Annotated in this window: 51 protein-coding genes and 1 pseudogene (1 of these 52 running past the window's edge); 32 read left to right on the top strand and 20 right to left on the bottom strand. The window is 63.9% G+C overall.

Features of this window, described 5'->3' with window-relative positions:
- Positions 1–210: 210 nt before the first annotated feature.
- Positions 211–1,605 carry an argininosuccinate lyase gene (gene argH / locus ACY8GK_RS16865; protein ID WP_196175081.1) on the top strand — a complete coding sequence of 465 codons (1,395 nt, stop codon included), beginning with the start codon at positions 211–213 and terminating at the stop codon, positions 1,603–1,605.
- 75 nt (positions 1,606–1,680) lie between these two features.
- On the opposite strand, the gene ACY8GK_RS16860 is transcribed toward argH, so the two are convergent.
- Positions 1,681–2,343, bottom strand: a complete 663-nt coding sequence (locus ACY8GK_RS16860; protein ID WP_196175083.1) for a glutathione S-transferase family protein — start codon at positions 2,341–2,343, stop codon at positions 1,681–1,683.
- Positions 2,344–2,488: 145 nt separating this feature from the next.
- Here ACY8GK_RS16860 and ACY8GK_RS16855 point away from each other — a divergent pair, with 145 nt between their 5' ends.
- The 3 genes from ACY8GK_RS16855 (at position 2,489) to ACY8GK_RS16845 (ending at position 4,534) form a co-directional block, all read left to right on the top strand.
- A complete protein-coding gene (locus ACY8GK_RS16855) occupies positions 2,489–2,791 on the top strand; it encodes a hypothetical protein (RefSeq protein WP_196175085.1) in 303 nt (100 codons plus the stop codon).
- A gap of 71 nt (positions 2,792–2,862) precedes the next feature.
- Complete coding sequence (locus ACY8GK_RS16850) at positions 2,863–3,108, top strand: TIGR02647 family protein (RefSeq protein ID WP_196175087.1); 246 nt, start codon at positions 2,863–2,865, stop codon at positions 3,106–3,108.
- A 154-nt stretch (positions 3,109–3,262) separates the two neighbouring features.
- Positions 3,263–4,534 (top strand): class I adenylate cyclase, encoded by a 1,272-nt coding sequence (locus ACY8GK_RS16845; RefSeq protein ID WP_462401671.1) that lies wholly within the window; start codon positions 3,263–3,265, stop codon positions 4,532–4,534.
- A gap of 18 nt (positions 4,535–4,552) precedes the next feature.
- Here ACY8GK_RS16845 and rnk read toward each other — a convergent pair whose 3' ends face one another.
- The 3 genes from rnk to cyaY all read right to left on the bottom strand — a co-directional run bounded on the left by rnk (position 4,553) and on the right by cyaY (position 5,725).
- A complete protein-coding gene (gene rnk, locus ACY8GK_RS16840) occupies positions 4,553–4,963 on the bottom strand; it encodes a nucleoside diphosphate kinase regulator (protein ID WP_196175091.1) in 411 nt (136 codons plus the stop codon).
- A 206-nt stretch (positions 4,964–5,169) separates the two neighbouring features.
- The gene (locus ACY8GK_RS16835) at positions 5,170–5,391 is read right to left on the bottom strand and encodes a DUF1289 domain-containing protein (protein ID WP_462401670.1); all 222 of its coding nucleotides are present in this window, start codon (positions 5,389–5,391) and stop codon (positions 5,170–5,172) included.
- 1 nt (position 5,392) lies between these two features.
- A complete protein-coding gene (gene cyaY / locus ACY8GK_RS16830) occupies positions 5,393–5,725 on the bottom strand; it encodes an iron donor protein CyaY (protein ID WP_196175095.1) in 333 nt (110 codons plus the stop codon).
- A 195-nt stretch (positions 5,726–5,920) separates the two neighbouring features.
- Between cyaY and lptM the strand changes: the two genes are divergently transcribed.
- The 6 genes from lptM to ACY8GK_RS16800 are packed head-to-tail and all read left to right on the top strand — an operon-like array spanning position 5,921 to position 10,480.
- Positions 5,921–6,073: an LPS translocon maturation chaperone LptM gene (gene lptM / locus ACY8GK_RS16825; RefSeq protein WP_196175097.1), complete on the top strand. Its 153-nt coding sequence runs from the start codon at positions 5,921–5,923 to the stop codon at positions 6,071–6,073.
- Between the two features lie 9 nt (positions 6,074–6,082).
- Entirely contained in the window at positions 6,083–7,330 is a 1,248-nt protein-coding gene (lysA, locus tag ACY8GK_RS16820) for a diaminopimelate decarboxylase (RefSeq protein ID WP_462401669.1), read from the top strand.
- 4 nt (positions 7,331–7,334) lie between these two features.
- Positions 7,335–8,165, top strand: a complete 831-nt coding sequence (dapF, locus tag ACY8GK_RS16815) for a diaminopimelate epimerase (RefSeq protein ID WP_196175102.1) — start codon at positions 7,335–7,337, stop codon at positions 8,163–8,165.
- A 13-nt stretch (positions 8,166–8,178) separates the two neighbouring features.
- A complete protein-coding gene (locus tag ACY8GK_RS16810) occupies positions 8,179–8,886 on the top strand; it encodes a DUF484 family protein (RefSeq protein ID WP_196175104.1) in 708 nt (235 codons plus the stop codon).
- On the top strand, positions 8,886–9,785 hold the full coding sequence (gene xerC, locus ACY8GK_RS16805; RefSeq protein WP_462401668.1) for a tyrosine recombinase XerC: 900 nt from the start codon (positions 8,886–8,888) through the stop codon (positions 9,783–9,785). The genes ACY8GK_RS16810 and xerC overlap by 1 nt, the downstream gene beginning before the upstream one ends.
- Positions 9,782–10,480, top strand: a complete 699-nt coding sequence (locus tag ACY8GK_RS16800) for an HAD family hydrolase (protein WP_196175108.1) — start codon at positions 9,782–9,784, stop codon at positions 10,478–10,480. The genes xerC and ACY8GK_RS16800 overlap by 4 nt, the downstream gene beginning before the upstream one ends.
- 73 nt (positions 10,481–10,553) lie before the next feature.
- Here ACY8GK_RS16800 and sutA read toward each other — a convergent pair whose 3' ends face one another.
- The 3 genes from sutA to glnK all read right to left on the bottom strand — a co-directional run bounded on the left by sutA (position 10,554) and on the right by glnK (position 13,073).
- Positions 10,554–10,880: a transcriptional regulator SutA gene (sutA, locus tag ACY8GK_RS16795; protein ID WP_196175110.1), complete on the bottom strand. Its 327-nt coding sequence runs from the start codon at positions 10,878–10,880 to the stop codon at positions 10,554–10,556.
- Positions 10,881–11,368: 488 nt separating this feature from the next.
- On the bottom strand, positions 11,369–12,691 hold the full coding sequence (locus ACY8GK_RS16790) for an ammonium transporter (protein WP_196175112.1): 1,323 nt from the start codon (positions 12,689–12,691) through the stop codon (positions 11,369–11,371).
- Between the two features lie 43 nt (positions 12,692–12,734).
- Positions 12,735–13,073 carry a P-II family nitrogen regulator gene (gene glnK, locus ACY8GK_RS16785; protein ID WP_196175114.1) on the bottom strand — a complete coding sequence of 113 codons (339 nt, stop codon included), beginning with the start codon at positions 13,071–13,073 and terminating at the stop codon, positions 12,735–12,737.
- Between the two features lie 410 nt (positions 13,074–13,483).
- Between glnK and ACY8GK_RS16780 the strand changes: the two are divergent.
- From ACY8GK_RS16780 to ACY8GK_RS16760, 5 genes and pseudogenes are all read left to right on the top strand, one after another.
- A pseudogene (locus tag ACY8GK_RS16780) lies at positions 13,484–13,726 on the top strand (accessory factor UbiK family protein); the annotation flags it as partial.
- 30 nt (positions 13,727–13,756) lie between these two features.
- The gene (locus ACY8GK_RS16775) at positions 13,757–14,110 is read left to right on the top strand and encodes a gamma-glutamylcyclotransferase family protein (protein WP_462403035.1); all 354 of its coding nucleotides are present in this window, start codon (positions 13,757–13,759) and stop codon (positions 14,108–14,110) included.
- Positions 14,111–14,841: 731 nt separating this feature from the next.
- The gene (gene mqo / locus ACY8GK_RS16770) at positions 14,842–16,479 is read left to right on the top strand and encodes a malate dehydrogenase (quinone) (protein ID WP_196175118.1); all 1,638 of its coding nucleotides are present in this window, start codon (positions 14,842–14,844) and stop codon (positions 16,477–16,479) included.
- Between the two features lie 329 nt (positions 16,480–16,808).
- A complete protein-coding gene (locus tag ACY8GK_RS16765) occupies positions 16,809–17,567 on the top strand; it encodes an EAL domain-containing protein (protein ID WP_196175120.1) in 759 nt (252 codons plus the stop codon).
- A gap of 129 nt (positions 17,568–17,696) precedes the next feature.
- Positions 17,697–19,298 carry a hybrid sensor histidine kinase/response regulator gene (locus ACY8GK_RS16760; RefSeq protein WP_196175122.1) on the top strand — a complete coding sequence of 534 codons (1,602 nt, stop codon included), beginning with the start codon at positions 17,697–17,699 and terminating at the stop codon, positions 19,296–19,298.
- Between the two features lie 52 nt (positions 19,299–19,350).
- Here ACY8GK_RS16760 and proP read toward each other — a convergent pair whose 3' ends face one another.
- Positions 19,351–20,856: a glycine betaine/L-proline transporter ProP gene (proP, locus tag ACY8GK_RS16755; protein WP_196175124.1), complete on the bottom strand. Its 1,506-nt coding sequence runs from the start codon at positions 20,854–20,856 to the stop codon at positions 19,351–19,353.
- 337 nt (positions 20,857–21,193) lie between these two features.
- Between proP and ACY8GK_RS16750 the strand changes: the two genes are divergently transcribed.
- Complete coding sequence (locus tag ACY8GK_RS16750) at positions 21,194–22,681, top strand: YifB family Mg chelatase-like AAA ATPase (protein WP_196175126.1); 1,488 nt, start codon at positions 21,194–21,196, stop codon at positions 22,679–22,681.
- Between the two features lie 166 nt (positions 22,682–22,847).
- Here the strand turns inward: ACY8GK_RS16750 and ACY8GK_RS16745 are convergent, their stop codons facing one another.
- A complete protein-coding gene (locus tag ACY8GK_RS16745; RefSeq protein ID WP_462401667.1) occupies positions 22,848–24,638 on the bottom strand; it encodes a monovalent cation:proton antiporter-2 (CPA2) family protein in 1,791 nt (596 codons plus the stop codon).
- Positions 24,639–24,821: 183 nt separating this feature from the next.
- Between ACY8GK_RS16745 and ACY8GK_RS16740 the strand changes: the two genes are divergently transcribed.
- Positions 24,822–25,733 (top strand): LysR substrate-binding domain-containing protein, encoded by a 912-nt coding sequence (locus ACY8GK_RS16740; protein WP_196175131.1) that lies wholly within the window; start codon positions 24,822–24,824, stop codon positions 25,731–25,733.
- 45 nt (positions 25,734–25,778) lie between these two features.
- Here the strand turns inward: ACY8GK_RS16740 and ACY8GK_RS16735 are convergent, their stop codons facing one another.
- The 4 genes from ACY8GK_RS16735 to amaB form a co-directional block, all read right to left on the bottom strand.
- Positions 25,779–26,609 carry an alpha/beta fold hydrolase gene (locus ACY8GK_RS16735; RefSeq protein ID WP_196175133.1) on the bottom strand — a complete coding sequence of 277 codons (831 nt, stop codon included), beginning with the start codon at positions 26,607–26,609 and terminating at the stop codon, positions 25,779–25,781.
- Between the two features lie 85 nt (positions 26,610–26,694).
- Positions 26,695–27,330, bottom strand: coding sequence for an isochorismate family cysteine hydrolase YcaC (gene ycaC / locus ACY8GK_RS16730; RefSeq protein ID WP_462401666.1), 636 nt, complete (start codon positions 27,328–27,330; stop codon positions 26,695–26,697).
- Between the two features lie 287 nt (positions 27,331–27,617).
- Positions 27,618–28,904: an L-pipecolate oxidase gene (amaA, locus tag ACY8GK_RS16725; protein ID WP_462401665.1), complete on the bottom strand. Its 1,287-nt coding sequence runs from the start codon at positions 28,902–28,904 to the stop codon at positions 27,618–27,620.
- 72 nt (positions 28,905–28,976) lie between these two features.
- Positions 28,977–30,467, bottom strand: a complete 1,491-nt coding sequence (amaB, locus tag ACY8GK_RS16720) for an L-piperidine-6-carboxylate dehydrogenase (RefSeq protein WP_196175139.1) — start codon at positions 30,465–30,467, stop codon at positions 28,977–28,979.
- Positions 30,468–30,595: 128 nt separating this feature from the next.
- Here amaB and ACY8GK_RS16715 point away from each other — a divergent pair, with 128 nt between their 5' ends.
- The 3 genes from ACY8GK_RS16715 (at position 30,596) to ACY8GK_RS16705 (ending at position 34,664) form a co-directional block, all read left to right on the top strand.
- Positions 30,596–31,486, top strand: a complete 891-nt coding sequence (locus ACY8GK_RS16715; RefSeq protein ID WP_196175141.1) for a LysR family transcriptional regulator — start codon at positions 30,596–30,598, stop codon at positions 31,484–31,486.
- A 250-nt stretch (positions 31,487–31,736) separates the two neighbouring features.
- Positions 31,737–33,140 carry a 2-oxoadipate dioxygenase/decarboxylase HglS gene (hglS, locus tag ACY8GK_RS16710; RefSeq protein ID WP_462401664.1) on the top strand — a complete coding sequence of 468 codons (1,404 nt, stop codon included), beginning with the start codon at positions 31,737–31,739 and terminating at the stop codon, positions 33,138–33,140.
- Between the two features lie 135 nt (positions 33,141–33,275).
- Entirely contained in the window at positions 33,276–34,664 is a 1,389-nt protein-coding gene (locus ACY8GK_RS16705) for a NorM family multidrug efflux MATE transporter (protein WP_196175145.1), read from the top strand.
- A 36-nt stretch (positions 34,665–34,700) separates the two neighbouring features.
- Here the strand turns inward: ACY8GK_RS16705 and ACY8GK_RS16700 are convergent, their stop codons facing one another.
- Complete coding sequence (locus ACY8GK_RS16700; protein ID WP_196175147.1) at positions 34,701–36,365, bottom strand: putative bifunctional diguanylate cyclase/phosphodiesterase; 1,665 nt, start codon at positions 36,363–36,365, stop codon at positions 34,701–34,703.
- A 267-nt stretch (positions 36,366–36,632) separates the two neighbouring features.
- Here ACY8GK_RS16700 and rep point away from each other — a divergent pair, with 267 nt between their 5' ends.
- Positions 36,633–38,642 (top strand): DNA helicase Rep, encoded by a 2,010-nt coding sequence (gene rep / locus ACY8GK_RS16695; protein WP_462401663.1) that lies wholly within the window; start codon positions 36,633–36,635, stop codon positions 38,640–38,642.
- 63 nt (positions 38,643–38,705) lie between these two features.
- Complete coding sequence (locus ACY8GK_RS16690; RefSeq protein WP_196175151.1) at positions 38,706–39,278, top strand: xanthine phosphoribosyltransferase; 573 nt, start codon at positions 38,706–38,708, stop codon at positions 39,276–39,278.
- Positions 39,279–39,478: 200 nt separating this feature from the next.
- On the opposite strand, the gene ACY8GK_RS16685 is transcribed toward ACY8GK_RS16690, so the two are convergent.
- The gene (locus ACY8GK_RS16685; protein WP_196175153.1) at positions 39,479–40,366 is read right to left on the bottom strand and encodes a LysR family transcriptional regulator; all 888 of its coding nucleotides are present in this window, start codon (positions 40,364–40,366) and stop codon (positions 39,479–39,481) included.
- A 126-nt stretch (positions 40,367–40,492) separates the two neighbouring features.
- On the opposite strand from ACY8GK_RS16685, the gene ACY8GK_RS16680 reads away from it, so the two are divergent.
- The 8 genes from ACY8GK_RS16680 to dctM all read left to right on the top strand — a co-directional run bounded on the left by ACY8GK_RS16680 (position 40,493) and on the right by dctM (position 49,020).
- Positions 40,493–41,332 (top strand): HTD2 family dehydratase, encoded by an 840-nt coding sequence (locus ACY8GK_RS16680; protein ID WP_196175155.1) that lies wholly within the window; start codon positions 40,493–40,495, stop codon positions 41,330–41,332.
- Positions 41,333–41,353: 21 nt separating this feature from the next.
- Complete coding sequence (locus tag ACY8GK_RS16675; RefSeq protein WP_196175158.1) at positions 41,354–42,517, top strand: acyl-CoA dehydrogenase family protein; 1,164 nt, start codon at positions 41,354–41,356, stop codon at positions 42,515–42,517.
- Between the two features lie 10 nt (positions 42,518–42,527).
- Complete coding sequence (locus ACY8GK_RS16670) at positions 42,528–43,877, top strand: MmgE/PrpD family protein (protein ID WP_196175160.1); 1,350 nt, start codon at positions 42,528–42,530, stop codon at positions 43,875–43,877.
- 17 nt (positions 43,878–43,894) lie between these two features.
- Entirely contained in the window at positions 43,895–45,094 is a 1,200-nt protein-coding gene (locus ACY8GK_RS16665; RefSeq protein WP_196175162.1) for a CaiB/BaiF CoA transferase family protein, read from the top strand.
- On the top strand, positions 45,091–45,915 hold the full coding sequence (locus ACY8GK_RS16660) for an HpcH/HpaI aldolase/citrate lyase family protein (protein WP_196175164.1): 825 nt from the start codon (positions 45,091–45,093) through the stop codon (positions 45,913–45,915). The genes ACY8GK_RS16665 and ACY8GK_RS16660 overlap by 4 nt, the downstream gene beginning before the upstream one ends.
- Before the next feature lie 120 nt (positions 45,916–46,035).
- A complete protein-coding gene (locus ACY8GK_RS16655; protein ID WP_196175166.1) occupies positions 46,036–47,034 on the top strand; it encodes a DctP family TRAP transporter solute-binding subunit in 999 nt (332 codons plus the stop codon).
- A gap of 70 nt (positions 47,035–47,104) precedes the next feature.
- Positions 47,105–47,737, top strand: coding sequence for a TRAP transporter small permease (locus tag ACY8GK_RS16650; RefSeq protein WP_196175168.1), 633 nt, complete (start codon positions 47,105–47,107; stop codon positions 47,735–47,737).
- Positions 47,737–49,020 (top strand): C4-dicarboxylate TRAP transporter large permease protein DctM, encoded by a 1,284-nt coding sequence (dctM, locus tag ACY8GK_RS16645; RefSeq protein ID WP_196175170.1) that lies wholly within the window; start codon positions 47,737–47,739, stop codon positions 49,018–49,020. Before ACY8GK_RS16650 ends, dctM begins: the two co-directional genes overlap by 1 nt.
- A gap of 191 nt (positions 49,021–49,211) precedes the next feature.
- On the opposite strand, the gene ACY8GK_RS16640 is transcribed toward dctM, so the two are convergent.
- The 5 genes from ACY8GK_RS16640 to dadA all read right to left on the bottom strand — a co-directional run bounded on the left by ACY8GK_RS16640 (position 49,212) and on the right by dadA (position 54,848).
- Complete coding sequence (locus ACY8GK_RS16640) at positions 49,212–51,080, bottom strand: acetyl-CoA hydrolase/transferase C-terminal domain-containing protein (RefSeq protein ID WP_462401662.1); 1,869 nt, start codon at positions 51,078–51,080, stop codon at positions 49,212–49,214.
- Between the two features lie 75 nt (positions 51,081–51,155).
- Entirely contained in the window at positions 51,156–51,578 is a 423-nt protein-coding gene (locus tag ACY8GK_RS16635) for a c-type cytochrome (RefSeq protein ID WP_462401661.1), read from the bottom strand.
- A gap of 135 nt (positions 51,579–51,713) precedes the next feature.
- On the bottom strand, positions 51,714–52,262 hold the full coding sequence (locus ACY8GK_RS16630; RefSeq protein ID WP_196175174.1) for a cupin domain-containing protein: 549 nt from the start codon (positions 52,260–52,262) through the stop codon (positions 51,714–51,716).
- Positions 52,263–52,364: 102 nt separating this feature from the next.
- A complete protein-coding gene (alr, locus tag ACY8GK_RS16625; protein ID WP_196175176.1) occupies positions 52,365–53,438 on the bottom strand; it encodes an alanine racemase in 1,074 nt (357 codons plus the stop codon).
- 108 nt (positions 53,439–53,546) lie between these two features.
- Complete coding sequence (dadA, locus tag ACY8GK_RS16620; protein ID WP_462401660.1) at positions 53,547–54,848, bottom strand: D-amino acid dehydrogenase; 1,302 nt, start codon at positions 54,846–54,848, stop codon at positions 53,547–53,549.
- A gap of 153 nt (positions 54,849–55,001) precedes the next feature.
- On the opposite strand from dadA, the gene dadR reads away from it, so the two are divergent.
- Both dadR and ACY8GK_RS16610 read left to right on the top strand, forming a co-directional pair.
- Positions 55,002–55,490, top strand: a complete 489-nt coding sequence (gene dadR / locus ACY8GK_RS16615) for a transcriptional regulator DadR (protein WP_196175180.1) — start codon at positions 55,002–55,004, stop codon at positions 55,488–55,490.
- A gap of 88 nt (positions 55,491–55,578) precedes the next feature.
- On the top strand, positions 55,579–56,584 hold the 5' portion of the coding sequence (locus tag ACY8GK_RS16610; protein WP_196175182.1) for an NAD(P)/FAD-dependent oxidoreductase. The gene runs 287 nt beyond the window's last position; only the first 1,006 of its 1,293 coding nucleotides appear in the window; its start codon is at positions 55,579–55,581; its stop codon lies off the right edge, out of view.

Raw genomic sequence — 56,584 nt, 5'->3', positions numbered from 1 at the left:
GGCCAAAGATTCATTGGGCCGGCAGCCTGCCGACCCCTCTGTCCAACTGTAGACGGTCCGTGGAACACTGCCGTTCAATCGTAGATGGCCGCTGTTCCGACAGCCTGCGTCGCTGGCGGGCATTCTCTTGCCCGTTGCCCTGCGGCCAGCAGTGCAACCCTGCTATGATCGGCGCCAAGTTTTCCAGATCACGCCAGCTACGAGTGAATCATGAGCACCGACAAGACCAACCAGTCCTGGGGCGGCCGTTTCAGTGAGCCCGTCGACGCCTTCGTCGCCCGCTTCACCGCTTCGGTCGACTTCGACAAGCGCCTGTATCGCCACGACATCATGGGTTCGATTGCCCACGCCACCATGCTGGCGCAGGTCGGCGTACTCGACGAGGCCGAACGCGACAGCATCGTCGACGGCCTGCGAACCATCCAGGAAGAGATCGAGGCGGGCAAGTTCGACTGGCGCGTCGACCTGGAAGACGTGCACATGAACATCGAGGCACGCCTGACCGAGCGCCTCGGCATCACCGGCAAGAAGCTGCATACCGGCCGCAGCCGCAACGACCAGGTGGCGACCGACATCCGCCTGTGGCTGCGCGACGAGATCGACCTGATCCTCGCCGAGATCACCCGGCTGCAGAAGGGGCTGCTGGAACTGGCCGAGCGCGAGGCCGAAACCATCATGCCTGGCTTCACCCACCTGCAGACTGCCCAGCCGGTCACCTTCGGTCATCACCTGCTGGCGTGGTTCGAAATGCTCTCGCGTGACCACGAGCGCCTGGTCGACTGCCGTCGTCGTACCAACCGCATGCCACTGGGCAGCGCCGCCCTGGCCGGAACCACCTACCCGATCGACCGCCAGCTGACCTGCAAGCTGCTCGGCTTCGAGGCCGTGGCGGGCAATTCCCTGGACGGTGTCTCGGACCGGGATTTCGCCATCGAATTCTGCGCCGCGGCCAGCCTGGCGATGATGCATCTGTCGCGCTTTTCCGAGGAGCTGGTGCTATGGACCAGCGCCCAGTTCCAGTTCATCGACCTGCCCGATCGTTTCTGCACCGGCAGCTCGATCATGCCGCAGAAGAAGAACCCGGACGTGCCTGAACTGGTGCGTGGCAAGAGTGGACGGGTGTTCGGCGCCCTGACCGGGTTGCTGACCCTGATGAAGGGCCAGCCGCTGGCCTACAACAAGGACAACCAGGAAGACAAGGAACCGCTGTTCGACGCGGCCGACACCTTGCGTGACTCCCTGCGTGCCTTCGCCGACATGGTGCCTGCGATCAAGCCGCGCCATGCAGTCATGCGCGAGGCGGCCCTGCGTGGTTTCTCCACCGCCACCGACCTGGCCGACTACCTGGTACGCCGCGGCCTGCCCTTCCGCGATTGCCACGAGATCGTCGGCCACGCGGTGCGCCATGGCGTCGAAACCGGCAAGGACCTGGCCGAGATGAGCCTGGAAGAACTGCGCCAGTTCAGCGACCAGATCGAGCAGGACGTCTTCGCCGTGCTGACCCTCGAAGGTTCGGTCAACGCCCGCAACCACATCGGCGGAACGGCACCGGATCAGGTCCGCGCCGCCGTCGCTCGCGGCAAGGCGCTGCTGGCCTCGCGCTGAAGCGCATTCCATGCCGTTCGCGCGCCTGGCCATTGGTAGTCCAGGCGCGCGAACGGCTCGGCAGCGAACGACGCTTCAGCGCCTGGCGCGCATCTTTTCCAGGAAGGCTGGCATCAGCGCCTCCTTGTCGGCGGTGATCCTGGCCATGTTCGGACCCTTGCGCAGTTGCTCGAGCAATGCGCTGGCCTGCGGGAAGTCGGCCAGCAGGTCCAGGTTCAACACCTGCTTGCCGACCGCCGCGGCAAGGTCCACCGAGAAGCAGAACATCACGTCCGCCAAGGTCATCTGCTCGCCGCCGACGAAGGGTGCGAAACGCCCGTTGCGCTTGAGCGTGGCGAATCCGGCCAGCAGGTCGGCGCGGGCCTTTTCCTTGACCAGCGGCTCGACCGCCTGGCCAAAGAAGGCTTCTGCGTAGCAGGTACGCGCGGGCAGTTCGATGTACAGTTCGATCTGCTTCATCAGCTCGTGCACCTTGGCCTGGGCGAACGGGTCCTGGGGCAGCAATGCCTTGCCACCGCCCTCGCTGCGCTCGATGTAGTCGAGGATCACGCTGGTCTCGCTGAGATAGCCATGTTCGGTTTCCAGCACCGGCACCTTGCCTCGAGGGCTGACCGCCAGCGCCTGGGGCGTCTGTTCGGGGAAGAACAGGACTTCCTCGAAAGGCACGCCTTTTTCCAGCAGTGCCAGCTTGACCATGTTGTAATAGTTGCTGACGGGAAATCCGTGAAGCTTGAGCATGGGACAGCCTCCAGGCCGTAAGGGAAATGGCTGGGCAGTTATAGACCGCGCGGGGCTTTTCTGGCCAGCGCCGTGATGCTGTCGATGCTTGGGCAGTGCCCGCACAGCCGTGGCAAACCGAAACCATCATCCACAGGAGCAAGCCATGAGCGAGTCCAACGATGTCGACTACGACAACGAAGAAGAAGCCTTTGTCGAGGCGACCCTGACCGAGGCCATCGAGAACCAGATCGAAAGCGGCCAACCACCCGCCGCCAGGGCCACCTACAACAAGCTGAGCCTGGTCGGCTACGCCCGCGAAGATATCCTCAACCTGATGGCCCATGTGCTGGCGATCGAGATCGAGACCATGCTGGGCCAGGAACGTCCGTTCGATGAGCAGTGGTATGAGAGTGCTCTACGCGCGCTTCCGGAGCTGCCCCCCGAAGCGGACCAGGGCAACGCCTGAAAAGGCTGACTACACTTCTGACTTCGGCATCGGCAACGGTGCCCCGTCGTTCCCTGAAGTCAGGAGTCGCCATGTCATTCACACCTGAGCTGATCGCCGAACTGGAAGTCCTCGCCCTGTTCAACCTGGACAGTAGCCAGGAAGGCATCAAGGTCCACAGCAATGCCTCGCCCGCGCTGATCGCCGCCGCCACCCGCCTGCACGACAAGCAGCTGACCACCCAGCCGGACGGCGGCTACCTGACCAGCCTGGGTCACGATGCCGCCGAACACGCGCAACAACTGCTCACCATCCTGGCCAAGGTAGAGACAGCCTGACCCGGTCGTCTCGAACAGGCCGCTACCCGAGGTCGCTTCACGCGGCCTCGTCAGCGGGCCGCCAGTCGGTAAAATGGCGCCAATAATCCATTAGCCACTTATCCAAGCCTTGTACTCAGGTAAACTGCGCTGTCCCGCTCCACCTGAATACGCGATGACCCACCCCACCGAAATCTGTCTCGATCCGGACCAAGGCATCGATCGCGAGGTCCTGGCCGAATTACGTGCTCGCTTCCTGCAGCTCAACGAACGTCGCCTGGCACGTGCGCTGAAGGGCCTGTCGGCGCGCCGGCGACAGGTCCTGACCTTGCTGCCGTTGCTGCTCCACGTCAATCACCCCGCGCTGCCCGGCTACGTATCAGCCACCACCGCGGCCGGCGTGGCGGGATTCGAACCCGGCGCGCCGCTGCTCGACGCCGCGGCCCGCCTGGGCGGATCGCCTGATTGCGAAAGCTGGACGAGCGACCCGGCCCGACCCATCCATGGCCTCTACCTGATGGGCAGCCTTGGCACCCTGGCCCAGGCCGAACAGAGCGACATGGACCTGTGGATCTGCCATGCCCCGGACCTGGCGAAGCACGACCTGGCCGACCTGACCAGCAAGTGCCGGCTGCTCGAAGCCTGGGCAGCGAGCCAGGGAGCCGAGGCTCACCTGTTCCTGATCGAGTCACGCCGCTTCGCCCAGGCGGCAGGCACGGACGGACCGGCCATCGACAACAGCGACAGCGCCCGGCAGTGCCTGCTGCTCGACGAGTTCTACCGCACGGCCATATGGCTGGCAGGCCGCACGCCGTTGTGGTGGCTGGTGCCGGCCGAGCGCGAACGCGACTACCACGCTTACACGCAGGCCTTGCTGTCCAGGCAACTGATCCAGGCCGACGATCATCTCGACCTGGGTCACCTCGCCGAGCCAGCGCCGGGAAAGCTCGTCGAGGCCGCGCGCTGCCAGTTGCGCAAGGGCCTCGACTCTCCCTACAAGTCCCTGCTCAAGCTGCTGCTCGTCGAGGTCTACGCCACCGAGCATCCGCACGTGCGCTACCTGAGCCTGGACTTCAAGCGGGCAGTCTTCGCCGGCCCGCCCGACATCGACCGGCTAGATCCGTACCTGATGATCTACCGACGCATCGAGCGGTACCTGTTGGAAAGCGGCGATGACCGTCGTCTGGAGCAGGCCAGGCGTAGTCTCTACCTCAAGACAGGCCGGCGCCTGAGTGGTCGAGCCGGCCTGGCGCAAGACAACTGGCAATCCTTGCTGCTGGGCAGGCTGATCGAAGAATGGGGTTGGCCGGGCGAGCATCTGGTCGAGCTCGATGGACCAGGCCAACCTGACGCTGCACGGACCAACGCGCGACACAGACTGCTGCTCGATGAACTGGAGCACAACTATGAACGGCTGGTGCGGCTGGCCACGCCCCGGCCCGAATGACCGGTCTACACGTGCACCTCAAAGGTCGTAGTTGCCATCGGCCTCGGGTTGGTACTCCACCGCCAGCAGCGTGAGCTTGAGGGTCTTTCCGCCTGGCGCCGGCCAGTCGATCTGGTCACCCACCGACAGGCCGAGCAAGGCACAGCCGATCGGCGCCAGGATCGATACATTGCCTTCACGGCCGGCATCCTTCGGATAGACCAGAGTCAGGTGGTAATCCTTGCCGCTGGACTCCTCGCGGCAATGCACGCGCGAGTTCATGGTCACCACGCCGGCGGGCACCTGGTCATGGGCCACGATCTGCTCGGCACGGTCCAGCTCGTCCTGCAGGGCAAGCGCGCCGGGGCTGTCTTGCGCAAGATCATCGAGCAGGCGCTCGAGACGTTGCACATCCAGACGGTTGAGGATCAGCGAGGGACGGGTGCTCATGATGCGGCCGGACTCCTTGTTCACATGCAGATAAAGCAAGACCCCGCACCAGAGTGCAGCGCTGCCTGGATGAGCCGCCGCGACTGCGTGGGTCGACGACGATTCGAAGAAACAGCGCCACGCCCCGGAGCGGGGTCAGCGACTTGTTCGGCAGAGCCGAGTGAGCCCGACCCTACCACAGCCGGGCGAATACTCAAGCCCCAGCGTCAGCGCAGTTCGGCCTGCGCGCGCCGGGCCACCGCCTCGCGGCAGATCTGGCGCCTGCGCTCGTCATCGGCCGAGCGCCATTCACGAATATGCTCCACCGGGCGATGGCAACCGCTGCAGACGCGTTTGCTGTCCAGGCGGCAGACGCCCACGCAAGGCGACGGCACGGCCGGGCTGACATTGCTGTAGAGCGGCTTGGGCGCTTGGGCTTGGCTGTTCATTTCAGATCTCGTCGAAGTCCAGCTTTTCGCCGGCCCGCTCCCAGACGATTCGCTCGAGCATCTCGCCGAGCAGTTCCTCGCTCTTCTCGCAGACCCATTTGCCGCTTTCTTCGTCGTAGTCGAAGTGGAAGCCACCGGAGCGATCGGCCAGCCACAACTGGCGCAACGGCTCCTGACGGCTGAAGATCAACTGGCTGCCGTTGTCGAACTTGACGGTCAGCACCCCGGCGGAATTCTCCATGTCCAGGTCCAGGCCGCTTTCGTCGAACAAGTCCTCAAGGGCCTGTTGGGTGGCATCGACCAGATCGTGGAAGCGCGCTTCAGTCAAACTCATTGCAAGGACCTCGAAGATGGTTGCACAGATGCAAGCCGGGCAAGATACGAGCGCCGGGGCACGAATGCAAAGGATAACGTCCGCCAGGCGCCACCACAGCCCTTGCCCGCCAGGCGGGCCGGTCGCTGAATAGGCAAGCAGGCGACCGCTCGGTATACTCGGGCCCAATACTGCATATTTCGAAGGATTTCGCCAATGAAGCGCCTGATTTCCTCCCTCGCGGCGCTGGTCGCTGTTGCCTGCCTCGTATCGGCCTGTGGGCAGAAAGGCCCGCTGTACCTGCCTGACGAAGGCAAGGAAGGCCAAGATCACTCCGCCTCGCACCAGCACTCGCATCAGCACCAGTAAGGGACCCCAATGGACGCTTTCAACTACCGCGACGGCGAGCTGTTCGCGGAAGACGTGGCGCTGTCGACCATCGCCGCACGCTTCGGCACGCCCACCTACGTCTACTCGCGCGCCCATATCGAGGCTCGCTACCGCAGCTACACCCAAGCCCTGCAAGGGACCTCGCACCTGGTGTGCTTCGCGGTCAAGGCCAACTCCAACCTGGGCGTGCTGAACCTGCTGGCGCGCCTTGGCGCAGGCTTCGACATCGTTTCCGGCGGCGAGCTGGAGCGTGTCCTGGCCGCTGGCGGGCGTGCCGACCGAGTGGTCTTCTCCGGAGTCGGCAAGACCCGCGAGGACATGCGCCGCGCGCTGGAAGTGGGGGTCCATTGCTTCAACGTGGAGTCCGCCGACGAGCTGGAGCGCTTGCAACAGGTCGCCGCCGAGCTGGGTCTGCGCGCGCCGGTCTCGCTGCGCGTCAATCCGGACGTCGACGCTGGGACTCATCCGTACATCTCCACGGGCCTCAAGGAAAACAAGTTCGGCATCGCCATCGACGATGCCGAGGCGCTCTACGTGCGCGCCGCCCAGCTGCCAAACCTGGAGGTGATCGGTGTCGACTGCCACATCGGTTCGCAGCTGACCACCCTCGAACCCTTCCTCGATGCGCTGGACCGCCTGCTGTTGCTGGTCGACCGCCTGGCCGAGTGCGGCATCCACCTGCGTCACCTGGACCTGGGCGGCGGCATTGGCGTACGTTATCGCGACGAAGAGCCTCCGCAGGTAGCCGACTATGTCAAGGCCATCCGCGAGCGCGTGGGCGACCGCGACCTGGCGCTGGTCTTCGAGCCGGGCCGCTACATCGTGGCCAATGCCGGCGTGCTGCTGACTCGCGTCGAGTACCTCAAGCATACCGAGCACAAGGACTTCGCCATCGTCGACGCGGCCATGAACGACCTGATCCGCCCGGCCCTGTACCAGGCCTGGATGGGTGTCAGCGCGGTCAGGCCGCGCGGTGGCGAGGGACGGCCCTACGATCTGGTCGGGCCGATCTGCGAGACCGGCGACTTCCTCGCCAAGGCGCGCGTGCTCGACCTGGCCGAGGGTGACCTGCTGGCCATCGAGTCGGCGGGCGCCTATGGTTTCGTCATGAGCTCCAACTACAACACCCGCGGTCGCTGCGCCGAGGTGCTGGTCGATGGTGACCAGGCCCACGAAGTGCGTCGCCGGGAAACCGTGGCCGAGTTGTACGCTGGCGAAAGCCTCTTGCCGGAGTGACCCCATGCTGCTGCGTTTCACCAAGATGCATGGCCTGGGCAACGACTTCATGGTGCTCGACCTGGTCAGCCAGCACGCGCACATCCAGCCCAAGCACGCCAGGCAATGGGGCGACCGCCATACTGGCGTGGGCTTCGACCAGCTGCTGATCGTCGAGGCGCCGAGCAATCCCGATGTCGACTTCCGCTATCGGATCTTCAACGCCGATGGCTCGGAAGTCGAACAGTGCGGCAATGGCGCACGCTGCTTCGCCCGCTTCGTGCTGGACAAGCGACTGACCGCCAAGAAGCGCATCCGGGTCGAGACCAAGGGCGGCATCATCGTCCTGGAGGTGCGCAATGATGGCCAGGTCTGCGTCGACATGGGCCCCCCGCGCCTGGTCCCGGCCGAGATTCCCTTCCAGGCGCCGGCCCAGGCCGCGAGCTATCCACTCGAGGTGCAGGGCCAGCTGTTCGATATCGCCGCCGTCTCGATGGGCAATCCCCATGCCGTGCTGCGCGTGGACGACGTACGCAGCGCACCGGTGCAGGAGATCGGTCCGAAGATCGAGCATCACCCGCGCTTTCCACAACGTGTCAACGCAGGCTTTCTGCAGGTCGTCGATCGTCACCATGGCAACCTGCGGGTGTGGGAGCGCGGCGCCGGGGAAACCCAAGCCTGCGGCACCGGTGCGTGTGCCGCGGCCGTTGCCGCGATCAGCCAGGGCTGGATGGACTCCCCGGTCGCGCTCGACCTGCCAGGCGGGCGCCTGAGCATCGAGTGGGCCGGGCCCGGAAAGCCAGTATTGATGACCGGGCCTGCCGTACGTGTCTACGAAGGACAGGTTCGTCTTTGAGCGAGTAACCGCCATGACCGATCAGCCAAAGGCTTCCAGTGCAAGCGCCATCCTCGACACCGAGGCCGTGGTGGCTTATCTGCGGGCCAACCCGACGTTCTTCGCCGAGCATGACGAATTGCTCGGCGAGCTGCATGTGCCCCACCAGCGCGGCGATAGCGTATCGCTGGTGGAACGCCAGCTGAAATTGCTGCGCGAACGCAACATCGAGATGCGTCATCGGCTGTCACAGCTGATGGACGTGGCACGGGACAATGATCGACTGTTCGACAAGACCCGCCGCCTGATCCTCGATCTGCTCGATGCCGCCAGCCTCGAAGAGCTCGTCATGGCTGTCGAGGACAGTCTGCGCCAGGAATTCCAGGTGCCCTTCGTCAGCCTCATCCTGTTCAGCGAAAACGCCGCCTCGGTGGGCCGCTGGGTCAGCTCCAGCGAAGCGCAGCAAGCCATTGGCGGGCTACTTGGCGGCGATCGCCCGGTCAGTGGCAACCTGCGCGATCATGAGCTGGCATTCCTGTTCGGCGAGCAGCAGCGCACGCAGGTCGGCTCCAGCGCCGTGGCGACGCTGCAACACCAGGGCTTGCATGGCGTGCTGGCCATCGGCAGTCACGACCCACAGCACTACAAGAGCACGGTCGGCACCCTGTTCCTCAGTCACATTGCCGAAGTGCTGGGACGCGTGCTGCCCCGCTTTACCCAGACCTTGCGTCCGGTGCGCTGATGAACAGCCAGCTGGAAGCTTATTGCGCGTACCTGCGCAACGAGCGCCAGGTTTCCGAGCACACGCGCTCGGCCTATCGGCGTGACCTGGAAACGGTCATGGCCTATTGCGAACAGCAAGGCATCGGCAGCTGGAGCCAGCTGGAAATCCGGCAGCTGCGCCAGCTGGTGGCGCGCCAGCACCATCACGGCCAGTCCGCGCGCAGCCTGGCGCGACTGCTTTCGGCAGTGCGCGGCCTGTACCGCTACCTGATCCGCGAAGGCCTGTGTCAGCATGACCCGGCCAGTGGCCTTTCGGCCCCCAAGGGCGAGCGACGCCTACCCAAGACCCTCGATACCGACCGCGCCCAGCAACTGCTCGACGGTGGCGTGGACGACGATTTCATCGCCTGTCGCGACCATGCCATCCTGGAACTGTTCTACTCCTCCGGCCTGCGTCTGTCGGAGCTGACCGGACTCGACCTGGAGCATCTGGACCTGGCCGCCGGGCTCGTGCGGGTCTTGGGCAAGGGTGACAAGACCCGCATCCTGCCTGTGGGCCGCCAGGCTCGCGAGGCGCTGCAACGCTGGCTCAAGATGCGCGGCATCGCCGCTCCCCGGGACAATGCCCTGTTCCTGGGGCGCCATGGTCGACGGCTAGGCCCACGGGCCGTCCAGATGCGCCTCAAGGCGGCAGGCGAACGCGAGCTCGGCCAACACCTGCACCCACACATGCTCCGCCATTCCTTCGCCAGCCACCTGCTCGAGTCATCCCAGGACTTGCGTGCGGTCCAGGAAATGCTCGGTCATGCCGACATCGCCACGACCCAGATCTATACGCACCTCGACTTCCAGCACCTGGCCGCGGTGTACGACAGCGCCCACCCACGGGCCAAACGCAGCAAAGGCACAGACTCATGAGCATCAAGCTGATCACCTTCGACCTTGACGACACCTTGTGGGATACCGCGCCGGTGATCGCCAGCGCCGAGGTCGTCCTGCGCGACTGGCTGCAGGCCAACGCCCCAAACCTCGGCGGCGTGCCGGTCGAGCACCTGTATGCCATCCGCGAGCGCCTGGTGCAGGCCGAACCGGGCCTGAAGCATCGCATCAGCGCCTTGCGTCGACGCGTGCTGTTCCAGGCCCTGGCAGAAGCGGGCTACAGCGAGAAACACGCCCAGGCGCTGGCCAACGAAGGTTTCGAAGTGTTCCTGCATGCGCGGCATCAGGTCGAAGTCTTCCCGGAAGTCCAGCCAGTGCTGGAAATCCTGCGCCACCGCTACATGCTCGGGGTCATCACCAATGGCAATGCCGATGTCCATCGCCTGGGCCTGTCCGACTACTTCAGGTTCGCCTTGTGCGCCGAGGACCTGGGCATCGGCAAGCCAGACCCGGCGCCGTTTCGCGAAGCGCTGCAACGGGGCCAGGTACCAGCCAGCGCGGCGGTGCACGTGGGCGATCATCCAGGCGACGACATTGCCGGAGCTCAGCGTGCCGGCCTGCGCGCGGTGTGGTTCAACCCGCAGGGCAAGGCCTGGCAGGGCGAGCAAGCGCCAGATGCCGAGATTCAGCGGCTTTCACAATTGCCGGAGGTAATCGCGCGCTGGAAGCCGTGAACGCGTCTGGCCAGCCCTGGCATCCGACAAAAAAGCCCGCGACGACGGCGGGCTCTTTCGTTGGCGAAGCCGCTCAAATAGGGCGACTACCGTATTTGTTGTCAGGCTTCTTGGGCGGATCGGCGACGACGTTGGCTTCGACCTCCTGGATCTTGCCACCGCGAGCCAGGAACTCTTCCATGGCGCGAGCCAGGGCGTCACGTTCCTTTTGCTTGGCCTCCAGGCTGGGCATCTCGTCTACCGAGACGGCCGCCTTGGCCTTGCCCTTGGCAGCCGGAGCAGGGCTGTCATCTTCACCGGCGTCTTCGACACTGTCGTCAGCCGCGGCCTCGAGAGCCTCGTCGCCCTCGTCCTCGTCCCCTACTTCGAGGTCATCGTTTTCCAGATCATCGTCGCTCATGTTCTACCCCATGACGTGCGCAAAGCAGATTTTAGTTGGAGCCAGTGACGCCGTAGACCGGCGACCACCTGCAAAAATTCAATGGACTTCGGGGATCGCCAACGCCTGTCGCCACCCATGACACAAGATGGCCAGGCTGCATGACCTGCTCATTGCAGGCACCGACGCAATCCGGAGCCGCCCGGCATTCACCCACCCGGCTGCCATGCCGATACCGACGCAACCGGTGGTCACGGGACATGGCTTGGCCCCCTTCGGCGCGCATTCTAGCGCGCCCGAAGAAAAAGCAAAGCATCAGAAATACGCTGCGCGCTGTAAGTTTTGCGCACCTGTCGCGAATAGGGCAGGTAAACCGTTTCCGTTACCCGCAGCGACAATCCGCAGACAAGAAAATGCCCGGAAAACCGGGCAAAGAATCAAGCTCGAGCCACAAGTGCAATGACTATCCCCACGATCATCCTGCAGCTTGTTAACTCGCAGCTAGCCCCTCAAAGGTTGTAGCCGCGCTCGTTGTGCTGGGCGAGGTCGAGACCGACCGACTCTTCTTCTTCGTTGACGCGCAGTCCCATGACCACGTCGATGACCTTGAGGATCACGAAGGTCACGATGGCGGTATAGACCACGGTGAAAATCACACCCTTGGCCTGCACCCAGACCTGCATGCCGATGTCCTGTACCTCGCCGAAGCCACCCAGGGCCGGAGCGGCGAACACGCCGGTGAGGATCGCGCCGACGATGCCACCGACGCCATGCACACCGAAGGCGTCCAGCGAGTCGTCATAGCCCAGCTTGCGTTTGAGGCTGGTGGCGCAGAAGTAACAGACCACACCCGAGACCAGGCCGATCACCAGGGCGCCCATCGGGCCGACCGTACCGGCGGCGGGGGTGATGGCCACCAGGCCGGCGACCACGCCGGAGGCGATGCCCAGCGCGCTCGGCTTGCCGTGGCCGATCCACTCGGCGAACATCCAGCCCAGCGCGGCGGCGGCGGTAGCGATCTGGGTCACCAGCATGGCCATGCCGGCGGTGCCATTGGCGGCGGCGGCGGAGCCTGCGTTGAACCCGAACCAGCCGATCCACAGCATGGCGGCACCGATCAAGGTGTAGCCCAGGTTGTGCGGCGCCATCGGCGTGGTCGGATAGCCCTTGCGCTTGCCCAATACCAGGCAGGCCACCAGCCCGGCGATACCGGCATTGATATGCACCACGGTGCCACCGGCGAAATCGAGCACGCCCCAGTCCCACATCAGTGCGCCGTCACCGCTCCAGACCATGTGCGCGATCGGTGCATAGACCAGGGTGAACCAGACCGCCATGAAGATCAGCATCGCCGAGAATTTCATGCGTTCGGCGAAGGCTCCGACGATCAGTGCCGGGGTAATGATGGCAAAGGTCATCTGGAAGGTGACGAAGACCGCTTCCGGGAATGCCGCGGTCAGGCTCTCGGGCGTCACGCCGGCCAGGAACGCCTTGGACAGGCCGCCGATGAAGGAATTGAGGTTGAGTACGCCCTTTTCCATGCCGGTGGTATCGAATGCTAGGCTATAGCCATAGACCATCCACAGGATGCTCATCAGGCCAGTGATGGCGAAGCACTGCATCATCACCGAGAGCACGTTCTTCGAACGCACCATGCCGCCGTAGAACAGCGCCAGGCCGGGGATGGTCATGAACAGCACCAGCGCGGTGGCGGTCAGCATCCAGGCGGTGTCGCCGGCATTCAGGGTGGGGACGGTTTCCTCGGCCAGGGCCAGCCCGGGCATTGCGAGGGACAATAGGGCTCCTGGCCCCGCGATCTTGCGCAGAGTCATGTTGTTCTTCTCCTGGGGCTTTGGGGTTTGGTGAAGCGTTGGGTCAGATCGCGTCGGTGCCGGTCTCGCCGGTCCGGATACGGATCGCCTGCTCCAGATTGACCACGAAGATCTTGCCGTCGCCGATCTTGCCGGTGTTCGCCGCCTTGGTGATGGCGTCGATCACTCGATCCAGGTCGTTGTCGTCGATGGCGACCTCGATCTTGACCTTGGGCAGGAAGTCGACCACATACTCGGCACCGCGATACAGTTCGGTGTGGCCCTTCTGTCGACCGAAGCCCTTGACCTCGGACACGGTGATGCCCTGCACGCCGATTTCCGACAGCGATTCGCGCACGTCGTCCAGCTTGAACGGCTTGATGATGGCAGTGACTAGTTTCATGAAACTTTCTCCCGATTAGGTGGACTTGCCCCAGGAAAACAAACCCGTCTCAAGTCTAAGCGCAGCGCCTGGCTTTGTAACGCATCGTTGCCGGTATCCGGTTGATCGACGTGCACAGCCTGCCGTGCAGAAGGATCCTTGGAGCCTTGCCTGCACAGCTGCTGGTCCGTAGGAGCTGCATCGGTGCATGGCTTGAGCATGGCTTTGCAGGTTCCTTGCCAGCTCCATAAAAGTCTTTGGATACAAGCATTTGCTGCTTGGCGGGAGTCTTGGTCCAGCGTTGTCAGGGTTCAACCGCACACTTTCGGTGCGACCCGTCTGCTAAGAATGCGCAAAAAGCGTGCAACGGCAGCGGAAAAAATCGCCGTGCTACAATGATTTTCCATTACCGACCTGCGGAAGAGTCGATCATGCTTGCGCCAAAAGCCTTTCTCGATGCCATCAGCGACCAGGCGTCACGTCTGTTCAGTGGTGATACTGCGCAGCCGCGCGCCGAACTCGAAGGTCAGTTCAAGGCGCTCATGCAAAGCGCCTTCAGCAAGCTGGAGTTGGTGAGTCGGGAAGAGTTCGACAGCCAGATGGCGGTCCTGGCGCGCACTCGGGCTCGCCTGGAAACCCTGGAGAAGCAGTTCGCTGCCCTGGAGGAACGTCTTGGCAGTGTTTCTGGCACGCAGGCGCAGAACCTGCAACCCTCTGCCCTTTACCCGGTATGGCTGTTTTCCTATGGCACCTTGCAGGACAAGGCCGTGCAACTGGCCAAGTTCGGCCGCGAGCTGACTGGTCAGGCTGACAGCATGCCAGGGTATCGCCAGGATTGGGTCGAGATCACCGATGCCGAAGTCGTCGCCACCAGCGGCAAGAGCCGCCACCCGATCGTGTTTCCCAGCGGCAATGCAGAGGACAGCGTGAGCGGCATGGTCTTCCAGATCAGTGAAAAGGAACTTGCCGCCGCTGATGATTATGAAGTGGCGGACTACAAGCGTGTCGAAGTGACACTGGCTTCGGGGCTGACTGCCTGGGTTTATATTCGTGCCTGAATGGCCTAGGTGGCGACTGTACCAGGCCGCACCGACAGGTTCGCCGTGCTTCAGCACTATCGGTGGCTTTGGTCCCGCAAACAGCCATTGATAACACCAAGCACGACGCCTGCACCACACCATGTTTCACGTGGAACAATGCAATTAGCGCGCGCTGTCCTATGGAAGCTGTATGCGACGCATCTTGTATACCCTAGATTTCATCGCCCGGTCTGTACGACTGGAGCAGGTCCTCGCCCCCAGACCTGCCACTGAAAGCGACGTAGCACATGACTGATTCTGGTCACAGGAACGCGGCCTATGCCGCCAAAGTGCTCAGCGATCTGGCAAAAAACGATGATCGACGACCTGCAGATGGCGTAGCCTCGTCATGGGTGGCTGTCCGTTCCCCTGGCTCGACCAGCCGCGCCCTGAGGCAACCTGTCGTCTTGACCGCACCCCCTGGAATTTGATGGGGAGAATAATTCGGTTACAATAGCTGAAACGTTTCACAGTCCTTGCCTTCCTGGAAGGCAGGCGCGCGGGCGTTCATGTTGCTCAAGCCGCTGAATCCATCCAACAACAAGCCAGCGCTGAAGACATTACCCATCGAGGTCGATGCCATCGGCCTTACAAGACCACCAATCGTCCCGCTCGAACCGTCCGACCAGCCATGCTGCCCCCAGCATGGGTCGCCGGGTGTCGATACGAGCGAACGGCGGGTGGATAACGTACTGGTATTGGATTATTCAATGTTCAAGAAGGCAAGCAAGACCCTGCTGGGTCTGGCAGTCGTTGCCAGCTTCATGCAGGCACACGCTGAAGAGACCAGGAAGGTCGATGTACTGCTGGTAGGCGGCGGTATCATGAGCTCCACCTTGGGTATCTGGCTCAATGAGCTCGAGCCAGGCTGGTCGATGGAAATGATCGAGCGCCTCGACGGCGTGGCCGAGGAAAGCTCCAACGGCTGGAACAACGCCGGCACCGGCCACTCGGCCCTGGCCGAGCTGAACTACACCCCCGAAGACAAAGATGGCAAGATCAATATCTCCAAGGCCATCGAGATCAACGAGGCGTTCCAGATCTCGCGTCAGTTCTGGTCCTGGCAGGTACGCAACGATGTGCTGAAGAACCCGCACTCGTTCATCAACTCGACGCCGCACATGAGCTTCGTCTGGGGCGATGACAACATTCGCTTCCTGAAGAAGCGCTACGAGGCGCTGCAGGCCAGCCCGCTGTTCCGTCCGATGCAGTACTCCGAAGACCACGCGCAGATCGCCAAATGGGTGCCGCTGATGATGGAAGGGCGTGACCCGAACCAGAAGCTGGCCGTGACCTGGACGCCGATCGGTACCGACGTCAACTTCGGCGAGATCACTCGTCAGTTCGTCCGTCACCTGCAGACCAAGGACAACTTCGCGCTGCACCTGTCCAGCGAAGTGCAGGACATCTCGCGCAACAAGGACGGTTCGTGGCACGTCGAGTACAAGAACCTGAAGGATGGCAGCAGCAAGGCCACCGACGCCAAGTTCCTCTTCATCGGCGCCGGCGGCGGCGCGCTGAAGCTGCTGCAGAAGTCAGGCATTCCCGAGGCCAAGGAGTACGCGGGCTTCCCGGTCGGCGGTTCGTTCCTGGTCACCGAGAACCCGACGGTCGCCATGCAGCACATGGCCAAGGCCTACGGCATCGCCTCGACCGGCGCGCCACCCATGTCCGTCCCGCACCTGGACACTCGCGTCCTGGATGGCAAGCGCGTCATCCTGTTCGGCCCGTTCGCAACCTTCTCCACCAAGTTCCTCAAGCAAGGTTCCTACTTCGACCTGCTCAGCAGCATGACCCTGCACAACACCTGGCCGATGGCTCGCGTGGGTATCGACCAGTACCCGCTGGTCGAGTACCTCGCCGGCCAGCTGATGCAGTCCGATGACGATCGCTTCGCCGCCCTGCAGCAGTACTTCCCGCAGGCCAAGAAGGAAGACTGGCGCCTGTGGCAAGCCGGTCAGCGCGTGCAGATCATCAAGCGCGACGAGCAGCTCGGTGGCGTGCTGAAGCTGGGCACCGAGGTGGTCGCTTCCCAGGATGGCTCGATCGCCGGCCTGCTGGGCGCCTCGCCAGGCGCATCCACTGCAGCGCCGATCATGCTGAACGTGCTGGAAAAGGTGTTCAAGGACAAGGTAGCCACTCCCGAGTGGCAAGCGAAGATTCGCCAGATCGTGCCAAGCTACGGCACCAAGCTGAACGACTCGCCAGCCAAGGTCCAGGAAGAATGGAACTACACGTCCGAGGTCCTGCAGCTGACTCCGCCGCCAGTGATCGATGCTTCGGTCGGCACCTACACCGAACCGGCCAAGCCGGTGGAAAGCAATCCGGCCAACGACATGGCACTGTGATTGCCTGAGATGGTCCGCCACGCGTGGGGCCATTGAAGAAGTTGCATGAAAGCCATGCACCTGCTCGTCAGGTGCGTGGCTTTTTCATGTCAGCCGCCTGCCATTGGCGCGATGGCAAGCGCCACTCGAACAACCTGGCGCACGAAATTTCCAGACCCTCGGGGATATCCGCCAACCGGCACGCGTCATACTCAAGACTCATGACGCCTGGAGACGGCCCGACGACCCTGCGCTCTGAAGCAAGCGGTCCGAATGGAAGCTTCCTGGTTTTCCAACCAAACCAGGCACGCCGAACTAGACTCCCATCCAAGACCTACGCGGAACCCGACATGGGCGAACATTCAAACAAGCGAGCTTGCTCTTCCTGCAAGGATGGCACGGCACTGGACTTCGACTTCAGCATGGCTTTCCAGCCGATCGTGGATCTGCGCGACCGTAGCGTCTACGCCTACGAGGCGCTGGTGCGCGGCCTCGATGGCAGCGGCGCGATGGCAGTGCTTGGCCGGGTCAACCAGCACAATCGTTATGCCTTCGACCAGGCCTGCCGGATCAAGGCCGTGGAACTGGCCGCACGCCTGCAGATCCCTTGCCTGCTGAGCATCAACTTCCTGCCCAATGCGGTCTACCAGGCGGCCAACTGCATCCGCGCCACCCTGGCCGCAGCGCGGCGCTTCGGCTTCCCCACCGAGCGCATCATCTTCGAGATCACCGAAAGCGAAGAACTGGTAGACAAGGAACACCTCAAGAGCATCATCCACGAATATCAGCTGCGGCGCTTCAAGACCGCCATCGACGACTTCGGCGCGGGCTATTCGGGCCTGAACCTGCTGGCCGAGTTCCAGCCGGACATCATCAAGCTGGACATGGCGCTGGTTCGCTCGATCGACTCGGACAAGGTCCGCCAGGCGATCACCGAAGGCATTCTCGGTGTCTGCCGGGTGTTGAAGATCGAGGTGATCGCCGAAGGTGTCGAGACCGTGGCCGAGATGCACGAGCTGCGGCGCCTGGGCGTGAACCTGTTCCAAGGCTTCCTGTTCGCTCGCCCCGCATTCGAGACGCTGCCGCAGGTGGATTGGCCGGCCGCTTGACGCCTGTCGATTCCCAGCCTCAGGCCGAGAAAAGCAGCGCTGCTGGCTGTCCGATATCATGCATCCCTGGCAGCGCACCCGGGCGCCTCGAAAACCGCCAGGCAAACGCATCAGTTTGGAGACAAGTCGTTGACAGAATCGAAGACGCGGGTGAGCAACCAGGCCACCGGCAACCTTTCCCATCCTCAGAAAGACATCTTCTTCGCAGCCGTGGAAACGACCCGGATGCCGATGATCGTCACCGACCCCAATCGACCGGACAATCCGATCATTTTCGCCAACCATGCGTTTCTCGACATGACCGGTTACGATCTTGAGGAAATCATCGGACGCAACTGCCGCTTCCTGCAAGGGCCGGAAACCGATCCCGCGGTAATCGCCACGGTCAGGGAGGCCGTCGCGCAGCGAGTCGATCTCTCGACCGAGATTCTCAATTACAAGAAGGATGGCTCGACCTTCTGGAACGCCCTGTTCATCTCGCCCATTCTCAACGAGAAGGGCGACCTGATCTATTTCTTCGCCTCGCAGCTGGATGTCAGTCGGCGACGCGACGCCGAGGATGCCTTGCGCCAGGCACAGAAGATGGAAGCCCTGGGCCAGCTCACCGGTGGTATCGCCCATGATTTCAACAACCTGCTGCAGGTCATGGGCGGGTACATCGACCTGATCGGTACCGAAGCCGAGAAGACCAACCTCAACATCGACCGCATCAAGCGCAGCGTCGGCCATGCCAAGGCCGCGGTCGATCGTGCCAGTACGCTGACCAAGCAGCTGCTGGCCTTCGCCCGCAAGCAGAAGCTGCAGGGGCGCGTGCTCAACCTCAACCAATTGCTGAACACCGTCGAACCGCTGATCGAGCGCACCTTCGGTTCGGAGGTCAGCATCGAGTACGACCTCGAAAGCGGACTGCGCAACTGTCGCATCGACCCGACCCAGGCCGAAGTGGCGCTGCTCAATATCTTCATCAATGCCAGGGATGCCCTGATAGGACGCCCCAGCCCCCACGTATTCATCGAGACACGCAATGTCATCGTCCGCGACCTGGCGAGCATTTCCTACGATGGCTTGTTGCCCGGCAGCTACGTGAGCATCGCCATCACCGACAACGGCATAGGCATGCCGGCGAGCATCCGCGACCGGGTGATGGACCCCTTCTTCACCACCAAGGAAGACGGCAAGGGTTCGGGCCTGGGGCTTTCGATGGTCTACGGCTTCGCCAAGCAATCAGGCGGCGCGGCACGCATCTACACCGAAGAAGGCATCGGCACCACATTGCGTCTGTATTTCCCGGTGGACGATGCCAGCATCACCCATCAGGACCAGTTGAAACATCCCGAGCGCAAGGCGGGCACCGAGCGCATCCTGATCGTCGAGGATCGCCCGGACGTGGCGGAACTGGCGAAGATGGTGCTCGAGGACTATGGCTACGTGGCGGACATGGTGCTCAACGCCCGCGAGGCGCTCAAGCGCTTCGAAGCCGGCGAGCATTACGACCTGCTGTTCACCGACCTGATCATGCCCGGCGGCATGAACGGCGTGATGCTGGCCCGCGAGGTCAAGCGCCGGGTACCGCAGATCAAGGTGTTGCTCACCACCGGCTATGCGGAGAACTCCATCGAGCGCACCGACGCCGGAGGCTCGGAATTCGAGGTGGTGTCCAAGCCATGCATGCCGCATGACCTGGCTCGCAAGGTGCGGCAGATCCTGGACGGGCCGAACGGCATCGCCTGACGCTGCCCGTGGCCCTGGCCTGGTCGTTCAGGCCAGGGCCACAGGAACGACCTCACTCGTTGATGCGCGGATGCTGGTCCACCAGCAGCTTGCGCTTGGCCTCGAGCTCGGCGATCTGGGCGTCGATGTCCTCGATCTTCTGTTCGATGTTGTCGTGGTGCTCCTTGAGCAGCTCGCGGGCTTCATCGATGTCCGAGGCAGCCGGCGCCGCGCCACGCAGAGGCTTGTTGGCCGTCTCGCGCATGGTCAGGCCGGTGACCAGGCCGATGACTGCCACCACCATCAGGTAGTAGGCCGGCATCAGCAGGTTCTGGGTCGATTCCACCAGCCATGCTGCCAGGGTCGGGGTAAGGCCGGCGATCAGGATCGAAATGTTGAAGGCGCTGGCCAGGGCGCTGTAGCGGATGTGGGTCGGGAACATCGCCGGCAGGGTCGAGGCCATCACGCCGGTGAAGGAATTGAGCAGGATGGCGAGGATCATCAGCCCGGCGAAGATCAGCCCGAGCACATCGCTGTTGATCAGCAGGAACGCCGGAATCGCTAGCAGGAACAGGCCCACGCTGCCACCGATGATGAACGGGCGGCGGCCGACCTTGTCGCTCATGAAGCCCATCAGCGGCTGGATGAACAGCATGCCGATCATCACCGCGATGATGATCAGCACCCCGTGGTTTTCGCTGTAGCCCAGGTTGTGCGACAGGTAGCTCGGCATGTAGGTGAGCAGCATGTAGTAAGTGACATTGGTGGCGATCACCACCCCGATGCAGGTCACCAGGCTACGCCAGTGCTTGGTCGCGACTTCCTTGAACGAGACCTTCGGGCCTGCCGCGAGACCTTCGCGATCACCCTGCTCGAGCTTGTCCACATGCTGTTGGAAAGCCGGCGTCTCTTCCAGCGCGTGGCGCAGATAAAGCCCGATGATGCCCAGCGGCAAGGCCAGGAAGAACGGCAGGCGCCAGCCCCAGTCGAGAAACTTCTCCTCACCCATGATGCTGGAGATCAGCACCACTACCCCAGCGCCCAGGACGAAGCCGGCGATCGAGCCGAACTCCAGCCAGCTGCCGAGAAAGCCGCGCTTGCGGTCCGGAGCGTATTCGGCGACGAAGATCGATGCCCCGGTGTATTCACCGCCCACCGAGAAGCCCTGAGCCATCTTGGCCAGCAGCAGCAGAACCGGCGCCCAGATGCCGATCGAGGCATAGGACGGGATGAGCCCGATGGCGAAGGTACTCAGCGACATGATCACGATGGTCGCCGCCAGCACTTTCTGTCGACCGTACTTGTCCCCCAGCGCGCCGAAGAACAGGCCGCCCAGCGGTCGGATCAGGAACGGCACGGAGAAGGTCGCCAGGGCAGCGATCATCTGGACGCTGGGGTCGGCGCCGGGGAAGAATACCTGGCCCAGTACATAGGCGACGAAGCCGTACACACCGAAGTCGAACCATTCCATGGCGTTGCCAAGAGCGGCGGCAGTGATGGCCTTGCGCATCTTGGCGTCGTCGACAATGGTGATGTCTTTCAAACCTATGGGGCTGACGCGCTTTTTACGTATTTTCATGCAGGGTTACCTTGCGACTGTGAAGGCCCGCGCGAGGCGAGGCTTGATGCCAGGGCGCGAAAGCTGGCGCCGGAGTCGTCGTGCCAGCCATTTGCAACCTTTTGCATCTGAGCCGGAAAGTTTCCAAATAATTCAGCGAGGCGCGGTTTTTCCTCGTCCTGGAATCCGGGGGCGCTGCGTAGCCATGGTGCTGGCACGGACAGTCTGTCCATCGGCGCCCTAGCTCGCCAGACGCCCTTGAAAAGCCCTGATTCAGTTGTCGACCTCGCAAGCGATCCCGCTGGCCTATGCTTGCCCAGCCGCAGGAGCGGCCTAGTCAACGGATCACGGAGTGTCCATGTCTCTCGCCCTCGTCCATAGCCGCGCCCAGGTCGGCGTGCTGGCGCCCCATGTCAGCGTCGAAACCCACCTGGCCAACGGCCTGCCCAACCTCACCCTGGTCGGCCTACCCGAGGCCACGGTCAAGGAAAGCAAGGACCGCGTACGCAGCGCCATCGTCAACTCCGGGCTGGACTACCCTGCCCGGCGCATCACCCAGAACCTCGCTCCCGCCGACCTGCCCAAGGATGGCGGGCGCTATGACCTGGCCATCGCCCTGGGCATCCTCGCCGCCAACGGCCAGGTACCGGTGGCGAGGCTGGCCGAAATCGAATGCCTTGGCGAGCTGGCCCTGTCCGGCGCCTTGCGGCCGGTCCAGGGGGTACTGCCGGCGGCCCTGGCGGCGCGCGAGGCCGGGCGCGCCCTGGTGGTGCCGAGCGAGAACGCCGAAGAAGCCAGCCTGGCCAGCGGCCTGGTGGTATATGCAATCGACAACCTCCAGGCCCTGGTAGCGCACCTCAATGGCCAGGTGCCCCTGGCGCCGTATACGGCCAATGGTCTGCTCTGCCAGAGCCGGCCATATCCCGACCTCAGCGAGGTACAGGGCCAGGTCGCGGCCAAGCGGGCCTTGCTGGTGGCTGCGGCGGGCGCGCACAACCTGCTGTTCACCGGGCCACCAGGAACCGGCAAGACCCTGCTCGCCAGCCGTCTGCCCGGCCTGTTGCCGCCGCTGGACGAACACGAGGCGCTGGAAGTCGCGGCGATCCAGTCGGTCAGCGGCCAGGCGCCACTGAGCAGCTGGCCGCAGCGACCCTTCCGTCACCCCCATCACTCCGCCTCGGGACCGGCGCTGGTTGGCGGTGGCAGCCGCCCGCAGCCTGGCGAGATCACTCTCGCCCACCATGGCGTGCTGTTCCTTGACGAACTGCCAGAGTTCGAGCGGCGGGTCCTCGAGGTGCTGCGAGAGCCTCTGGAGTCGGGCGAGATCGTGGTCGCACGCGCCAAGGACAGGATTCGCTTCCCAGCACGCTTCCAACTGGTCGCGGCGATGAATCCATGTCCCTGCGGCTATCTGGGCGACCCGACCGGCCGCTGTCGCTGCAGCCCTGAACAGGTCCAGCGCTACCGCAACAAGCTGTCCGGCCCATTGCTCGACCGGATCGACCTGCACCTGACGGTAGCGCGCGAAGCCACGGTGCTCGACGATCGGCCCAGCGGCGAATGCAGCGCCGACGTCGCGCGCCAGGTAGCTGCCGCGCGGGCGTTGCAACAACAGCGCCAGGGCTGCGCCAACGCATTCCTCGAGCTGCACAAGCTACGCCGCCACTGTGCCTTGCGCGCCGAGGACCAGGCATGGCTGGAGAGCGCCTGCGAGCGGTTGACCCTGTCATTGCGTGCCGCTCATCGATTGCTCAAGGTGGCGCGCACCCTTGCCGACCTGGAGCAGGCCGAGAGGATCGCCCGGCCACACTTGGCAGAGGCGCTGCAGTACAGGCCGGGGGGATGACTCAACTGGCGGCGCGGCATGCGCACGGTGAGCGTGCAGGCCGCGTCGCCTTGGCGCGATACCCTACTGCGTGAGAAACAGCCTTGGATGTCGATTGACAGCTGCAAACGGCGCCGGCTCGCTTGTTCCACCTGCCTGATCGGCGCTCACGACTTTCACACGCACCTTAGCCGCGATCCATGTCCGATTCGAACAATCGCTGCAGCTCCAGCCTCGCCTCCTCGGTGGTCTGCGCCACCTTGGCCTTGTCATCGAGGATCAGATGCTGGGCTCGCAGCACTTCCTCGTCGTGCTCGGTGAAGCGCTGGATGCGGTCCTTGGCCTGTGCGTCGCTCAACCCCAGGCCGACCAAGGTGCGGCGGGTGATTTCCAGGCTGGAGTGATAGGTCTCGCGGATCGGTTCGGCGCCGACATCGACCAGCTTGTGGACATGCTGGCGGTTACGCGCCCGGGCCAGGATCTTTAGGTGCGGGTAGCGACGCTTGGCCTGTTCGGCGATGCGGGTAGTGGCATCCGGATCGTCCGTGGTGATGACCAAAAACTGCGCTTCGCCGACCTTGGCCGCATGGAGGATTTCCGGGCGCATCGGGTCGCCATAGAAGACCGGCACCTTTTCGAAGGTGCGGGTCATCTCGATCGCGTCGACCGAGGTGTCCAGCGCGATGAAGGGAATGTTCTGCGCACGCAGGATGCGCGCGACGACCTGGCCCATGCGGCCCATGCCGACGATCACGGCACGTGGCCGGTCACCATCGATGGCCTTGTAGTGCTCTGGCACTTCGCCAGTGGCCTGGGCGCGGCTCGACAACCGTGCGCTGGCCAGCAGCAATAGCGGCGTCACGGCCATCGACAGAGTGATGATCATCAACAGCAGGTCATGGGTCTGGCTGTCGAACAGCCCCTGGTCCTTGCCCAGCTTGAAGACCACGAAAGCGAACTCGCCGCCAGCGGCCAGGACCACGCCCAGGCGTAGCGCGCTGGCGCCACCAAGGCCGCCGATTCGACCGACCAGCATCAGCAAGGGCAACTTCACCAGGATCAGCAGCGCTGTCAGGCCGATCAACAGGCCTGGCATCTGCCATAGCAACCGCAGGTTGGCGCCCATGCCGACACTGATGAAGAACAACCCCAGCAGCAGGCCCTTGAAGGGTTCGATCTGCGATTCCAGTTCGTGCCGATACTCGGAATCGGCCAGCAGCAAGCCTGCCAGGAACGCACCCAGGGCCATCGAGATGCCTGCTTCTTCCATCAGCCAGGCAGTACCGATCACCACCAGCAGCGCGGTCGCGGTGGACACTTCCGGCAGGCCCGTGCGTGCCACGATGCGAAACAGGGGACGCAACAGGTAGCGGCCGCCAACGATGACGATGGCGATGCTGGCGAAGACTTTCAGACCATGCTCGAAACTGTCCTCGGTGGTGCCGGCAGCACTGCTGGCCGCCAGCAGGGGGACCAGGGCGATCAACGGAATGGCGGCGATGTCCTGGAACAACAGGATGGCGAAAGCCTGGCGGCCGTGGGGTGCGTTGAGCTGCTTGCTCTCGGCCAGGCTTTGCAGGCCCAAGGCCGTGGAGGACAGCGCCAGCCCCAGGCCCAGGACCAGCGCCGTGGACACAGGCTGGGCGAAGCCGAACAGGGCAACCGCGCCAATGACCGCACCAGTCAGCAGGACCTGCGCCAGGCCCGCGCCGAATACCGACTTGCGCATCAGCCACAGCCGCCTGGGCGACAGTTCCAGGCCGATGATGAACAAAAGCAGGACCACGCCCAGTTCGGAAATGTGCGCGACGCTTTCGGTATCGCGGACCAGGCCGAGGGCCTGGGGGCCGATCACGACACCGGCCAGCAGGTAGCCGAGCACGGCGCCTAGCTGCAGGCGCTTGGCCAGCGGAACGGTGATGACGGCGGCGACCAGGAAGATCACCACGGTCTGTAGAAGACTGCCTTCGTGTGGCATTGCTCGTGCTCCATGAGCTGCGCAGTGGCAGCGTTGCTGCGAGTAGGGATCCACGCCACCGCCTGGAATTCTGCTATCCAGCGCCTGGCGGACGAATCGCGTGGTTGCCATACAATAAAAAACGTGACGTTGCTGCGCTAGACTGCGTAAAACGCCCCGAGCGTTCCACCAGGAGAACGATGTTTGGAAGATCTCAATTCTCTCTACTACTTCACCCAAGTGGTCGAGCATGGCGGCTTCGCCCCTGCCGGCCGAGCCCTGGACATGCCCAAGTCGAAACTGAGCCGACGCATCGCCGACCTCGAGGAGCGGCTGGGGGTACGCCTGTTGCACCGTACCAGCCGGCACTGCTCGCTCACCGAGATCGGCCAGGCCTATTACCAGCGCTGCCTGGCCATGCGCGTGGAAGCCGAGGGCGCGGCAGAGATCATCGAGCGCAACCGCAGCGAACCCCGGGGCCTGGTGCGGATAAGTTGCCCGACGACCTTGCTCAACGCCTGGGTCGGGCCGATGCTGACGCGCTACATGGTGAAGTATCCATTGGTAGAACTGTTCATCGAAAGCACCAACCGCCGCGTCGACCTGCTTCACGAAGGGTTCGATGTCGCCCTGCGGGTGCGCTTCCCGCCCCTGGAAGACACCGACATGGTGATGAAGATACTCGGCAACAGCACCCAGTGCCTGGTCGGGCTGCCGTCCTTTCGCGAACAGTTGCCCGAGGGCTTCGCGCCGCAAGCCCTGGGCCAGCTGCCCAGCGTGCACTGGGGCGGCTTGCAGCGCGACTATCAGTGGGAGCTGTTCGATGAACAGGACCTGACGCGTAGCATGGTGATCGCACATACGCCGCGGATGGTGACGGATGACCTGTTCGCCTTGCGTCACTTCGTCCTCGGTGGGGTAGGTATCGCCCATCTGCCGCGGGTGGCGGTACGCGATGACCTGGCCACGGGGCGTCTGGTGGAAATGCTGCCGGGCTGGCATCCACGCTGTGGAATCGTGCATGCCATCTTCCCGTCGCGCCGAGGGCTGCTGCCCTCGGTGCGCTCACTGATCGATTTTCTGGCCGAGGCGTTCGCCGCCAGCGACATGGCCTGAGTCGCTGGCGTCTGCCGATGCGCGCCAAGCCGAGGCAAGCGCGCGTCAACGCTGGCCTTGGCTGGCAAGGAAGGCCAGCAGGTCCTCGCTCAGGCGAACGGCATGGGTCACCACGAAACCGTGCGGTGCGCCACCGTAGACCTTCAGTTCCGCGCCGGCGATCAGCCCGGCGGCTTTCTTGCCCGTGGTCTCGAACGGCACCACCTGATCGTCATCCCCATGGATCACCAAGGTCGGCACGTCGATCCTGGCCATGTCCGGACGAAAGTCCGTTTCGGAAAACGCGGTCACGCACTCGAGGGTGCCCTTGAGCGAAGCCAGCAAGGCGATGTTCAGGGTCTGGGCCTGGATACCTTGCGAAACCTGCTGGCCATGGTTCAGGCCGTAGAAAGTGCTGGCGAAATCGGCAATGAACTGCGCCCGATCGGCGCGCAGCCCTTCGCGAATACCGTCGAACACCGACTTGTCGACACCGTCCGGGTTATCCTCGGCCTTGATGAAGTACGGCGTCACCGCTCCCAGCAGGACCAGACCGGACACGCGCTCGCTGCCGTGGCGGGCGATGTAGCGCGTCACATCGCCGCCGCCCATGGAGAACCCGACCAAGGTGACCTCGCGCAGGTCCAGATGCTCGATCAGCTGGGCGATATCATCGGCGAACGTGTCGTAGTCGTAGCCATCCCATGGCTGGCTGGAGCGACCGAAGCCGCGACGATCGAAGGCAATGGCACGGTAGCCACGGCTGGCCAGGAACTCCATCTGCACGTCCCACATGTCCGCATCCAGCGGCCAGCCGTGGCTGAACAGCACCGGCCTGCCGCTGCCCCAGTCCTTGTAATAGATGGCCGTGCCATCGCGAGTGACTAGCGTACTCATGAGGTCCTCCTCAAAGGTGTGTCTGGGTCTTGAGTATGGCGTGGAAACAAGGTTCAGCCGCCTGGGCAGGCGGCTGGCCGGTTGATCAGCCTTGCCGCGCGGCGGTCAGCGCATCGTAGCTGGTCATCAGGTTGCGGTAGTCCGGGATATGGTTCGAGCACAGCGCGGCCAGACCCTCGACGTCGTTGCGCCAGTCGCGGTGCAGCTCGCAGGCCACGCCGAACCAGGTCATCATCTGTGCGCCGGCAGCACTCATGCGGGCATGCGCGGCGTCGCGGGTCATCTCGTTGAAGGTGCCCGAGGCATCGGCCACCACGAACACTTCGAAGCCCTCTTCCAGGGCCGACAGCGCCGGGAACGCCACGCAGACCTCGGTCACCACGCCAGCGATGATCAGTTGCCTGCGACCGGTGGCCTTGACCGCCTTGACGAAGTCGTCGTTGTCCCAGGCATTGATCTGGCCAGGACGGGCGATATACGGGGCCTCGGGGAACAGCGCCTTGAGCTCCGGCACCAGGGGGCCGTTCGGACCCTGTTCGAAGCTGGTGGTGAGAATGGTCGGCAAGTCGAAGAACTTCGCCAGGTCGGCCAACGCCAGCACGTTGTTCTTGAAACGGTCCGGCTCGATGTCGCGTACCAGCGACAGCAGGCCGGCCTGGTGATCGACCAGCAGGACTACGGCATCATCCTTGTTCAGACGGTTGTAAGTGAACTGGCTCATGGTCTGTGCTCCGCAAGGTTGTTTGGAAGGATCGACGCGTTGCGTTGATGAGCACAGATTAGAATCAACACCTTTGCGGGGGTAGAGGGTGAAAAATGGCTTTAGCGTTCCACAAATGGAACGGCAAACACGTTCTTGCAGTCCGCGTGTTTCTTCGTGAACGTTTCGCGAGCGTCCGAAAAGGGTCCAGGATTGGCCAGGCGAACACCGTTCTCGCCTTGTAGCGGCCGCCGCCGGTCCGGCACCCCGGCGTCGGCCGCTTCCACAAGCCCAGACCTTGCGAAAACTCAGAGCACGACCCGCAGGCACTGCCCCGCGTGATACAGCGAGAATCCGGTTTCGTAGAAGGTCGTTCGCAGTCGCGACACGCTGACGGCTTTCATCGGGGTGAACGGGATCGGCAGGCCCTCGGCTTCTTCCTTGAGCAGAAATTCGGCCAGCGCGCGTCCGACCACGGTACCGGTGGTGTTGCCACGGCCGTTGTAGCCGGTCACCGCCACCAGGCCCGGCGCGGGCTCGAACAGGCGCATGAGATGGTCCGGAGTGAAGTCGATGCAGCCGGTCCAGTGCATTTCCCAATCGACCTTGCCCAGGCGCGGGTAATAATGGTTCTGGATGCGGTCGGCCCAGCGACGGACGAACCAGGCCGGCTTGTTGTCGACCCGGCCAAGGCTGCCAAGTAGCAGGCGGCCCTGGTCGTCGCGGCGGATGCTGCTGAGCACGGTACGGGTATCCCACGAGCCCTGGCCATGGGGCAGCACCTTGTCGGCTTCGCTACCGTGCAGCGCAACCGATGCCACTTGGTAGTAGTAGCCTCGGAAGAACTGGCTTTGCAGTTTGCTCCAATCATGCTCGGTATAGGCGCCCGTGGAAATCACCACCTTGTCGGCACGCACCGACCCCCGGGCAGTCCTGACTCGCCAGGCCTGGCCCTCGCTTTCCAGCGACTCGACCGAGGATTGCTGGAACAGCTTACCGCCCAGACGCACCACGGCTTCGGCCAGACCTTGCGTGTAGGCCATGGGGTTGATGGTCCCGGCACGATGATCGAGCAGCGCGGCAGCGATCTTGTCGGTACCGCAATATGCTTGACAACGCGCCCCGCTCAGCAGCTCGACATTGGCGCCGCGACGACTCCACTGCTGGTGCCGGGCCTGCAGATCGGCCAGGCCCGTGGCGTTGTGGGCCATGTGCAAGGTGCCTTGGTGACGGGCCTGGCAATCGATGCCAAGCCGCTCGATCAGGGCGAACACCTCCCCGGGCGCATCGCCCAGGACCTGGTTCAGTCGTGCGCCCAGCTTGGGCCCCAGGGCCGCCTCGACGTCGTCGGGGCGAATCCAGGTCCCGGCATTGACCAGGCCGACATTACGCCCGGAACCGCCGTGGCCGACTTTCCAGGCTTCGAGCACGATGACCGACTTGCCCTGTTCGAGCAGGTGCAGGGCGGCGCACAGCCCGGTGATACCGCCGCCAATGACACATACGTCGGCCCGGTGCTCGCCGGCCAGGGCCTGGGCGGCCATGGCCGGCTTGGTGACGAACTCCCACAGACATTCTTGACGCAGTTCGGGCATGACCGACTCCAGCACTTTTGTTCTTGTTGCAGGTGCAGCGCGTTGAACATCGCCAGCTCCGCTGGCGAGACCTCAATCGAACACGATCCCTTGTGCCAACGGCAGCTCCCGGGAGTAGTTGATGGTATTGGTCTGGCGCCGCATGTAGCCTTTCCAGGCATCCGAACCAGACTCGCGACCGCCGCCGGTTTCCTTCTCGCCACCGAAGGCACCGCCGATCTCGGCACCACTGGTGCCGATGTTGACGTTGGCGATGCCGCAGTCGCTGCCGGCGGCGCTCTGGAAGCGCTCGGCCTCGCGCAGGTCGGTGGTGAAGATGCAGGAAGACAGCCCTTGCGGTACTTCGTTGTTCAGGCGCAGCGCTTCTTCGAAATCATCGTAGGCCAGCACATAGAGGATCGGCGCGAAGGTCTCGTGACGCACCACCTCACTCTGCGCGGGCATCTCGGCGATCGCCGGCGACACGTAGTAGGCATCGGGGAACTCAGCGGCCAGTTGACGCTCACCGCCGAATACCTGGCCGCCCTCGTCGCGGGCCTGGGCCAAGGCCCCTTGCATGGCGTCGAACGACTGTTTGTCGATCAGCGGGCCAACCAGGTTGTCCTTGCGTGGGTCACCGATACGCACCTTGCCGTATGCGGCCTTGACCCGGGCCACCACCTCGTCCTTGATCGAGCGATGCACGATCAGCCGGCGCAGAGTGGTACAGCGCTGGCCGGCGGTGCCGACCGCAGAGAACAGGATACCGCGCACGGCCAAGTCCAGGTCGGCGCTGGGCGCCAGGATCATGGCATTGTTGCCACCCAGCTCGAGGATGCTGCGACCGAAGCGAGCAGCGACGCGCGGGCCGACCTCACGGCCCATGCGCGTGCTGCCAGTGGCACTGACCAGGGGCACGCGTGGGTCATCGACCAGGGCTTCGCCGGCTTCACGGCCACCGATCACCAGTTGGCTCAGGCCTTGCGGCGCATCGCCGAAGGCTTGCAAGGCTTTTTCGAACAAAGCCTGGCAGGCCAGCGCGGTCAGAGGGGTCTTTTCCGACGGCTTCCAGACCACGGCGTTGCCGCAGACCAAGGCCAGGGCGGTGTTCCACGACCACACCGCGACCGGGAAATTGAAGGCACTGATCACACCTACCACGCCCAGCGGGTGCCAGGTCTCACGCATGTGGTGGCCAGGCCGCTCGGATGCGATGGTCAGGCCATAGAGCTGGCGCGACAAGCCGACGGCGAAGTCGCAGATATCGATCATCTCCTGAACTTCGCCCAGCCCTTCCTGGGTGATCTTGCCGGCCTCGATGGACACCAGCTCACCAAGGTCGGTCTTGTGTGCGCGCAGCACTTCGCCGAACAGCCGCACCAGCTCGCCACGGCGTGGCGCCGGCACGTCGCGCCAGGCTTCGAAGGCCTGCTGGGCCTGGTCGATGCAGGCGATGGTCTCGGCCTTGCCCAACAGTTTCACCGAGGCGATCTGGCTGCCATCGATCGGCGTATGGACAGGGTGATCTCCCTGGGTATGGGCCTGGGCGTTGACGCCCAGACGCTCGAGCAATGCAGCAACCATGTGCCTCTCCTACATAGGTCAAGGGTGGAAAAATGATGTGGATCAGTATTGATCCGATCATACCGACGCAACAAACGACCTTTATTCCGCATATCATTCCGCCAGGTAATGATTTTGCTGAGATCGCCATGTCCAAACGCCTGGTTCCTTCCATGACCGCCTTGCAATGCTTCGAAGCCGCGGCGCGTCACCTGAGCTTCACCCGTGCCGCCGAGGAACTGCACCTGACCCAGAGCGCGGTCAGCAAGCAGGTCGCGCAGCTCGAGGAAATGCTCCACCATCATCTGTTCCTGCGCATCCGCCGACGCCTGCAACTGACCCCGGCCGGCAGCCTGTACCTGGACGAAGTGAACAAGATCCTCACCCAGGTGGACATGTCCAGCCGATACATCCTGACCTATGGCGAGCAGACCGAAGTGCTCAAGGTGGCCACCCAGCCAAGCTTCGGCGTGCGCTGGCTGATCCCCCGCCTCAAGGGCTTCGGCAAGCGCCACCCGAAGATCCACCTGGATATTCGCAACGAGATGGAGCCGTTCGCCCTGCTCCAGGCCACGGCCGATGTAGTGTTCTTCTTTGGCCAGGGCACCTGGCCCGGTGCGACCTGCCTGGAACTGTTCCGCGAGCAGGTCGTACCGGTCTGTTCGCCAGAACTGCTCGAAGGCCGCCAGCTGGCAGAGGCCGGTGAACTGGCCGAGCTGGTGCTGCTGCAAAGCACTTCACGCCCGCAAGCCTGGCATGAATGGTTCCTGTCCCAGGGGTTGCACAGCACCCACAGCTACCACGGCCCGCGCTTCGACACGTTCTACATGGCCTTGGGTGCCGCCCAATCCGGCTGTGGCGTGGCGTTGGTACCGCGCTACCTGGCGGCCAAGGAGCTTGCCGAAGGCAGCCTGGTGGTGCCCTGGGACCATGCCATGCCCAGCAGCGGTGCCCATTACCTGGCGTATGCCGAGCATGCCGCCGAGGTGCCCAAGGTAAGAGCGCTGGTGCAGTGGATCGAGGATCAGCTTCAAGGATAAGGCAGGGTTGTCGCAAGCAGAGCGCGCGCGCGACGCTCATGCTCGTTGGAAACAGGCTCGCAAGGCGCATCCACATTCGTGCACCGGCTTTTCCGCCTGTTTTCGCCTGGCCTGGGGGCCATCCGACGATGTTTCATGCACAGCCCTAGTTCCATCCGGGAAGGAATGACACACGAACTTTTTTTCGTTTGTGAATCAGGTGCATTCCCCGCTTTCATGTAAGGGTCCATACCCACCCAGGAATCCAGCGATGCCAGCCCATGATTTCGTCAGCCCAGACAGCATCCGCGCGCAGTTCTCTGCCGCCATGTCGCTCATGTACAAACAGGAAGTGCCGCTATATGGCACGCTGCTGGAGCTGGTGAGCGAGATCAACCGGCAGGTGCTGGAAGACCAACCCCAGGTTGCCGAAGCTCTGCGCTGGACCGGAGAAATCGAGCGTCTCGACCAGGAGCGTCATGGCGCGATCCGGGTCGGCACGGCCGCGGAGCTTGCCACCATCGCCCGGCTGTTCGCGGTCATGGGCATGCAACCGGTCGGTTACTACGACTTGAGCTCAGCTGGAGTGCCGGTGCATTCCACGGCCTTTCGGGCCGTGCACGAGCGGTCCCTGCACGTCAGCCCGTTTCGGGTCTTCACCTCGCTGCTGCGCCTGGAGCTGATCGAGGATCCGCAGTTGCGCCAGATGGCCGAGGCCATCCTGGCCAAGCGCAGCATCTTCACCAAGCGCGTGCTCGAGCTGATCGACCAGTGCGAGCGTGACGGTGGCCTGAATGCCAGCGATGCCGAAGATTTCGTCCAGCAAGCCCTGCATACCTTCCGCTGGCACCAGGACGCCACGGTCACCGCCGAGCAGTATCGCCAGTTGCATGACCAGCATCGGCTGATCGCCGACGTAGTGGCGTTCAAGGGCCCGCATATCAACCACCTGACGCCGCGCACCCTGGACATCGATGCGATCCAGTCTGGCATGCCGGCCAAGGGCATTCCCCCCAAGGCAGTGGTCGAAGGACCACCCGCCCGACGTCATCCGATCCTGCTGCGCCAGACCAGTTTCAAGGCCTTGCAGGAGAAGGTCGCCTTCCGCGAGCAGTGCGATGACGTCGGCAGCCACACCGCCCGCTTCGGCGAGATCGAGCAGCGTGGCGCCGCGCTGACGCCCAAGGGCCGGCTGCTGTACGACCGCCTGCTCGACGCCACGCGCACGACCTTGGGCGGCGCGCCTGGCCAAACCAATGCCGAACGCTACATGGCACTGCTCGAGGAGCATTTCGCCGAATTTCCCGATGACCTGGCCCAGATGCGCGAACAGGGCCTGGCCTTCTTCCGCTACTTCGCCACCGAGAAGGGGCTCGCGGCGCGCGATCAGGCGGACCGACCTGACAGTCTGCAAGCGTTGATCGATGCCGGCCATGTGCATTATGAAGCCTTGGTCTACGAGGATTTCCTGCCGGTGAGCGCCGCCGGGATCTTCCAGTCCAACCTCGGCGGCGACGCCCAGGTCGAATATGGCAGCAATGCCAACCGCGAGGCTTTCGAGGCAGCGCTAGGCATGCCTGTACAAGATGAGCTGGCGCTGTACGCCGAGACTGAACGGCGGTCGCTGCAAGCCTGCGCCAAGGCGCTGGGCCTGGAGGAACTGCAAGCGGGATAGGTGCACACGCAGCGTGCGGTCTGACGCAGCCGCTGCGGCGTCCCGGCAGCGGCTGTTTCCTGGAATCCTTTGTGCAATCCTGACCGAAGCCTCAGAATCGTCGGCCTGCCCGCATTGCCCTGAAGGATCCGCACCATGCACGTTGCACCTGCCACCGAACTCAAGGCCCTGTTGCGCCTGGCCGGCCCCCTGGTCGCGTCGCAACTGGCGCACATGCTGATGGTGCTGACCGACACCCTGATGATGGCCCGTATCAGCCCACAGGCACTGGCCGGCGGTGGTCTGGGCGCGGCGAGCTATTCCTTCGTGTCGATCTTCTGTCTGGGGGTGATCGCCGCCGTGGGGACCCTGGTCGCCATCCGCCAGGGCGCCGGGGACGTCGCTGGCGCGACCAAGCTGGCCCAGAACGGGCTCTGGCTGGCCTGGGGCCTGGCGCTGCTGGCGGGCCTGGCGCTGTGGAACCTCGAGCCGCTGCTGTTGCTGTTCGGCCAGCAGCCCGAGAACGTGGCCGCTGCCGCGCAGTTTCTCACGTTCCTGCCGCTGGCCCTGCCCGGCTACCTGAGCTTCATGGCGCTGCGCGGCTTCACCAGCGCCCTGGGGCGCTCCACACCGGTGATGGTGATCAGCCTGGTCGGCACGGTCTTCAACTACCTGTTCAACCACGCCTTGATCGAGGGCATGTTCGGCTTGCCGAAACTTGGCCTGGTGGGCATCGGCCTGGTCACCGCGATCGTCTCCATCGGCATGGCCGCGGCATTGGCGCTGTATATCCGCTGGCATCCCGCCTACGCCGCCTATCCGATCCGCAAGGGTCTGTCGCGTCCTTCCTGGAGCGCGCTGCGCGAGCTGTGGCGACTCGGCCTGCCGATCGGCGGGACCTACATGGTGGAAGTCGGCCTGTTCGCCTTCGCAGCCCTGTGCATGGGCGTGCTCGGCGGTACCGAGCTGGCCGCGCACCAGATCGCCTTGCAGATCGTCTCCACGGCCTTCATGGTGCCGACCGGCCTGTCCTATGCGGTGACCATGCGTGTGGGCTTCTACTACGGGGCAGGTCGGCTGCTCGCGGCGCGCAGTGCCGGGCGGGTCGGCATCGTCTTCGGCGCCACGCTCATGTTCGCCTTCGCCGCGCTGTTCTGGCTGCAGCCGGGCACGCTCGTGGGCTTGTTCATAGACCAGCAAGACCCGGCCTTCGCGGCGATCTTCCAGCTGGCGGTCAGCCTGCTCATGGTCGCGGCCTGGTTCGAGCTGTTCGACGGCGTGCAGACCATCGCCATGGGCTCCATACGCGGCCTGAAGGATGCCAAGATCACCTTCCTGATCGGCCTGGGCTGCTATTGGATCATCGGTGCCCCATGTGCCTGGCTGTTCACCTTCGGGCTCGGCGGCGGAGCGCTGGGGGTATGGTGGGGTCTGGCACTGGGGCTGGCCTGCGCGGCGGTCTGTCTGGTCGTGGCCTTCGAGTGGCGCATGAAGCGCCTGCTGCAGCGCGCCGAAGCCAGCGACAGGCGCTCGGCCATGAGCTGAGGCCGCGCCGGCCTTGCGTCAACTCACGCCCTTCGCTCAGGCATGTCCGCTGTCCGTGCGCTGGGTCTCGAGCAACCAGCTCACCAGATCATCCATGGGCAAGGGCCTGCTGACCAGGAAACCCTGCACCTGGTCGCAGCCGAACTCGCGCAACAGCGCGAGCTGACTGCTGCTTTCGACACCTTCGGCCACCACCTCCAGATTGAGGTTGTGCGCCAGGTTGATCATGGCCTTGACCAGCTTGCGGTTTTCCTCGCGCTGCTGCATGCCGGCGACGAAACTGCGGTCGACCTTCAACAAGGCGATCGGCAGGCTGTTGAGATGGATGAAGGAAGAAAAGCCGGTGCCAAAGTCATCCAGCGAAAAACGCACCCCCAACCGGCCCAAGGCGTCCATGGCCTGCTGCACGGTATCGTTGCGGCGCATCACCGCCGTTTCGGTCAGCTCGAACTCCAGCCAGTGGGCATCGACACCATGCTCGGCGATGAGCCGACCCAGAGTGGCCAGTAGCTGGCTGTCGTGGAACTGCCTGAAGCTCAGGTTGATCGCCATGTGCAAAGGCGCCAGCCCGTATTCGCGCAAGCGCTGCATGTCGCGTAGCGCACGCGCGATCACCCAGTAGCCCATCGGCACGATCAGGCCACTCTGCTCGGCCAGCGGCACGAACTCGCTCGGTGCCAGCAGGCCACGCTCCCCGTGTCGCCAGCGCACCAGCGCCTCGAGACCGACCACACAGCCGCTTTGCAGGCTCAACCTGGGCTGGTAGTGCAGTTCCAGTTCGTCACGCCGCAAGGCCCGGCGCAATTCGCCTTCCAGGTCGGCCAGGCTGCGCGCGTTGCGGTTGATGCGCTCGTTGAAGACGTGGAAGGTACAGCCTTCGACCCTCTTGGCCTGGCGCATGGCGATATGCGCATGCCACATCAGCGGGTCGGCGCCTTCCTCGGCACGAGCATGGGCAATGCCAAGGCTGCAACCGAGCAACAGGCTTTCGCCATCGACGCAAAATGGCTCGGTCAGCGCCTCCACCACACGCTCGGCGACGCGCTCGGCGCGAGTACCATCGCGGCACGTATCGATCAACAGGGCGAACTCGTCGCTGCCCAGGCGCGCGACCTGATCGCCCGCCTCCAGCTGATCCTTCAGGCGCCTGGCCACTTGCAGGATCAGACGGTCCCCCCCCTGGTGGCCAAGGGCGTCATTGACCCGACGAAAGTTGTCCAGGTCGAGGTGGCCAAGCGCTACGCCGCGCCCGTGATGCTCGGCAAGCCGTGCCGCCAGCAGCGCCTGGAAGCCTTGGCGGTTGGCCACGCCGGTCAGCGGATCCTGCTCGGCGAGTTGCTGCAAGGTCGCCTCGAGCCTGCCGCGTTCACGCACATGCCGCAGCGAGCGACGCAGGCTGTCGACACTCAATTGATCGAAGACCAGCCAGTCGCTGACACCTGGAGGCGATACCTGCGGCTCCTGCTCCAGCAGCAGCACCATGGGCAAGCCGCAAGCGCCGGCAGGTGGCTGGCAGGCCGGCGTCGCCAGCACGATGACCAGCCGATCCCCTGCGAACAGGCGGTCGACCGCCTCCCAGGCTGGCGCGGTCAGCAGGACTGCCTGCCCGCCCAACGCCGGCAGCGTTTCACGCAAGGCGACAGCCCAATGCGGCTCGTCGGCCAGCAAGACCAGACGCAGCGGTTCGACAGGCTTAGACAAGCAGGCTCCTTACGACGTAACTACAGTCACAATGACATTACGCAGCGAATGAGCGATATCCTACCGCAGGGCTGGTAACGATTTTCACTTTTAAACAGTGCATATCACCACGCGGGCGCGACGCGTTCTGTCGCGCATCCTGCGCGAAACCGGCGCGCTGGGCAAATCCGCGAGCAGGCCTGGCGTTCGCTGTCAGACGGTCGTCCAACAACGGTCTGATGCCTGCTAGAATACGCGGCCATTTTTTCGCTCCCCCTGGTTCGTGCAATGTCCCGACTCAATCCCCGGCAACAGGAAGCCGTGAGTTACGTCGGCGGCCCTCTATTGGTGCTCGCTGGCGCAGGCTCCGGCAAGACCAGCGTGATCACCCGCAAGATCGCCCACCTGATCCAGAACTGCGGGATCCGCGCCCAGTACATCGTCGCCATGACCTTCACCAACAAGGCTGCGCGGGAAATGAAAGAGCGCGTCGGGACCTTGCTGCGGCCCGGCGAAGGTCGTGGCCTGACCGTATGCACCTTCCACAACCTGGGGCTGAACATCATCCGCAGGGAGCATGCGCGGCTGGGCTACAAGCCGGGCTTCTCGATCTTCGACGAGACCGATATCAAGGCACTGCTCAGCGATATCATGCAGAAGGAGTACTCGGGCGACGACGGCATCGACGAGATCAAGAACATGATCGGTGCCTGGAAGAACGACCTGGTCCTGCCGGCCGAAGCGCTGGAAAAGGCTCGCAATCCCCGCGAGCAGACCGCCGCGATCGTCTACGCCCATTACCAGCGCACGCTCAAGGCGTTCAACGCCGTGGATTTCGACGACCTGATCCTGCTCCCGGTCAAGCTGTTCGAAGAGCATCCCGACGTGCTGGAGAAGTGGCAGAACCGCGTCCGCTATCTGCTGGTCGACGAATACCAGGACACCAACGCCAGCCAGTACCTGCTGGTCAAGATGCTGATCGGCAAGCGCAACCAGTTCACCGTGGTGGGCGACGATGACCAGTCGATCTATGCCTGGCGCGGCGCGCGTCCGGAAAACCTCATGTTGCTCAAGGACGACTACCCCTCCCTCAAGGTGGTGATGCTGGAGCAGAACTACCGCTCCACCAGTCGTATCCTGCGCTGCGCCAACGTGCTGATCGCCAACAACCCGCATGCCTTCGAAAAGCAGCTGTGGAGCGAAATGGGGCATGGCGACGAGATCCGCGTGATCCGATGCAAGAACGAGGAAGCCGAGGCCGAACGGGTGGCCATGGAAATCCTCACCTTGCACCTGCGCACCAATCGCCCCTATCGCGACTTCGCCATCCTCTATCGGGGCAACTACCAGGCCAAGCTGATCGAGCTGAAGCTGCAGCACCATCAGGTGCCGTACCGCCTATCCGGCGGCAACAGTTTCTTCTCCCGCCAGGAGGTCAAGGACCTGATGGCCTACCTGCGCCTGCTGGTCAACCCGGACGACGACAACGCCTACCTGCGCGTGATCAACGTACCGCGTCGCGAAATCGGTTCGACGACCCTGGAAAAGCTCGGCAACTATGCCAGCCAGCGGGACATCTCGATGTATGCCGCCAGCGAGGAGCTTGGCCTTGGCGAGCACCTGGACAGCCGCTATACCGAACGCCTGCAACGCTTCAAGCACTGGCTCGACGGGGTGCGCCAGCGCGTGGCCCAGGACGATCCGATCGGCGCGTTGCGCGAGATGATCCGCGACATCGACTACGAGAACTGGATACGTCAGAACACCGCCAGCGACAAGGCGGCGGAGTTTCGCATCAGCAATATCTGGTTCCTGGTCGAAGCGTTGAAGAACACCTTGGAAAAGGACGAGGACGGCGAAATGACCATCGAGGATGCCATCGGCAAGCTGGTCTTGCGCGACATGCTCGAGCGTCAGCAGGAAGAGGAAGAAAACGCCGAGGGTGTGCAGATGATGACCCTGCATGCCTCCAAGGGCCTGGAATTTCCCTATGTCTTCATCATGGGCATGGAGGAGGAAATCCTCCCGCACCGCTCCAGCATCGAGGCCGATACCATCGAGGAGGAGCGGCGCCTGGCCTATGTCGGCATCACTCGCGCCCGCCAGACCCTGGCCTTCACCTTCGCCGCCAAGCGCAAGCAGTATGGCGAGGTCATCGATTGCACGCCGAGCCGCTTCCTCGACGAGCTGCCCGCGGACGACCTGTCCTGGGAAGGGCTCGACGATGCGCCGGTGGAAGTCAAGGCCGCCCGCGGCAACAATGCTCTGGCCGATATTCGCGCCATGCTCAAACGCTAGAACATCAACCTTCGCCATGGCCTGTCGCCATGGCCCTGTCTGCTACATCGAGGAATGACCACAGTGGAAGCACTGCACCAGAAGATTCGCGAAGAAGGCATCGTGCTTTCCGACCAGGTTCTCAAAGTCGATGCGTTTCTCAACCACCAGATCGATCCAGCGCTGATGCAGCTGATCGGCGATGAATTCGCTCGCCTGTTCGCCGATGCCGGCGTGACCAAGATCGTCACCATCGAAGCCTCGGGCATCGCTCCGGCGGTGATGACCGGACTCAAGCTCGGCGTGCCGGTGATCTTCGCGCGCAAGCACCAGTCGCTGACCCTGACCGAGAACCTGCTGACCGCCTCGGTGTACTCCTTCACCAAGCAGACCGAGAACACCGTGGCCATTTCGCCGCGTCACCTCGATGCCAGCGATCGCGTGCTGGTGATCGACGACTTCCTGGCCAATGGCAAGGCTTCCCAGGCGCTGATCTCGATCATCAAGCAGGCCGGCGCCACCGTGGCGGGCCTGGGCATCGTGATCGAGAAGTCTTTCCAGGGCGGCCGCGCCGAGCTGGATGGCCAGGGCTATCGTGTCGAGTCGCTGGCGCGGGTCAAGTCGCTGGCCGGTGGCGTGGTGACCTTCGTGGAGTGAGGCGCGCGGCCGTGGGAGCGGCCGCGTGCCGCGATGGCCCGCAACGCACCCCCGGTAATTCGCGAGCAGCACGGATCTGCCCTTGCGTAGGGCGCGGCGGCCCCAGGATCTCACAAACGACACGAATATCGTCGCAAGCCTGTTCAAGACGCTGTCGCTCGTCAGATCCCGAGGCCGCTCCCAGCCCTGCCCAGCCAGCCTCAGGCCACGGGCATCAGCGTCGCGATCAACGCACGCACCGTCCCCGGCAGCGCATCCAGCTCGCGTACCAGTATGCTGCGCTCACGCACCGCCCATGGCTCGTCCAGCGCGATGGTCACCAGGTCCATGGTCTGGCTGTGCCGCAGCGCCGCCGATTCGGGAATGACGCCGATCCCCACCCCGGCCTCCACCAGGCGGCAAATCGCCTCGAAACTGGACAGCTGGATGCGCAGCGACAGGTTCAGGCCCATGCGCTCCACATGGTCGCGCAAAAAGCTCAGCAAGGTGCTCCCGTCATGCAGGCCGATATGCTGGAAATCCAGGGTCTGCTTCAGGGAAACCGTCTTGCGCGAGGCCAGCTCATGCCCCGCCGGCACGATCAGTACCAGACGGTCGGTGCTGAAGTGCATCACCTGCAATCCGCTGGCTTCCACCGGCCCGGCGATGATGCCCATGTCGCTGCTGCCATCGAGCACGCCGCGCACGATATCCCGCGACAGGCGCTCCTGCAGGTCGACCGTCACCCCTGGGCGCTTGGCCATGAATCCGGCCAGCACTTCGGGAAGGAACTCGGTCACGGCGGTGGTGTTGGCAAAGATACGGATATGCCCAGCCGAGTCGGTGCCGAACTGAGTGAATTCGGCTTTCAGGTAATCGACCTGACGCATGATCAGGCGCGCGTGCATCAGCAGCTTTTCTCCCGCCGGGGTCAGCTCCACGCCGCGGCTGTCGCGGTATAGCAGGCGTGTATCGAGCTGGGATTCCAGTGCCTTGATTCGCGCGCTGGCCGCGGCTGGCGAGAGGAACGCCCGGCGGGCGCCCTGGGTCAGGCTCGGCGATTCGCCGATGTGTATGAAAAGCCGCAGGTCAGCCAGGTCGAAATGCATGGAACGCTCCGGTCACGACGTTGGCGTTCAGCATACATGAACGCCGTCTTATAGAAATGCAAATTCACAGAATGCGCGACGCCTCGCATGATCGATGCATAACAACAAATGCAGAGGTCCATGGTCATGACTGCTTCCCACCCACCCATCGACTACGGCGCCTGGATCGGCCGCACCCAGGAAACCGTCGATGAGCTCAGCCGCAACCTGATCAAACGCATTGCCGCCACCTTCGGTGAAACCGCCCCTGCCGTTGGCCAACCGTTGCCCCCACTGTGGATGTGGTGCTTCTTCCAGGAGCCGGTGGCTGAATCGCAACTAGGTGGCGACGGCCATCCAACCCGCGGTGGCTTCCTGCCGCCGGCCGACAAGCGCAACCGCATGTGGGCCGGTGGCCGGGTGGAATTCATCGCCCCGCTCAAGATCGGCGCCGAGGCCCACCGCCTGTCGACCATCACGCACATCGAGCAAAAGCATGGCCGCACCGGTGCGCTGCTGTTTGTCACCGTGCGCCACGACTACTCGCAACACGGCCAGCTGTGCGTGCGTGAAGAGCAGGACATCGTCTACCGCGAGCCCAACCCGCCCAAGCTGAACAGCGCTACGGCCGAGGCACCGGCCGACTGGAGCGAAGCTGTCGCACCGACCCCGACCCTGCTGTTTCGCTACTCCGCCGTCACCTTCAACGGCCACCGCATCCACTACGACTTCCCCTACGTCACCGCGACCGAAGGTTATGCCGGCCTGGTAGTGCACGGTCCGCTGATCGCCACCTTGAACCTGCGTGCGTTCATCCGCGCCAACCCTGGCAAGCAGGTACGCCACTTCGCCTACCGCGGCGTGCGTCCGCTGACCGTACCGACACCGTTCGAAGTGGCCGGTCGCATCAGCGCACCCGGCCAGGCCAACCTCTGGGCTGGCAATACCGAAGGTGTGGCACAGACCGCCGAAGTGCTTTTCGACTGAGACCTGACAGGGACCATTTGCATGCATACGTACGACAGCGATGACCTCAATGCCATCCGCGAAGGCGTGCGCGCCTTGTGCGCCGAGTTCGATGCCAGCTACTGGCGCAGGATCGATGAACAGAAGGGCTTCCCGCAGGCCTTCGTCAAAGCCATGACCGACGCCGGCTGGCTGTCGGCGATGATCCCGGAAGAATATGGCGGCTCGGGCCTGGGCCTGGCCGAGGCTTCGGTGATTCTCGAGCAAGTGAATGCCTGCGGCGGCAACTCCGGCACCGTGCATGGGCAGATGTACAACATGTTCACCCTGCTGCGCCATGGCAGCGAGGCACAGAAGCGTCACTACCTGCCCAAACTCGCCAGCGGCGAGCTGCGCCTGCAGTCGATGGGCGTGACCGAGCCCACCACCGGCACCGACACCACCAAGATCAAGACCACCGCCGTGCGCCAGGGCGACAAGTACGTGATCAACGGCCAGAAGGTCTGGATCTCGCGCATCCAGCACTCCGACCTGATGATCCTGCTGGCACGTACCACGCCCTTGGCGCAGGTGAAGAAAAAGTCCGAAGGCATGTCGATCTTCCTGGTCGACCTGCGCCAGGCCATCGGCAATGGCCTGACCGTGCAGCCGATCGCCAACATGGTCAACCACGAGACCAACGAGCTGTTCTTCGACAACCTCGAACTGCCGGCCAGCAGCCTGATCGGCGAGGAAGGCAAAGGCTTCAGGTACATCCTCGACGGGCTCAATGCCGAGCGCACGCTGATCGCCGCCGAGTGCATCGGCGATGGTCGCTGGTTCGTCGAAAAGGCCAGCGCCTATGCCCGCGATCGCGTGGTGTTCGGCCGCCCGATCGGGCAGAACCAGGGTGTGCAGTTCCCCATCGCCGAAGCCCATATCGAAATCGAGGCGGCCGACCTGATGCGCTGGCGCGCCTGCGCCGAATACGACAGCGGGCGCAACGCCGGAGCCAGCGCCAACATGGCCAAGTACCTGGCTGCCAAGGCTTCGTGGGAGGCCGCCAATGCCTGCCTGCAGACCTACGGCGGCTTCGGTTTCGCCTGTGAATACGACGTCGAGCGCAAATTCCGCGAAACCCGTCTGTACCAAGTGGCGCCGATCTCCACCAACCTGATCCTGTCGTACGTGGCCGAGCACCTGCTCGAGCTGCCACGCAGCTTCTGAGGAGCCGAGCATGCAGCATACCCAAGCCCTGGTGGGCTTTCTCGCCGACCTGCAGTACTCACGGATCCCCGACCACGTGTTGAGCCGCGCCGAGGACTTGTTCCTCGACTGGCTCGGCTCGGCCCTGGCCGGCCAGGGCGCGCACCCGATTCCGTTGTTCGAGCGCTATGCCGAACGCATGGGCCCGGCGCAAGGCAGCGCACGCGTGCTGACCAGCGGGCGCAGCTCATCGCCCTACTTCGCCGCGCTGGTCAACGGTGCCGCCTCGCACCTGGTCGAGCAGGACGACCTGCACAACAGCTCGGTGCTGCACCCGGCCACGGTAGTGTTCCCGGCCGTGCTGGCGGCGGCCCAGGACCTCGGCAAGTCCGGCCAGGACCTGCTGCTCGCTGCCGTCGCCGGCTACGAAGCGGGTATTCGCATCGGCGAATTCCTCGGTCGCTCGCACTACCGCATCTTCCACACCACTGCCACCGTCGGCACCCTGGCCGCAGCCGTGGGCGTGGGCAAATTGCTAGGCCTGGACAAGGCACAGTTCACCAACCTGCTCGGCAACGCCGGCACCCAGGCAGCCGGGCTCTGGGAATTCCTGCGCGATGCCGCCGACTCCAAGCAGCTGCACACCGCCAAGGCTGCCGCCGACGGCCTGCTTGCCGCCTACCTGACCGCCGATGGCCTGACCGGTGCGCGCAACATTCTCGAAGGCGACCAGGGCTTGGCCGCTGGCATGTCCAGTGACGCCGACCCGGCGCGCCTGAGTGACCGGTTGGGCACGCGCTGGGCGCTGGTGGAAACTTCTTTCAAGTTCCACGCTTCGTGCCGCCACACCCACCCCGCCGCCGATGCCTTGCTCCAACTGATGCACCGTGAAGGCCTCAGGCATGAGCAGATCGCCAAGGTGGTCGCCCGCGTGCACCAGGCCGCCATCGATGTGCTCGGTCGGGTCACCACCCCGACCACCGTGCATCAGGCCAAGTTCTCCATGGGCACCGTGCTCGGCCTGATCGCCGTGCATGCAAGCGCGCAGCTGATCGAGTTCCGTGACCTGGCCTTGACCGACCCACGGGTGGCGAGCGTGCGGGCAAAGGTGCACATGCAGTTGGACCCTGAAGTGGACGCCGCCTATCCGGCACGCTGGCTGGGCCGCGTCGAGGTCACCAGCACCGACGGCCGAACCTTCAGCGCCGCCATCGACGAGCCGAAGGGCGACCCCGGCAACAGCCTCTCGCGTCCCGAGCTGGAGGCCAAGTTCCAGCGCCTGCTGGCCTATTCCGGCGCGCGCAGCCCGGCCCAGGGCCGGGCCTTGATCGAGCAGGTCTGGCAGTTGCGCGACGCGCGCTCGCTGGCCGCCTTGTACTGACAGCAACAGGTGACCACATGACCCAAACAGCCCCCCGCCCGCTGGACGGTATCACCGTAATCAGCCTGGAACATGCTATCGCCGCGCCCTTCTGCACTCGCCAACTGGCCGACCTGGGTGCCCGAGTCATCAAGGTCGAGCGCCCCGGCAGCGGTGATTTCGCCCGCGGCTACGACCAGCGTGTCGAAGGCCTGGCTTCGCATTTCGTGTGGACCAATCGTTCCAAGGAAAGCCTTACCCTCGACCTCAAGCAAGAGGCTGCCGACGACATCCTCGACGCTCTGCTGGCCAAGGCCGACGTATTCGTGCAGAACCTTGCCCCCGGTGCCGCCGCGCGCATGGGCCTGTCGTTCGAAGCCCTGCACCAGCGGTTTCCGCGCCTGATCGTCTGTGACATTTCTGGCTACGGCGAAGGCGGACCTTATGAAAGAAAGAAAGCCTATGACCTGCTGATCCAGAGCGAGGGCGGCTTTCTGTCGGTGACTGGCGGCCCGGGTGAGGAGGAAATGGCCAAGGCCGGCTGTTCGATCGCCGATATCGCCGCTGGCATGTATGCCTACACCGGCGTGCTGTCGGCCCTGCTGCTGCGCGACAAGACCGGCGTCGGTAGCCGCATCGATGTGTCGATGCTGGAAAGCCTGGTGGAATGGATGGGCTACCCGATGTACTACGCCTACGACGGCGCGCCGCCGCCACCGCGCGCCGGGGCCTCGCACTCCACCATCTATCCATACGGGCCGTTCCCTACCGGCGGTGGCGGTACCCTCATGCTTGGCCTGCAGAACGAACGGGAGTGGGCGCTGTTCTGTCAGAAGGTGCTGCTCGACCCGGCACTGGCTGGCGATGAGCGCTTCAATGCCAACTTCAAACGCTCGGAAAACCGCGACGTGCTGCGCCAGATCATCATTGAACGCTTCGCCAGTCTGTCGCTCGACGAGGTGATGGCGCGCCTGGAAGAGGCCCAGATCGCCAACGCCCGGGTCAACGACATGCACGGAGTCTGGCAACACCCGCAACTGCGGGCTCGTGACAGCTGGCGTGAAGTGGACAGCCCGGCCGGCAAGTTGCCGTCATTGCTGCCTCCGGGGCGCAATGGCGCGTTCGTGCCACGCATGGACCCGGTGCCGGCGCTGGGGCAACACACCCAGAGCATTCTGGGTGAACTGGGGTTCACCGCCGAGCAGCGGGCGGACCTTGCCGCGGGAGGCGTGGTATGAACGTCGTGCGCTCCGCGCTGTTCGTGCCAGGCAGCCGGCCCGAACGCTTTGCCAAGGCACTGGCGGCAGGCGCCGATGTGGTCATCGTGGACTTCGAGGATGCTGTCGAGGAGCCCCTGAAGCAGCAGGCGCGGGACAACCTGGGCGTGTTCCTGCAGGCCAACCCGCAGGCCTCGGTCTGGGTGCGAGTCAATGCACCGCAGCATCGGCAGCATGCTGCCGACCTGGCCTTCTGCGCAAAGCTCCCGGGGGTCGCCGGCTTGCTGCTGCCCAAGGTCGAGAACGCCACCGAGGTGGCGGCCGCCTGGCACGGCGGCAAGCCCGTATGGCCGATCATCGAGAGCGCCAAGGGCTTGCTGGCGCTGGCGCAGATCGCAGCGGCCGAGGGCGTCGAGCGGCTCTCGTTCGGCAGCCTGGACCTGGCCCTGGATCTGGACTTGAATATCGAAAGCGAGGCTGCCCGGTATTTTCTCGACCAGGCCCGCATGCTGGTGCAGCTGCACTCGCGAGGGGCGAGCCTGTTGCCGCCGCTGGATGGGGTGTTCCCGAGCATCGACGATGCCGAAGGGCTGCGACAGGCGATGCGACATGCCTATGACATGGGTTATGGCGGAGCGTTGTGCATTCATCCCAAACAAGTGCCGGTGATCCATGCGGCCCTTGCGCCTGCTCCCGAAGAGCTGGCATGGGCCCAGCGCGTGCTGGCTGCGAGCGAAGCGGCCAGTGGCGCTGGGGCGTTCAAGCTCGATGGGCAGATGATCGATGCGCCCGTGTTGCTGCGGGCACAGCGGTTGCTGGCTCGACAGGCCGGTCGAGGCTGAGCGGGACGGCGTTCGGCGATCCCGAACGCCGCCTTACACAAATGCTAATTCTCCATACGCAGTCCCTTGGTTCATCTTTACGCTCAATCCTCCTACAACAATAAATCAGAGGTGACATCGATGTTGAAGCTGACCCAGGCGCTGTTCTGCGCCGCCGCCGTGTCCATGGCCAGCCTGGCCCAGGCCGCCGATCCGATCATCATCAAGTTCGCCCACGTGGTGGCCGACAGCACGCCCAAGGGCCAGGGCGCGCTCATGTTCCAGAAACTGGTCGCCGCCGACCCGCAGCTCAAGGACAAGGTAAAGGTCGAGGTCTACCCCAACTCTTCGCTGTTCGGCGACGGCAAGGAAATGGAAGCGTTGTTGCTGGGTGACGTGCAGATGCTGGCGCCGTCGCTTGCCAAGTTCGAGCACTACAACAAGCAGGTACAGATCTTCGACCTGCCCTTCCTGTTCGACGACCTGGCCGCCGTCGACCGTTTCCAGCAAGGCCCACAAGGCAAGGCGCTGCTGACCTCGATGGAAGACAAGGGTATCCGTGGCCTGGCTTACTGGCACAACGGCCTCAAGCAGCTGTCGGCCAACAAGAAAGTGATCCTGCCCAAGGATGCCCGTGGCCTGAAGTTCCGTGTGCAGGCTTCCAGCGTGCTTGAGGAGCAGTTCAAGGCGATCCGCGCCAACCCGCGCAAGATGAGCTTCGCCGAGGTCTACCAGGGCCTTCAGACTGGCACCGTCAACGGTACCGAGAATACCTGGTCGAACTACGAGAGCCAGAAGGTCAACGAGGTGCAACCGTTCTTCACCGAGACCAACCATGGCCTGATCGACTACATGGTGATCACCAATGCCAAGTTCTGGAACAGCCTGCCCGAGGATGTGCGCGGCGAGCTGCAAACGATCATGGACCAGGTCACCGTCGAGGTGAACAAGCAGGCCGAGGCGCTCAACCAGACCTCCAAGCAGAAAATCATCGACGCCAAGACCAGCCAGATCGACTCGCTGACCGCCGAGCAGCGCGAGCAATGGCGCGAATCGATGCGCCCGGTCTGGGAGAAGTTCTCCGAGCAGATCGGCGCCGACCTGATCAAGGCTGCCAACGACGCCAACAAGGCGTCCTGATCCTGGCCGCGCCCTGTCCCGGCCACCCGCTGCATGGGTGGCCCGCCCTCGCTCTTCGTGGAGAACCCTCATGCAATCGCTCAGGCGTATCTGGGAGCACTTCGAGGAAGGCATGATCGCCTTTCTTCTGGCGGCCATGACCTTGGTGACCTTCATCTACGTGGCATTGAACAACCTCTACAGCATGTTCTACACGCTCAGCGATCGCTGGGCCTTCGCCAGCGACCTGTTGCTGGGCATCGGTGATCACTTGATGGGCTACGCCCAGGACATGACCTGGAGCATCGCCCTGACCAAGGCGCTGTTCGGCTGGCTGATCTTCTTCGGGATTGCCTACGGTGTACGCACCGCCGGCCACCTTGGCGTCGATGTGCTGGTGCGGCGCACCCGCAAGCCGGTGCAGCGGGTACTGGCCCTGCTCGCCTGCGCCTGCTGCCTGGCCTATGCCGGGCTGTTCCTGGTGGCGAGCATCAGGTGGGTAAGCGCGGTGCTGGCGGCCGGCATCGGTGCCGAGGACCTCGACCGCTACGGCATCAAGATCGGCCATATCGCGCTGATCGTGCCGTTCGGCTTCGCCTTGGTGATCGTCCGCTACCTGGAGATCCTCTACCGCCTGTTCACCCATCGCCAGTACGGCCTGGGCCTGGCCGACGAGGCCGCCGAGGCCAGCAAGCTGGCCCACCCTGGTGAGGAGCGCCACTGATGACGGTCATCTGCCTGTTCCTGCTGCTGTTCGTGTTCATGTTCCTCGGCGTGCCGATCGCCGTTTCCCTTGGCCTGTCGGGGGCGCTGTCGATCCTGATGTTCAGCCAGGATTCGCTCAGCTCGCTGGCGATCAAGCTGTTCGAAACGTCCGATAGCTACACGTTCCTGGCCATCCCGTTCTTCCTGTTGTCGGGGGCGTTCATGACCACCGGAGGCGTGGCCCAGCGGCTGATCGACTTCGCCAACGCCTGCGTCGGGCATATCCGTGGTGGCCTGGCGATTGCCGCAGTGCTGGCGTGCATGCTGTTCGCCGCCCTGTCGGGCTCGTCGCCGGCCACCGTGGCGGCCGTGGGCTCGATTGCCGTGGCCGGCATGGTGCGCTCCGGCTACCCGCGCGAGTTCGGCGCCGGAATCATCTGCAACGCCGGTACCCTAGGCATCCTGATCCCGCCCTCGATCGTCATGGTGGTGTACTCGGCCGCCACCGAAACCTCGGTCGGCAAACTGTTCATGGCCGGCGTGGTGCCAGGCATCCTGCTGGGCGTGTTCCTGATGGTGACGATCTACATCGTGGCACGCATCAAGAAACTGCCGGCCCAGCCACGGGCCAGCCTTGCCCAATGGCTGAGTACCGCCCGGCGCGCGTTCTGGGGCCTGTTGCTGCTGGTGATCATTCTGGGCGGCATCTACAGCGGCATGTTCACGCCCACCGAAGCGGCCGCGGTGGCAGCCGTGTACTCGGCGTTCATCGCGCTGTTCGTATACAAGGACATGAGTTTCAGGGATTGCCCGAAGGTGCTGCTGGAGTCGGGCCGGCTGACCATCATGCTGCTGTTCATCATCGCCAACGCCATGCTCTTCGCCCATGTGCTGACCACCGAGCAGATTCCCCAGCAGATCACCCAGTGGGTGATGTCCGAGGGGCTGACACCGCTCGGTTTCCTGATCATGGTCAACGTGGTGCTGCTGATAGCGGGCAGCTTCATGGAGCCTTCGGCGATCATCCTGATCCTTGCGCCGATCTTCTTCCCGATCGCCATGAAGCTGGGCATCGACCCGATTCACCTAGGTATCGTCATGGTGGTAAACATGGAGATCGGCCTGGTGCATCCGCCGGTGGGGCTGAACCTGTTCGTCACCTCGGCGGTAACCGGACTGACCCTTGGGCAGACCATCCGCGCGGCGCTGCCATGGCTGTCGATTCTGCTGCTGTTCCTGGTGCTGGTGACCTATGTGCCGTTCATCTCGCTGGCGCTGCCGGAGTGGTTGGGCATGCCGTAGGCAGGGAGTCGGCGAGCGCAGCCGGTACAGTCGCACGGCTGATGCCAGTGGATGGCCGCCGTGCCGGGACGGGCCATGCAGCTGGAGACGAGGGTCCCGGGCGGCTGCGCAGCCCATCGCTGCAGCAGAACCGCTGCCACGGCAGTGGCTGGAAACAGGCCCCGGACGGCCCCTCGCCTGGCCGCATGACCTCACGAGCTGGCTGTCGCGGCCAGGCCAGCCAGCAACAGGCGCTGGTAGAACTGCTCTTTCAGCCCCTGCGGTTGTTCCAGCCCCATGCGCAGCAGATGCCCGGCAAAGGTGCGCGGCGCAGGCGCATCCAGTGTCGCCTTGCCCAACGCCAGCATCTCGCTCAGCTTCAGCTTGCGCTTGAGCCAATCCAGAGCGCGCAACAGATCGCGTTCCTCCAGGGTGAAGTCGCTACCCAGCGGATACTCGGGAAACAGCCGCGGATGGCGCCTGGCGATCACCTCCAGGCGCTCGGGCGTGTTCTGGGCGAATCGCGCCGGCAATTCGAAGCCGCTCGGCAACTTGCCCGCTGCCTTGGCCTGTTCCATAAGATCCGGCTGGAACCGCGAATCGCTGATCGCCAGCAAGCGAGCAATCACTTCGCTATCGCTCTGGCCGCGCAGGTCGGCGATACCGTATTCGGTGATGACGATGTCCCGCAGGTGTCGCGGGATGGTGCAGTGGCCATAGCTCCAGGTCAGGTTCGACGAGACCTCGCCTTGCGACTCGCGCCAGCTGCGCAGCAGTAGGATCGATCGGGCATCGGCCAGGGCGTGAGCCTGGGCGACGAAGTTGTACTGTCCGCCTACGCCGCTCAGTACGTGTCCATCCTCGAGCTGGTCGGCCACGGCGGCGCCAAGCAAGGTCATGCCGAACGCCGTGTTGATGAACCGAGCCTGGCGCCGCTGGCGACGCTTGAGCGTTTCTTGACCATAAAGTTCGTTGACGAAACTGATCGCCGTCATGCTGAAACGCGCGCGATCGTGCAACGGCATGTCCCGCAGTTGCTGATAGAACGCCTGGGGTCCGAGGAAGAAACCACCATGCAGCACCGTCCCGCTTGCATCTACCGGCCGCCGCACCACGCCAGCGCGTGCCAGGGCCAGCAAACCGTTGACGAACATCTCGCTGCAGCCATAGAGCCCCTCGGCGAAGGGCTGCATGCCGCCTTGCCGGTCGATCAGTCCCTGCCAGGGCGCGACCTGCAGTTCCTCGACCAGGCCACGATAGCCTGGGCTGTCGGCATGACGGGCCAACAGCGCGGCAGTGAGCGCATCGCCCATCGCGCCGATGCCGATCTGCAAGGTCCCGCCATCGCGCACCAGCAAGCTGGCATGCAGGCCGATGAAATGATCCTGAGTCGAAACCGGCATGTTGGGCGTGGAGAACAGCCGCCGAGTTTCGCTCTGCTCGATCAGCAGGTCGAAGGCACCCTCGTCGATTTCGGCAGGTCCGGGCATGTAGGGAAGTTCGGCATGCACCTGTCCCAGCACCAGCACGCGCTGACCCTCGGCCCGGCGCTTTTCGACCATTGGCAGCAGGTCTAGGGTGATGTCCGGGTTGCAGGCCAGGCTGAACCGGCCGGGTCGCTCAGGCGAGCTGGCCAGCAGTTGCGCCACCAGATTCAGGCCCTTGGCATCGATGTCGCGTGCCGCATGGCTGTAGTTGCTGCTGACATAGTCCTGCTGCGCCATGCTGCTGCCTAGCAGACTGCCTGGCTGCATGAAGAACTGCTCGACGCGAACATTGGGCGGCAGGCTGTCGTTGCGCAGGTCGGCAAGGTAGTCGAGTTCTTCGTAGTCGGCGAACACGCGCTCGACGAAGGGCTCGAGAAACCGCCGCTGCAGGCCTTCGCCCAGAGGCGGACGACCGAGCGTGAGTGCCGTGTAGAGCGTCAGGCGCCGCTCAGGCAGCCCGCGCACCCGCTTGTACAAGGCATTGACGAAGGCATTGGGCTTGCCCAGGCCCAGCGGCAAGCCCATGTGGATATGCGCCGGCAGGCGCGCCAGGACCTGGTCTACGGCTTGCTCGATGGAACAACGATGCGGCATCTGGGCCTCCCGGCATCCATGCGTCCTGGCGTTGGACCGGAGTCGGCACGGGTTTGCTCCATGCGCAGCGCAGGGTTACAGGCCGGACATCTGCTTGATGGCGCTCTTGAGTTCTTCGTCCGAACAATCGCCACAGGTGCCTTTGGCTGGCATCGCATTGATGCCGGTGATGGCTTTGGCGAGGATGCCGTCCAAGCCGCCCTGATGGTCGGCGCGCTCTTTCCAGGCGGCGGTATCGCCGATCTTCGGCGCGTTCAGCAGGCCGCTGCCATGGCAGGTCACGCAGTGCCTGGCGACGATTTCATCCGCTGAGCGAGCGGCGCCGCCGGCAGCGCTGGCAGTCGCGGCAACGCCCTTGCAGGCCTGGCCCTGGACGCATACCTGGCCAACCGGCTCAAGGCGCCTGGCGATATCCTCGTCGAGCGCTGCATGTGCGCTGCAGACCCATGAGGCAAGCATCGCTGCCAAAAGGCCCAAGCTGTTCCTGGTGTGGTTCACGCGTACATCCTCGATAGGCTGATCATGCCGCGGCCACGCTATCCGCGGAACGCGGAAAGTATAGCCGGATCGCCCAGACGGCGGAACAACCACACGGTTCAAAAGGGTATGGCGCGACAATAGGCCGCGCGCCGTTCAGAAGTTGGCTGGCGTGGCTGCGCTGATCAGCCGCGCAGGCTCGTCGAAAGGATTGCGAAACCGGTGTGGGCGGGTGCTTTCGAAGTAATAGCTGTCGCCTGCCTCGAGGATGAAGCTTTCCTGACCGACCACCAGCTCCAGCCGCCCTTCGAGCAGGATCCCGGTTTCCTCGCCGTCATGGCTGAGCATTTCTTCGCCGGTATCCGCGCCTGGCGGATAGACCTCGTTGAGAAAGGCGATCGAGCGGCTCGGATGGGCCTTGCCGACCAGCTTCATGGTCACTGCGCCATCGGAGATGTCGAGCAGCTCGTGCGCCTTATAGACGATCTGCGCGGGGCTTGGCGTCTCCAGTTCCGCGGAAAAGAAATCGACCATGGACATGGGGATGCCACCGAGCACCTTGCGCAGCGAACTGATCGATGGGCTGACGCTGTTCTTCTCGATCATCGAGATGGTGCTGTTGGTCACCCCTGCGCGCTTGGCCAGTTCGCGCTGGGACAGGCCCTTGAGCTTGCGGATGGCTTGTAGTCGTTCACCGACGTCCAAAGCTTGAGCCTCCTGTAGGGAACGCGTGGGTCGAATGTGAACGATATCATGGCAACAGCGTTCAGTATTTACAACACACCGACCCGGCCTCGCCCTCGTGCGTCAGCCGTCGAGGTAGTCCACAGGTACGCGCTTGAGGTTGCACAGCAACTGGTAGGGGATGCTGCCGGCCTGGCTGGCCACTTCACTGGCCAGAACCTGCTTGCCCCAGAGCTCCACGGGGCTGCCGACCGAAGCGTGCGGGACATCGGTCAGATCGACGCACAGCATGTCCATCGATACCCGGCCTATCAGCTGGCTGCGCTTGCCGGCCACCATCACCGGCGTGCCGGTTGGGGCATGGCGTGGATAGCCATCGGCATAGCCCATGGCGACGACGCCCACCCGGGTCGGCTGTGAGCTGACGAACCTGGCGCCGTAGCCGACCGGCTCGCCGGCGGGCAGCTCACGCACGCTGATGATCCGCGACTGCAAGGTCATCACCGGTTGCAGACGTTCGGCCTGGGCCTGGGGCTGTTCGAACGGCGTGGCGCCGTACAACATGATCCCAGGGCGTACCCAGTCGCTTCGCACCTGCGGCCAGCCAAGCAGCGCTGGCGAATTGCACAGGCTGGTTTCGGCCTGCAGGCCCTGGCGTGCCGCGTCGAAGACAGCCAGCTGGCGCTCGGTGGCAGGCTCGTCCAGCTCGTCGGCGCGGGCAAAATGGCTCATCAGGACGATACGCGCCACATTGCCACTGGCCAGCAGACGACGGTAGGCCTCCTGATAGTCCGCCGGGTGCAGCCCGACCCGATGCATGCCAGTGTCAAGCTTGAGCCAGACGGTGACCGGCCTGGGCAAGCGGGCGTGCTCCAGCGCTTCGAGCTGCCAGAGCGAATGCACCACGCACCACAGCTGCTTTTGCGCGATCAGCGCAAGCTCACTGGCCTCGAAGAATCCTTCCAGTAGCAGTATCGGCAGATCGATGCCTGCTGCGCGCAGCTCGAGAGCCTCTTCGATGCAGGCAACGGCAAAGCCGTCGGCCTCCGGCTCCAGGGCCAGGGCACAACGCACCGCGCCATGGCCGTAGGCATCGGCCTTGACCACGGCAAGTGCCCTGGAACCGGCCAGTTCGCGGGCCAGGCGGTAATTGTGACGCAGAGCTTGGAGATCGATCAGGGCACGAGCGGGACGCATGAGGGAGCCTTCTGGCAGTTCTGTTCAGAGGTTGCAAGGTCGATACGCCAGGCGAGTCGCCCGACGTGTCGGTTCGATGACGCCTGCCGCGTCATCCGGCCCGCCTGCTCAACGATGAGCAGGCGCCGGATCGGCCTGGCCGGTGCTTTCCCGGCTGGAGCCATAGCGCGAGATGTCCAGGCCCTCGGCGCTGATCTGGGGCTTCCTGCGCGCGATCAGGTCTGCCAGCAGGCGACCCGAACCGCAGGCCATGGTCCAGCCGAGCGTGCCATGCCCGGTATTGAGGAACAGATTGCCGAACGCGGTCGCACCGACGATCGGCGTGCCATCGGGCGTTGCCGGACGCAGGCCGGTCCAGAAACTGGCCTGGCTCAAGTCGCCGCCACGAGGATAAAGATCGTTGACGATCATCTCCAGCGTTTCCCGCCGCCGTGGGTTGAGCGACAGGTCGAACCCGGCGATCTCGGCCATGCCACCGACCCGGATGCGCTCGTCGAAACGGGTGATGGCCACCTTGTAGGTTTCGTCGAGGATGGTCGAGGTGGGTGCCATCGCCGCGTCGGTGATCGGCACGGTCAATGAATAGCCTTTGAGCGGATAAACCGGGGCCTTGATGCCCAGTGGCTTGAGCAGACCCGGCGAGTAGCTGCCCAGGGCCAGTACGTAGCGATCGGCCGTCTCGAGCTTGCCGTCGATCCACACGCCGTTGACGCGATTGCCGGCGAAGTCCAGACGCTGGATGTCCTGGCCGAAGCGGAACTCCACGCCTAGGTCGGCCGCCATCTGCGCCAGCCGACGGGTGAACAGCTGGCAGTCGCCGGTCTGATCGTTGGGCAGGCGCAAGGCACCGGCCAGGATATCCCTGGCCCCTGCCAAGGCAGGCTCGACGCGGGCGATGCCGTCACGATCGAGCAGCTCATAGGGCACGCCGGATTGCTCGAGCACGGCGATATCCTTGGCTGCCGCATCCAGCTGCGCCTGGGTACGGAACAGCTGGGTAGTGCCCAGCGCGCGGCTCTCGTAGCCGATGCCGGTTTCGGCGCGCAGTTCGTCCAGGCAGTCACGGCTATATTCGGAAAGCCGTACCATGCGCTCCTTGTTCACCGCATAGCGCGCCGAGGTGCAGTTCCGCAGCATCTGTGCCATCCACAGGTACTGGTCGACATCGCCGGTGAGCTTGATGGCCAGCGGCGCATGACGTTCGAGCAGCCACTTGATGGCCTTGAACGGCACACCCGGAGCAGCCCAGGGCGAGGCATAGCCTGGGGAGATCTGGCCGGCATTGGCGAAGCTGGTTTCCATGGCCACGGCCGGCTGGCGATCGACCACTACCACCTCGAAGCCCTGGCGGGCCAGGTAATAGGCACTGGTCGTGCCGATGACACCGCCTCCAAGCACCAACACTCGCATGGTTCACTCCTGCACGCGGCATGCCGCAACTGTTATCGAATGGACATTGTTGCGCGCAGTATATGAGTTAAATAGCAGTGCATTTAACTATATAAATGCCTATATTTGGCGAGAATTCTTGGCTTAATTCGCTTTTACGGAGGCGCATCCCCTGTGAGAACCCAGCACCAGAGCAAGCGTGAGCTGGACAAGATCGACCGTCACATTCTCCGTCTGCTGCAAGAGGACGGGCGCATATCGTTCACCGAGCTGGGCGAGAAAGTCGGGCTTTCCACCACACCGTGTACCGAGCGGGTCAGGCGCCTGGAGCGCGAAGGCATCATCATGGGCTACCACGCCCGGCTCAATCCCCAGCACCTGAAGGCGAGCCTGCTGGTCTTCGTCGAAATCAGCCTGGACTACAAGTCCGGCGATACCTTCGAGGAGTTTCGTCGCGCGGTGCTCAAGCTGCCGCACGTGCTCGAATGTCATCTGGTTTCGGGGGACTTCGACTACCTGGTCAAGGCGCGCATTTCGGAAATGGCCTCCTACCGCAAGCTGCTTGGCGACATCCTGCTCAAGCTGCCCCATGTACGCGAATCGAAGAGCTATATCGTCATGGAGGAGGTCAAGGAAAGCCTGTGCCTGCCGATCGCCGACTGAGTCGCTGCTGCTCGCGCCGAGCCTGTTGCCCGCTGGCGAGCGCGCGGCTTATGCTGCTTCGATTCCGCTTCTGCTCGCAGGACCCCCCATGATTCATGCTCCGCAACATGCTGCCTCCTACTACGCCGCCAGTCGTGCGCTGGATGTCGAGTACCCGTCGCTCGAAGGCGAGCAGCGCTGCGATGTCTGCATCGTCGGTGGAGGGTACTCCGGGCTCAACACCGCCATCGAGCTGGCCGAGCGCGGCCTCTCGGTGGTCCTGCTCGAAGCCCGGCGCATCGGCTGGGGCGCCAGCGGTCGCAACGGCGGCCAGCTGATACGCGGCGTCGGTCATGGCCTGGAGCAGTTCCTGCCAGTGCTGGGCGAGCAAGGCGTACGCAGCCTGAAACTGATGGGTCTGGAAGCGGTGCAGATCGTGCGCGAGCGTATCGAGCGCCACGCCATTGCCTGCGACCTGACCTGGGGCTACTGCGACCTGGCCAACAAGCCGCGCCAGCTGCGCGGTTTCGAGGAGGACGCCGAGGAGCTGCGCCAGCTCGGTTATCGTCACGAGCTGCGCCTGGTGCCGGCCGAACGGATGCATGAGGTGGTCGGTTCCGAGCGCTACGTTGGTGGTCTGATCGACATGGGTTCCGGCCATCTGCATCCACTGAACCTGGCGCTTGGCGAAGCGGCCGTGGCCGATCGCCTCGGCGTGCGGCTGTACGAGCAGTCCGCGGTCACCCGTATCGACCATGGCACGCAGGTGCAGGTCCATACCGCCCGCGGCAGTGTCCGTGCCGATACCCTGGTGCTGTGCTGCAATGCCTACCATGCCGACCTCAATCGCGAACTGGGCGGCAAAGTCCTGCCGGCCGGCAGTTACCTGATCGCCACCGAACCGCTGGGCCAGGCGCGCGCGCGTAGCCTGCTGCCACGGAACATGGCGGTCTGCGACCAGCGGGTGGCGCTGGACTACTACCGCCTGTCGGCCGATCATCGCCTGGTGTTCGGTGGCGCCTGCCACTACTCCGGGCGCGACCCGCAGGACATCGCTGCCTACATGCGCCCCAAGATGCTCAAGGTGTTTCCGCAGCTGGCCGATGTCCGCATCG

This window comes from Pseudomonas sp. Marseille-QA0332, from assembly GCF_054950175.1.
Note: the sequence above shows the minus strand (reverse complement) of the source record. Positions and strands in the feature narration are given on the sequence as shown.

What these genes read in the sequence shown, in the direction of transcription:
- ACY8GK_RS16685 (WP_196175153.1), bottom strand. Translation starts at nt 40,366, where the DNA reads ATGCATTTCGACCTGGCTGACCTGCGGCTTTTCATACACATCGGCGAA.
- alr (WP_196175176.1), bottom strand. Translation starts at nt 53,438, where the DNA reads ATGCGTCCCGCTCGTGCCCTGATCGATCTCCAAGCTCTGCGTCACAAT.
- cyaY (WP_196175095.1), bottom strand. Translation starts at nt 5,725, where the DNA reads ATGAGTTTGACTGAAGCGCGCTTCCACGATCTGGTCGATGCCACCCAA.
- rnk (WP_196175091.1), bottom strand. Translation starts at nt 4,963, where the DNA reads ATGAGCACCCGTCCCTCGCTGATCCTCAACCGTCTGGATGTGCAACGT.
- ACY8GK_RS16855 (WP_196175085.1), top strand. Translation starts at nt 2,489, where the DNA reads ATGAGCGAGTCCAACGATGTCGACTACGACAACGAAGAAGAAGCCTTT.
- ACY8GK_RS16860 (WP_196175083.1), bottom strand. Translation starts at nt 2,343, where the DNA reads ATGCTCAAGCTTCACGGATTTCCCGTCAGCAACTATTACAACATGGTC.
- ACY8GK_RS16800 (WP_196175108.1), top strand. Translation starts at nt 9,782, where the DNA reads ATGAGCATCAAGCTGATCACCTTCGACCTTGACGACACCTTGTGGGAT.
- ACY8GK_RS16845 (WP_462401671.1), top strand. Translation starts at nt 3,263, where the DNA reads ATGACCCACCCCACCGAAATCTGTCTCGATCCGGACCAAGGCATCGAT.
- ACY8GK_RS16835 (WP_462401670.1), bottom strand. Translation starts at nt 5,391, where the DNA reads ATGAACAGCCAAGCCCAAGCGCCCAAGCCGCTCTACAGCAATGTCAGC.
- ACY8GK_RS16850 (WP_196175087.1), top strand. Translation starts at nt 2,863, where the DNA reads ATGTCATTCACACCTGAGCTGATCGCCGAACTGGAAGTCCTCGCCCTG.
- ACY8GK_RS16675 (WP_196175158.1), top strand. Translation starts at nt 41,354, where the DNA reads ATGCATACGTACGACAGCGATGACCTCAATGCCATCCGCGAAGGCGTG.
- ACY8GK_RS16640 (WP_462401662.1), bottom strand. Translation starts at nt 51,080, where the DNA reads ATGCCGCATCGTTGTTCCATCGAGCAAGCCGTAGACCAGGTCCTGGCG.
- ACY8GK_RS16765 (WP_196175120.1), top strand. Translation starts at nt 16,809, where the DNA reads ATGGGCGAACATTCAAACAAGCGAGCTTGCTCTTCCTGCAAGGATGGC.
- ACY8GK_RS16655 (WP_196175166.1), top strand. Translation starts at nt 46,036, where the DNA reads ATGTTGAAGCTGACCCAGGCGCTGTTCTGCGCCGCCGCCGTGTCCATG.
- ACY8GK_RS16650 (WP_196175168.1), top strand. Translation starts at nt 47,105, where the DNA reads ATGCAATCGCTCAGGCGTATCTGGGAGCACTTCGAGGAAGGCATGATC.
- glnK (WP_196175114.1), bottom strand. Translation starts at nt 13,073, where the DNA reads ATGAAACTAGTCACTGCCATCATCAAGCCGTTCAAGCTGGACGACGTG.
- dapF (WP_196175102.1), top strand. Translation starts at nt 7,335, where the DNA reads ATGCTGCTGCGTTTCACCAAGATGCATGGCCTGGGCAACGACTTCATG.
- rep (WP_462401663.1), top strand. Translation starts at nt 36,633, where the DNA reads ATGTCCCGACTCAATCCCCGGCAACAGGAAGCCGTGAGTTACGTCGGC.
- ACY8GK_RS16735 (WP_196175133.1), bottom strand. Translation starts at nt 26,609, where the DNA reads ATGAGTACGCTAGTCACTCGCGATGGCACGGCCATCTATTACAAGGAC.
- ACY8GK_RS16745 (WP_462401667.1), bottom strand. Translation starts at nt 24,638, where the DNA reads ATGCCACACGAAGGCAGTCTTCTACAGACCGTGGTGATCTTCCTGGTC.
- sutA (WP_196175110.1), bottom strand. Translation starts at nt 10,880, where the DNA reads ATGAGCGACGATGATCTGGAAAACGATGACCTCGAAGTAGGGGACGAG.
- proP (WP_196175124.1), bottom strand. Translation starts at nt 20,856, where the DNA reads ATGAAAATACGTAAAAAGCGCGTCAGCCCCATAGGTTTGAAAGACATC.
- ACY8GK_RS16750 (WP_196175126.1), top strand. Translation starts at nt 21,194, where the DNA reads ATGTCTCTCGCCCTCGTCCATAGCCGCGCCCAGGTCGGCGTGCTGGCG.
- lysA (WP_462401669.1), top strand. Translation starts at nt 6,083, where the DNA reads ATGGACGCTTTCAACTACCGCGACGGCGAGCTGTTCGCGGAAGACGTG.
- argH (WP_196175081.1), top strand. Translation starts at nt 211, where the DNA reads ATGAGCACCGACAAGACCAACCAGTCCTGGGGCGGCCGTTTCAGTGAG.
- amaA (WP_462401665.1), bottom strand. Translation starts at nt 28,904, where the DNA reads ATGCCCGAACTGCGTCAAGAATGTCTGTGGGAGTTCGTCACCAAGCCG.
- amaB (WP_196175139.1), bottom strand. Translation starts at nt 30,467, where the DNA reads ATGGTTGCTGCATTGCTCGAGCGTCTGGGCGTCAACGCCCAGGCCCAT.
- hglS (WP_462401664.1), top strand. Translation starts at nt 31,737, where the DNA reads ATGCCAGCCCATGATTTCGTCAGCCCAGACAGCATCCGCGCGCAGTTC.
- dadA (WP_462401660.1), bottom strand. Translation starts at nt 54,848, where the DNA reads ATGCGAGTGTTGGTGCTTGGAGGCGGTGTCATCGGCACGACCAGTGCC.
- ACY8GK_RS16660 (WP_196175164.1), top strand. Translation starts at nt 45,091, where the DNA reads ATGAACGTCGTGCGCTCCGCGCTGTTCGTGCCAGGCAGCCGGCCCGAA.
- lptM (WP_196175097.1), top strand. Translation starts at nt 5,921, where the DNA reads ATGAAGCGCCTGATTTCCTCCCTCGCGGCGCTGGTCGCTGTTGCCTGC.
- ACY8GK_RS16670 (WP_196175160.1), top strand. Translation starts at nt 42,528, where the DNA reads ATGCAGCATACCCAAGCCCTGGTGGGCTTTCTCGCCGACCTGCAGTAC.
- ycaC (WP_462401666.1), bottom strand. Translation starts at nt 27,330, where the DNA reads ATGAGCCAGTTCACTTACAACCGTCTGAACAAGGATGATGCCGTAGTC.
- mqo (WP_196175118.1), top strand. Translation starts at nt 14,842, where the DNA reads ATGTTCAAGAAGGCAAGCAAGACCCTGCTGGGTCTGGCAGTCGTTGCC.
- ACY8GK_RS16790 (WP_196175112.1), bottom strand. Translation starts at nt 12,691, where the DNA reads ATGACTCTGCGCAAGATCGCGGGGCCAGGAGCCCTATTGTCCCTCGCA.
- ACY8GK_RS16705 (WP_196175145.1), top strand. Translation starts at nt 33,276, where the DNA reads ATGCACGTTGCACCTGCCACCGAACTCAAGGCCCTGTTGCGCCTGGCC.
- ACY8GK_RS16665 (WP_196175162.1), top strand. Translation starts at nt 43,895, where the DNA reads ATGACCCAAACAGCCCCCCGCCCGCTGGACGGTATCACCGTAATCAGC.
- xerC (WP_462401668.1), top strand. Translation starts at nt 8,886, where the DNA reads ATGAACAGCCAGCTGGAAGCTTATTGCGCGTACCTGCGCAACGAGCGC.
- ACY8GK_RS16810 (WP_196175104.1), top strand. Translation starts at nt 8,179, where the DNA reads ATGACCGATCAGCCAAAGGCTTCCAGTGCAAGCGCCATCCTCGACACC.
- ACY8GK_RS16680 (WP_196175155.1), top strand. Translation starts at nt 40,493, where the DNA reads ATGACTGCTTCCCACCCACCCATCGACTACGGCGCCTGGATCGGCCGC.
- ACY8GK_RS16715 (WP_196175141.1), top strand. Translation starts at nt 30,596, where the DNA reads ATGTCCAAACGCCTGGTTCCTTCCATGACCGCCTTGCAATGCTTCGAA.
- dctM (WP_196175170.1), top strand. Translation starts at nt 47,737, where the DNA reads ATGACGGTCATCTGCCTGTTCCTGCTGCTGTTCGTGTTCATGTTCCTC.